Genomic DNA, 57371 nt, shown 5'->3' with positions numbered 1-57371 from the left:
CATCCTCTGACGCGAGGACGTGCAGATGATCGCGGTTCTCGGGACTCCGCACCCCATGCTCCCCACAGGGCCCCGACGACCATAGGCGGGACCGAGAAGCCGCACGCGATCGTGAGCGGCGCCAGCAGCCAGAGCGGTGACAGGGCAATGATCGCCGCGGGGGCCAGCGTCGCGCGCAGGGGACGAGAGACGCACAGTCCCATGGCCTCGCGCGCGACCTCGAACCAGCTCGCCGTGCTGGCCTCGGCCGCCACCTGGACGTAGGCGGAGATCCACGCGATCGTCGCCCAGGCGGGCGGGATCAGGACCCCCATCACGAACACCCGGGATGGGCTGGGAAGGGAAGCGACGAACAGCGCGTCGAAGCCGATCGCGAGGATCACCAGCACGGCGAGCACCGACGTCGGGGCGTCCCGCCGCAGCGTGCCGAGAGCACGGGAGAGCGTCGAGCGGAAGGCGGCGTCGGGGTGCTCGCGCAGGCGGCTCGTCGTGTGCGTCGCCGCCGCGAGCGCCGGCACCAGGCCGATCACGGTGAGCGCACCGAGCACCGCCGCCCAGTTCGTCGCGATCAGCGCGCCGGGGACCACGAAGAACCGCAGCAGTCCCCGGGCCTCGCCCGCCGGTGCCGACGTCACTTGATCCCCGACGAGGCGAAGCCCTGCACGAAGTACCTCTGGAAGATCAGGAACAGCACGATCATCGGCACCGCCGCGAGCGTCGTCCCCGCCATCAGCAGGTGCCAGTCCGTCGAGGCCTCTTGCCGGAAGGAGGCGATCCCGACCTGGATGACCCGCAGGCTGTCGGAGGTCGTCACCAGCAGCGGCCACAGGAAGTTGTTCCAGCCCGCCTCGAAGCTCAGTAGCGCGACCGTCAGGAGACCCGGGCGGATCAGCGGGGTGATGATCCGCGTGTAGATCCCGAACTCGCTCACCCCGTCGAGCCGTGCGGCCTCGATGAGCTCCGAGGGCGTGGACACGTAGAACTGGCGGAAGAGGAACACCATGAACGGGGAGACGGCCCCGGGGACGATGAGCGCCCACCAGGTGTCGATCCAACCCGTCCCGCCCACGCCCATGAGGGTGTTCCCGCCGAACAGCGGCATGTGCCGCACCATGAGGAAGACCGGGATCACCGTCGCGTAGAACGGGATCATGATGCACGCGACCATCCAGCCGAACACGGCCGGCGCGAGACGGAACCTCAGCTTGGCCAGGGCGTACCCGCAAGCGGACGCGAAGACCACGTTGAGCGCCGCGGCCGCGGTCGCGAGGATCAGGCTGTTGCGCGCATAGGTCGCGAACGGCGCCCGGCCCAGGGCCTCGCTGTAGTTCTCGAGCCGCAGATCCTTCGGGATCAGCGGCATCGGCACCTGGGCGAGCTCCGTGGGATCGCGGATCGAGGAGACCGCCATCCACAGGAACGGCGCGGCCATGACCACCGAGGCGACGATGAGGAACGCCAGGACCAGCGCGTTCGAGGTGCGTTTGCGGCGTCGCAGGCTGTGGTCCCGTGCGCGCGTCGCGGACGGGGCGGTGCCGGTGATGCTCGGGGCGTGGTCAGTCGTCATCGGTGCCTCCGACGATGCGGCGGGACAGGAACGCGAGCACCACCAGGATCAGCAGCAGGATCACCGACTGGGCGTTGGCGAGCCCCACGCGGAACTCCTGGAACGCCGTCTGGTAGATGCGGTAGGTGACCACGGAGGTCGAGTTCGCGGGACCGCCCTCGGTGAGGATGTAGATGAGGTCGAAGGTCTGGAAGTTCGAGATCAGCGAGGTGACCAGGATGAAGAAGGTCGCCGGCTTGAGCATCGGCACGGTGATGCGGAAGAACTTCTGCACGAAGTTCGCGCCGTCCAGGTCCGCCGCCTCGTACATCTGCGTATCGACGCCCTGCAGCGCCGCCAGGTAGATGAGCATCTTCAGCCCGATGCCCTGCCAGATCGTCACCAGGATCACGCTGCCCAGCGCCAGGTCGGGATTGGTGAGGAAGGGCAGCGGCTTGATCCCCACGAGCCCCAGCACCACGTTCATCAGGCCGCTCTGCGACGGGCTGTAGATCCACAGCCAGATCATCGCGACGGCGACGGTGGCGGTGATGTGGGGCAGGAAGATCATCACCCGGAACACGCCGCGGCCCGGCAGGGCCCGGTTGAGCATCGTGGCGAACACGAGCGCGAGGAACATCGAGAGGGGGATCCCGACGGCGGCGATGATCACGTTGTGCAGCACGGAGAGCCAGAACAATCCGTCGGTGAAGATCGTCGCGTAGTTCTCGAGCCCGGAGAACTCCGGGGCGTGGATGATGTCGTACGCGGTGAAGCTGAGGACGATCGCGACGACGATCGGCGCCCCGATCCAGATCAGCGTGTGCAGCGTCGCCGGGGCCGCGAGCAGCAGGCCCCAGCGCTTCTCGGCGGTGCGCACGGAGCGTCGTCGCCGCGTCTCGGGAGCAGGGGGGTCTGCGGCGGGGGCCGTGCGGTCCGTGGACGCGGTGGGGGCGGTGGTCGTCATGGTCCGGTCCTCAGATCCTGCTGATCGCGCCGTCGCACAGCTTCTTCATGTCGGCCAGGGTCTGGTCGACCGTGGCCCTGCCGGTCAGGCAGGTCTCGACGATGCCGTCGAGATTTCCCCTGACCTCCATGTAGGCGGCGGAGCCGCCCTCGGTCGCCCCCGCGTAGGGGAGGTTGTCGAGGCCGAAGGTCATCAGCAGATTGCTGCGGATGCCGTCGGTCTCGGGGATGTCGGGCGTGGGCGGCACCTTGCCGGTCGCGGCGCTCGCCTTGCTGAGGATGTCGGGGTCGAGCATGTGCTTCATGAACGCGGCCGCGGCGTCCTTGTTCTTCGACAGGCTCGAGATCGAGATGAAGGTGCCGCCCTGGAACATCACCGGGTCGGCGTCGACGCCGCTGGGGAGCAGGAACGTCCCCACCGCGCCCTTCTCGCACAGGTCCGGGGTCATCGTCTGCCAGGTGGGCCAGTTCCCGGTCGAGACCAGCGACATGGCGGCCGTCTTCTGCTGGAACGGCGAGGGCTGCCCCTCCGCGGCCTGGATCGAGTAGTCGATCGCGCCGGTGTCCATGCAGTCGAGCATCCACTGCAGCGCGAGCCGTCCGGGCTCCTCGTGCAGTCGGGGCGCCATCCCGTCGTCGCTGAACATGGTGCCGCCGAAGGCGTAGAGGAGGAACACGAAGGCCTGCCGTGCGCTGCCGGCGCTGCCGGAGAGGAAGTCCAGGCCCACCACGCCGTCACCCGTGAGCTCCTCCGCCGCCTGGGCGAGCTCGTCGAGCGACTCGGGCGCCGAGTCGATGCCCCTCTTCTCGAGCAGCTCGGGATGGAAGCCGATGAAGCGCAGGTCCAGGGCCTGCGGAAGGGAGTAGTACCGGCCGTCGTAGCGGGTGGACACGAGCACGCTCTCGTCGTACCCGAGGCCCTCGATGAAGTCGGCGGGGATCTCGGCGAAGATGCCCTTCTCGGCGAAGGGCTGGGTCCAGCCGACCCCGGTCATGATGACGTCGGCGATGATGCCGCCGGCGATGCCGGTGGAGATCTTCTCGTTGAGCTTGTTCCAGTCGACCTGGTCGACGGAGACGTCGACGCCGGTCCGCTTCGTGAAGGGAGCGATGACGTCGTCGTCGAGCACAGCGCGGTCATCGCCCACGAAGTCCGGGGTGAGCAGGGCGATCGACCCGGAGAGGTCGGCGTCGGCGACGTCGATGTCGAGGGGCACGGAGGGATCCATCGCCCCGCCGGATCCGCAGGCAGCGCCGCCGACGGCGACGGCACCGGCGCCGGAGGCGGCGAGCAGGGTGCGGCGGGTGAGGGACATGAGGCTCCTCGCTGTGCGACGGTCGCGTCCTCGCGCCGTCCGGGCTGTCGTGCGGTCTGCTGGGCGGCATCGCGGTCGCCCGCTCCGGTGCGGGGTCGGCGCTCGATGCGTGCAAGTGCACTGATGTCGGACGAGTGTGAGGACGCTCACCTCGGCTGGAAAGCGGTTGCACAGTGTTGTCAGCGACGGATCGCCAGATCCTCCGAATGTCCCCGGGATGCTGGCCCTGCAGGGTTGAAACGTGTCAGGATCCCTTCATCCCGGCACGCACGATCGACGAGGAGTCCCCGTGCCCCACGGAGTCATCGCAGACATCTCCCAGCAGCCCGCGGCCCTGCGCGCCGGGGCCGACCACCTCGAGCCGACGGTCGTCGGCGGGCTCGTCGTCGAGGCCTCTCCCGGGGTCTGGCGCGCCGCGGAGGTCGCCCCCGTGGAGGCCATCGGCTCGTGCGCCGTGCTGGTGCCCTCGACCCTGCGGGTCTCCGATCCCTCGGTGCCGCTCGCAGCCGTCCGCGCGTACCTCGCCACGGCGCTCGACGCCGTCGCGGCGATCGCCCGCCCCGGCGCGAAGGTGGTGCTGGGCAGCGGCGCCGCCCGCACGATCGGGCCCGAGGTGCTGCGAGAGGAGGGCGAGGCCCGCTTCGCGGAGGTCCTCCGCCTCGCGTCGGAGCTCGCGGAGCAGCGGGACCTCGAGATCATCCTCGAGCCCCTCCGCCGGGAGGAGACCGACCTGATCCACACGATCGCCGAGGCCGCCCGCTTCCTCGACGCGCACGGTCTCGAGCACATGCGCGTCGTCGCCGACCTGTTCCACATCCAGCACGAGGGCGAGTCGCTGCGCGCGGTCGAGGCCCACGCCTCCCGGGTGGGGCACATCCACGTCGCCGACAGCGGCCGCACCCCGCCGGGGCGGGGCGACTGGCCGATCGCCGCGTTCCTCGAGGCCCTGCGCCGCGGTGGCTGCACGGCCGACGTGACGATCGAGTGCTCGTGGGACGACCTCTCCGAGGAGCTGCCGGCCGCGCTCGCCGTGGTGCGCGCGGCCGATCCCCTCAGTCCCGCTTCGCCTGCCGAAGGGTCCCCGCGAGGGGGCCGACCATCTCGTCGAACGCCCGCTCGGGGTCCGTCGGCCGCGGGGTGAGGGCGAACAGGACCGCGCCCAGCACCACCCAGGCGGCGAGGATCAGGTACTCCTGCGGCCATTGCAGGGACATCTCCACGCCCGGCACCGGCACCAGGGTGAAGACGATGACGAGCACGGCGCCGAGCGCGCCGACGGCCGGGAGGAACGCGGGCCGTGCCCGGTAGGTGCGCTCGAGCCCCGGGTAGACGCGCGGCAGCCGGTACTTCGCGAGCACCACGAGGAACCAGACGACGCCCAGGAACACGCCGCCGGCGTCGAGGAACCAGATGATCGCGCCCGGACCCAGCAGGCCGAGCGCCACGGTGACCACGAGGATGAACAGCAGCGCCCGCCGGGGCACGCCCGAGCGCTCGTCGACCTTCGCGAGGCCGTGGGGGAGCAGACGCGAGCGGGCGAGCGCGAGCACCACGCGGCTGGAGGCGACGAAGAGCCCCAGGAAGCTCGTGATCAGGCCCAGCACGGCGATGAGGAAGGCGCCGAGGCCCAGCAGCGGCAGCCCGGCTGCGGTGAAGGCGTCGATCGTCCCGAGGTCCATGCCGGCGACGTCCTCCCACGGGCCCACGTACGCCGTCGCGAGCAGCACCGCGGTGTAGAACACGGCGGCGCAGCCGACCGTGGCGACGACCGCCCGGCCCACGCGCCGCGGGGACAGGCTCGACTCCTCGGCGAGCACGGCCACCAGGGAGAAGCCGACCACGTAGGTGATGCCGGGGACCACCATCCGCAGGGTCGAGGCGACCGGCGGCTGCTCCGAGGTCCACATCGGCCACAGGTTCGCGGGGGACCCGACCACCAGGGCGCCGATGACGAGCGCCGCGCCGATCAGCAGCATCGCCCCGAACAGCACCACCTGGATCTGCGCGCCGAGCGAGACCCCGAACCAGTTGAGCCCGAAGATGACCAGGGTCAGGGCGAGACCGGCGGCGAGCACGGGCAGCGTCACGGGCGCGCCGCCCACCGAGTACAGGGGGATCGCGTCCATCGAAGGGACGTACTTCGCCAGCAGCGTCCCGAACGCGGTGACGTAGAAGGCGAGGGAGGAGATGTAGGCGCCGATGTGGAACCAGCCGGTCGCGAAGCCCGCCGAGCGTCCGAGCGAGGTGTACCCCCACACGACTTCGCCGCCCGCGCGGGGCACCGCGCTGGTCATCTCGCCGTAGGCGAGGGCCACGCAGGCGGCGAGGGCCGCGCCGATCAGCAGGCCGATGATCATGCCGCCCGCACCGAGGTCCGCGAAGAACGAGGAGGAGGTGTAGATCCAGCTGGAGCCGACGACCCCGGCGACGCCGAGGGCGATCAGCGAGGGCAGGCCGAGGGACTTCTTCAGTTCAGCCAAGGTGGCCTCCGGGGGAGTCGGGGACGGGGCGGGGACGACGAGTCCGGCCATGCTACGAGTGCTCAGGGTCCGACGAGCCCGCAGGACGTACTGTGCGATCACCACGATCCGCAGGAGCCGCGCGCAGCGCGCCGTCGGCCCGCGTCGTCCCGCCGCAGGAAGGACCGCCATGACCCAGAGCACCCCCTCCGACCCCCAGAACACGCCCTCCGGCCCCCAGAGCAACACCACCGATCGGTCTGCCGACCTGTCGGCCGATGTCTCCGCGCTCAGCCAGGAGGAGAAGATCGCCCTCACCGGCGGAGCCGACTTCTGGCACCTCCACGACGCCCCCTCCCTGGGCCTCGGGCAGATCCAGGTGAGCGACGGACCGCACGGACTGCGCCAGCAGTCCGGCGCGGCCGACAACCTCGGGCTCAACGACTCCGTCGAGGCCACCTGCTTCCCGCCCGCCGTCGGCCTCGCCTCGACCTGGAGCCGCTCGAGCGCGGCCGCCGTCGCCGGGGCGATCGCCGAGGAGGCCCTCGCCGGCGGCGTTTCCGTGGTGCTGGGCCCGGGCATGAACATCAAGCGCTCGCCGCTGTGCGGACGCAACTTCGAGTACTTCTCCGAGGACCCGCACCTGGCGGGCGAGCTCGCGACCGCCTTCGTGGACGGCATGCAGGAGCGCGGCGTCGGCACCTCGGTGAAGCACTTCGCGCTGAACAACCAGGAGACCGACCGCATGCGCGTGGACGTCGACGTGGACGAGCGCACCATGCACGAGATCTACCTGCGCGCCTTCCGCACGGTGGTCACGCGGGCGCAGCCGTGGACCGTCATGTGCTCCTACAACAGCGTGGACGGCACCCCGGTCGCCCGGAACCGCCGCCTGCTCACCGAGATCCTGCGCGAGCAGTGGGGGTTCGAGGGACTCGTGGTCTCCGACTGGGGAGCGGTCGAGGACCGGCCCGCCTCCGTGCAGGCGGGCCTCGACCTGCAGATGCCCGCCGACCCCTTCGGCGAGCAGGACCTGCGCGAGGCCGTCGCGCGCGGGGACGTGGACCAGGAGGCACTGGGACGCGCCGCCGGGAAGGCTGTCGCACTGCTGCGCCGCGGGCTCGCTGCGGCCGACCCCGACGCGGACTACGACGCCGCGGCGCACCATCGCATCGCCGTCGAGGCGGCCCGCCGCGCGCTCGTCCTCCTCGAGAACGACGGCACGCTGCCCCTCGCCGAGCCGGGGGACGGCGCAGGTGAGGGAACCGGCGCAGGTGCGGGGACCGGCGCGGGCGCCGCGTCCGACGCCGAGGGACTCGTGGTCATCGGCGACTTCGCGCAGACTCCGCGCTACCAGGGGGCCGGCTCCTCTCACGTGAACCCGACCCGGCTCACCGACGCGCTCGGCGCGATCCGGGCGATCGCGGGCGAGGAGGTGCCCTTCGCCCGCGGGTTCGTCCCGGGCACGGCCGACGGGGAGACGGACGCTGCACCGAGCTCCGAATCCCTGCGCGCCGAGGCCGTCGAGCTCGCCCGCGGCGCCCGCACCGCCGTGCTCTTCCTGGGGCTCGGGGAGGACGTCGAGTCCGAGGGCTTCGACCGCACCGACATCGAGCTGCCCGCAGTCCAGCTGCAGCTCCTCGAGGAGGTCCGCGAGGTCGCCGAGCGCGTGGCCGTGGTCCTCTCGAACGGCTCCGTCGTGCGCCTGCCCGAGGCGCTGCGCGGCGTCAACGCCCTGCTCGAGGGCTGGCTGCTGGGCCAGGGCGGCGGTGAGGCCACGGCCGACATCCTCTTCGGCCGCGCGAATCCCTCGGGCCGCCTCGCCGAGACGATCCCTCTGCGCCTCGAGGACACCCCCTCGTACCTGCATTTCCCGGGCGAGGACTCGCACGTGCGCTACGGCGAGGGCCTGTTCGTGGGCTACCGCGGCTTCGACGCCGTGGACGCGGAGGTCGCCTATCCCTTCGGCCACGGCCTCAGCTTCACGACCTTCACGCAGAGCGATCTGGCGGTGACCGCCTCGGCCGGGGGCGGCATCGAGGTCGAGGTGACGGTCGAGAACACCGGCGACCGCGCGGGCCGCGAGATCGTCCAGGCCTACGTCTCCGTGCCGGGCTCCCGCGTGACCCGCGCCCCGCGCGAGCTCAAGGGCTTCGCCGAGGTCGAGCTCGCGCCCGGCGAGTCCCGACGCGTGGGGATCTCGATCCCCGCCGAGGACCTGCAGTACTGGAGCCCCGCGGCCGATGAGTGGGTCGTCGAGGGAGGCACCTACCGCGTCGAGGTGGGGGCCTCGAGCCGGGATCTGCGCGCGTCGGCCGACGTCGAGATCACGGGCGACGAGCCCCGCCCGGTGATGACGATGACCTCGACGCCGCTCGAGATCCGTGCGCTTCCCGGCGGTGAGGAGGCGCTCGGCTCGCTGCTCGGCGACAGCGGCCTGTTCGCGGACCCCGAGATGCTGAAGATGGCCGAGCAGATCCCCGTCGGCCGCTTCACCGGCCTCGGCGGGTTCAGCCGCGAGCAGCTCCAGGAGATGCTCGACCGCGTGAACCAGGGCTGACCACGCTCAGCGGCTGAGCACGCTCACGCGCTGACGGCGAGCCGCTGCGGATCCACGGGGAATCGCGGCGGCTCGCCCGCAGCGAGGCGGCGCACCTCCTCGAGCGCGGACTCGCCCATGCGGCGCAGCTCGTTGCCCTGCGAACCGGCGATGTGCGGGGTGATCAGCACCGTCGGCACGTCCCACAGCGGGTCGTCGGCCGGGAGGTCGTCCTCGACATCGAGCACGGCGCTGATCCGCCCGCTGAGCAGCTCGGCGCGCAGCGCGTCGCGATCCACGAGGGCGGGCCGCGCCGTGTTCACGAACGTCGCGCCGTCGGGCATCGAGGCGAGAAGTCGCGCCGTGATCATGCCCTGGGTGGAGGGGACGTCCGGGGCGTGGAGGCTCACTACGTCGCTGCCCGCGAACAGTTCGTCGAGCTCGACCTTGCGACCGCCCAGCGCCGCGATCTCCTCGGCGCTCACGAAGGGGTCGCTGACGAGCACCTCGAGGTCGAAGCGGCGCAGGTGCTCGGCGACGAGGCGGCCGATGCGCGAGGCGCCGATGAGACCCACGACGGAGCGGAAGTTCCCCACGCGCTCACCCACCAGAGGCTCCCGGCGCTTGCCGCGCACCTCCCGGTGACGGGCCGACTGCGCCAGCGTGCGCTTGCCGGCCAGAAGGATCTGCGCGAGGGCGAACTCGGCGACGGGCACGGCGTTCGCCTCGGTCGCGGAGGTGACGACGATGTCTCCGCGCTCCCACACTCCCGGAGAGACGACGAAGCGGATGGTGCCGGCGGTGTGCACGATCGCGCGCAGCCGCGGCATGCGCGCGAGGGCCGCCGCGTCGACGAGCGGCGAGCCCCAGCCGGTGAGGAGCACGTCGACGGCGGAGAGCTCGGCATCGTCGAGGGCGGAGAGGTCGGGTGCGGTGCGCTCGACGTCGACATCGACATCCGCGAGCGCAGCGAGGCGCTCCAGCTGGTCGTGGTCGAACATGCGGTGCTGCAGCCCATCGGGCATCGCGAGCAGGACTTTCATGGGGTGCTCGCCCGTCCCTCCTCGATCAGCTCGCGGAGCGTCGCCGCCTCGCGGTCGAGCACCGCGGGGTCATCGTCCGGGACGAACTCGAGCAGGGCGTCGCGGTCGGAGCCCTCGTCCTCGAGGATCGAGAATGCCGCGCGCCACAGGTCCGCGCGCTCCGCGAGCGGCAGTCGCGTGGCGCCGGGCCACCACGAGAACACGTGGATGGTCGACGTGCGCGGCAGCGCGGTGCGCAGCGTCTGCAGGGCGTCGTCGTCGGGCATGTCCTGGTGCGGCTGCCAGTACGTGCGCACGTTCTCCGCGGCGACCTCGTCGAGCAGGCGCATGGTCGACCCGATCTCGTCGGTGAGCGTCCCTCCGTGGAACTCGAGGCCGAGGTCGATACCGTGCTCGCCCGCACGCATCGCGAACTCGCGGATGCGCCGGGCGGTCAGGGCACGCTGCGAGGTCGAGGTCTGACGGGAGCCCGCGCCGCCCGCCCACACGCGGATCCGTGGTGCACGCAGGGCGCGGGCGGAGGCGAGCACCGCGTCCGCGCTCTCGAGATGAGCGGCCTCGTCGCCGTCGAATCGAAGGTAGGAGCCGTAGGACGCGACGGAGAGCCCCGCCTGCTCGGTGACGAGCCGGACCCGCTCGGCGCTCTCCGTGTCCCCGGGCGGGACGTGCACGTCTCCGCCCCATTCGATGCAGGCGAGGCCGGCGTGCGCGGCGCGATCGGCGACCTCATGCGGCGAGAGACCGCGAAAGGTGATGGAGCAGAGGCCGGGACGGATCATGGATCGAGTCTCCTCGCGTGTCGGTGGTGGTTCGGCATCCCGAGCTCCAGAGCCCAGGCGCCCAGCACGTCGGCGACGCGGCCGTGGACGCGGACGGTCGCGCGGTCGTCGGCCCGGGTCGGGCCGTCGTTGACGATCACCACGGGCTTGCCGTCGGCGAGGGCTTGGCGGGCGAATCGCAGGCCGGACATGACGGTGAGGCTCGAGCCGAGCACGAGCAGGGCGCGCGAGCGCTCGAGCAGCGCGAAGGCGTCGGCGACCATCTCGCGCCGTGCGCTCTCCCCGAAGAACACCACGTCGGGCTTGAGCATCCCGCCGCACAGTGAGCACGGCGGGTAGCGGAAGCGGCTCGTGCGATCCACCTCGGCGTCGCCGTCGGGTGCCTGGGCGGCGTCCCGGGCGAGGTCCTCGAGGCGTGCGGCGATGTCGGGGTTCATCCCCAGCAGGCGCGAGTGCAGGGAGTCGCGGGAGATGGTCCTGTCACAGTCCAGGCAGCGCACCACGTCGAGGCGTCCGTGCAGGTCGACGACCGGATCCGACCCCGCCTCCTCGTGCAGCCGGTCGACGTTCTGGGTGATCACGCCCGTGATCTCGAGCGGAGCGGCGAGCGCGGCGAGCAGGCGGTGCCCGCGGTTCGGCCGGGCGGTGCCGAACTGCGTCCAGCCGACGGTCGAGCGCGCCCAGTACCGGCGCCGCGACAGATCGGAGCGGACGAACTCCTGGTAGGTCATCGGGGTGCGCGGCACCGCGCGCGGCCCGCGATAGTCGGGAAGCCCCGACTCCGTGGACAGCCCGGCCCCGGTCAGCACGGTGACCGGACCGCCCCGCAGCACGTCGAGGGCTGCGAGCACCTGCTCGGGAGTGCTCAGCCGGCCGTAGAGCGAGGGGTCCGAGGGGCCCCAGGGATGGTCGCGGGCGTGGGTGCGGGGTGCGTTCGGCGAGGGAGCGTGCGGGCCGACGGGCGCCTCGACGCTCGCGGTCTGCGCGCCCGTCGAGAACCAGCGGCCGACGTCCGCGGCGGGGCCGGCGCGGCCTGCAGAACCCGGGTCGGGAGATCCTGTGTATGTCGGATCGAGGCGGCCGGTCATCCTCGTGCACCTCGATCGCGCGTCCATGAGAGATCACCGGGCGCGCCGTCGACATCGATCCGATGCCAGGCCTCGGGCGCACCCGCGGGGCGCGGCGCCTCGTGCAACCAGTACGTCGTGTCCGGGTGCCAGCCGGCGACGATGGACAGCGCAGTGCGGGGAGCATCGCCCCTGCTCCGAAGCGGGGGAGGCGCCTCGATGCCGCGAACCTCGAGCGGTCGTCCTGCGAGATCAAGATAGGCACCGAGGCTCAGATGGACGCCGTCCGCCGTGCGCGCGACCGATGCCCAGTCCGGCATCACCCACGGGCCGTCGGCGCCCGTGCACGCGTGCCAGTTCCCGCGTCGACCCTGCATGGGTTCTACGGGATGCTCGCGGCAGAGGTGGGTCCACTCCTGCTCCGAACGGATCTCCATGACCTTTCGCCCGCGTGTGTCTTCGAGGGGCTGCGCATGGGCGCGGTCGTATCCGAAGTCGTCCTCGACGAGCCACAGGTGGATCGGGACCCCGTCGGCGAACACGCCTGCAGTGCCCTCGATGCGGAAATGCGGGGTGGTCCACCAGGTGCTGGTGCCGCCGGAGCGGACATCTGCACGCCACTCCTCGCGCTGCCCCAGCAGGTCGCGCAACGCATTGGCCTCGTAGCCGAGGCCGTCATGCATCGTGGTGGGCTCCTCCTCGTCCCACGTGATCCGCTGCTGATGATCCGTGGCTATGCCCGAGAACCAGGAGTGTACGAGTGGGGAGCGCGAAAGGTGCTCCGCGACCCTCTCGAGGGCGCGGCTCACCGGGGGCGTCGAGGCGAGCACGTCCTCACCGGCCATTCCCTGCCAGTAGCGCGCGGTCGTCACCGCATCGGCGACGCACAAGCGGAGCACGTCCTCGAGGGGATCGAGCAGGGGGAGGGCCTCGATGAGGGCGGCGATCTCCTCGAGGGAGGGCTCGGGCGGCAGGGGCGCCAGCGTGGAGCGGAGGAACGGGAGCCTGCGGACGTACGCGTGGGGGACGCTGTCCTCACGCCGCATGGCCGCGTTGTACACAAGTTTGTCGAGCCGACCGATCTTACGGGGGTGGGGCTGCGCCGCACGCTCGCTGCGCAGCGCGAACTCGAGCAGCGTCCGCAGTCCTCGCGGGCCGCGGGTGAGCGCGGTGGCGACCTCGGCGTCGGTCATGGATGCCACTGAAGGGGCCGTCGTCCCGCGCTCGTGATCGGCCGACGATGGCATCACGCCCTCACCCACCGAACACCAGCTCCTCGGCGACTCCGCTGACGCCCGGCTCGACCGCGAACAGGGACCCTGCCGCGGGGTCCTCGCCCTCGGGCAGGTTCTCCCTGCTGGTGGTGAGGTACAGGGTCGTCAGGCCCTCGCCGCCGAAGGTGCAGGCGGTGACCTGGCGGGCGCCCACCTCGATGCGCTCGGCCACGGTGCCGTCGGCCTCGAGGCACAGGGCCCGGCCGGCGCCGTTCATCGCGACCCACACGCGGCCCCCGGCATCGACGGTGAGGCCGTCGGGGTGGCCGTCCTCGTCGTCCAGGTCGCGGAAGGTACGTCGGTCGACGAACCCCGCGGTCTCGTCCCAGTCCAGGACGTCGACGCGGCCGGTGGGGGTGTCCACGTAGTACCCGTGCGCGTGGTCGGGGGACATCGCCAGCCCGTTGGAGATCGTGACGTCGTCCCATGCGCGGATCGCCGTGCCGTCGGTGCCGAGCCGCCACATCGAGGCCGCTCCCTCGGTGCGGTCGTAGGCCATGGAGCCGCACCAGAAGGTGCCGTCGGGCGCGATGGCCCCCTCGTTCATCCGCACGGGCTCGTCCCACAGTGAGGGTAGGACGGTGATCGTGCCGTCAGGATCCTGCAGGCCGAAGCCCTTCTCGAGGGCGAGCACGGCGCCGCCGCCGCGACGGGGGCGCACGCAGGCGACCACCGGGCTGCCGGTCGCCGTCCGGGTGATCGCCCCGGTGCGCGGATCCAGCTGCAGGTACTCCCCGGCGAGCATGTCCACCCAGCGCAGGGCGCCGGCCCCACCCCAGCTCGCGGACCAGATCGGGCCCTCGCCGTGGTAGCAGAGGGAGTCGGTGAGGCGAGCGGCGTGCATGGATCCTCCTGGTCGGCGCGCGAAGGGCACCAGGCTATCCGCGCACCAGGAGGGGGCGCACCGATGCGGTCCCGTCTAAGCTGTGCGGGCGACGCGAGGGCGCGCAGCTGCGGGGAGCGGCCCCGCGCGGAGAGGTCGACGACGATGTCCCGGAGCACCCCTGAGCACAGGCGGAACCGGCACGGGCTCGGTCGCCGCCCGAACGTGCTGCTGATGGTGACCGACGACCAGGGGGCGTGGGCGCTCGGCTCGTCGATGCCCGAGCTGCACACCCCCGCGCTGGACCGTCTGCAGCGCGAGGGGACCACGCTCGACCGATTCTTCTGCGCCTCCCCGGTGTGCTCCCCGGCCCGCGCGAGCCTGATGACCGGCAGGATGCCCTCGGCCCACGGCATCCACGACTGGCTGGCCCCCGAGGCGCTCGCGCGCGCCGGAAGCCCGGAGCACCCGGTGGACCCGGACTTCCCCGCCCGCGCGGAGGGCGCCGATTCACTTGGTGCCATGTTCTCCCGCGCCGGATACCGCTGCGGGATGGTCGGCAAGTGGCACGTGGGCTCCTCGGACTGCCCGGCCGAGGGCTTCGAGTACTGGTACGCCCACCAGCTCGGCGGCGGCCCCTACTACGGGGCACCGATCTGGGCGCAGGAGCCCGACGGCCTGCCGGCGATTCCTGCCGTCCCCACCGTCGAGCCGCGCTATCTCACCGAGGCCATCACCGAGCGCTCGGTCGACTTCCTGGACGGCTCGATCGGGCAGGGTGCCGACGACGACCGGCCGTTCTTCCTCCAGGTCAGCTGGGCCGCGCCCCACGACCCCTGGGACCCGGGGAACCACCCCGAGGATCTCCTGGACCTCTATGCGGACACCGACTTCCCCTCCGTGCCGCGCGACGAATGGCATCCCTGGTTCGTGCGCGAGAACTTCCCCGCGGTGATCGAGGACCGGCGGCCGTCGATCGCCGGCTACTGCGCGGCACTCAGCGGCGTGGACCGCAGCATCGACGCACTGAGGGCACGGCTCGAGGAGGCCGGGGTCCTCGACGACACGATCGTCGTGTTCACCTCGGACAACGGCTTCTCCTGCGGCCACCACGGCATCTGGGGCAAGGGCAACGGCACCTGGCCGCTGAACTTCTGGGAGCCCTCGATCGCCGTCCCTTTCATCGCCCGTTGGCCCGGGAGGATCTCCGTCGGGGCGGTCGATCACGAGCCGACCTCGGCTACGAGTCTGCTCGAGACGCTCGCCGAGCTCGCGGGCGTCGAGCCGCGCGAGGACCCGCTGCGCGCCGGACGCTCCGTCGCGTCGCGGCTGTGCGCCGAGGCGGCGCAGGAGGACGGCGCGAAGGCCCCCGCGGGCGAGGATCTCGGGGAGGAGGCCGAGCCGATCGTCATCCACGACGAGTACGGCGCGAACCGCATGATCCGCACCCGGCGCTGGAAGCTCGTGGTGCGCCGCGACGGCCCGACGGAGCTCTACGACCTGCGCGAGGACCCGCAGGAGCGGCGCGATCTCTCGGACGACCCCGCCCACGTGCAGCAGCTCGAGATCCTCCGTGCGCGGCTCGGCTCCTGGTTCGCCGACCACGTGCTCCCCGGACTCAGCGGCTGGCGCGTCGACGTCGACGGCAGCGGTCAGGACCGCCCGCTCGGCTGACGGGTCGGCGCCGACGGGACCGAGTCGGCCGAGGTGACGGGGCTGAGGGGTGCAGCCGACGGGCCCCGGATCCGCAGGGGTCGGCGGATGGTCAGTGGCCCAGCAGGCGGTCCATTGGCACGAAGTCCTCGAACTCGGGGTCCAGAGGTGAGCCGCCGGACGCACTGGCGCGGGAGGCGCTGTCGGCCGTGCTCGCAGCCTCGTCCGAGCCGCCGCTGGTGCTCCCATGCTCGCCGATCCCGGCGCCGAGCATCGTGGCGAGCTCCCCGCCCGCGCGGTGCGCCCTCTCGGCCAGCGGATCCTGCGAGGACTCGGCGGCCGAGGCGCCGCCGAAGTCGGCCGAGGCCGCGAACACGGCCGTCGGCACCATCTCCGCGCGCAGGTACGAGAACATCGGCCGGATCGCGAAGTCCAGTGCCAGGGAGTGGCGGGCCGTCCCGGCGGTCGCGCCGAGCAGCACGGGCTTGCCGCGCCACAGGTCCTTGTCGAGCGCGTCGATGAGCAGCTTGAACAGGCTCGACGGGCCGACGTTGAAGATCGGGGTCACCGCGATCACCGCGTCGGCCTCCTTGATCGCCTGGACCACGGGGCGCAGGCGCTCGCCGGGGAAGTGCGAGAGCAGGGCATCGGTGAGGTCATGGGCATGCTCGCGCAGCTCGATCGTGGAGGCCTCGACCTCGGCCCCCGAGGCCTCGAGCGCGACGCGCGCGGCGGCCGTGAGCTGGTCGGCGAGCATGCGGGTCGAGCTCGGGGTCGACAGGCCCGCAGTGAGGGTCAGGACGCGGTAGGCGCGGGGCACGGTGGCCTCCTTCGGTGAGGTGGCGGAGCGACGGACGACGAGTGGACGGACGACGGGATGCGACGGCCCGTCCGCGTCAGCCGCGGTCCTCGGCGCGCAGACCGGTCCAGTTGTCGCCCGTCTCGAAACGGTACGACGCATCGAAGGCGCCGTTCTCGGCGTCTCGCGCCGCGACCATCGCGGCGTGCGTCGGCCCCTCGGAGACGTCGGCCGGGCGACGCGCCTCGAGCTCGCGGCGCAGGACGGGGACGACCTCGGTGCCCAGCAGCTCGATCTGCTCGAGGACGGTCTGGCGGGGGAGGCCCGCGTGGTCCATGAGGAACAGCTGGCGCTGGTAGTCGCCGACGGCGTCGGCCATGCCCAGGTAGCGCTCGACGACCTGCTCGGGCGAGCCGACGGTCAGCGGCGTCTGCTTCGTGAAGTCCTCCATCGTGGGGCCGCCGCCGTAGACCGGCGCATTGTCGAAGTAGGGGCGGAACTCCGCGATCGCGTCCTGGGAGTTCTTGCGCATGAAGGCCTGGCCGCCGAGCCCGACGATCGCCTGCGAGGCCTTGCCGTGGCCGTAGTGCTCATAGCGCTCGCGGTACAGCTGCACCATCTGCTTCGTGTGGCTCATGGGCCAGAAGATGTTGTTGTGCAGGAACCCGTCGCCGTAGTAGGCGGCCTGCTCGGCGATCTGCGGGGAGCGGATCGAGCCGTGCCACACGAAGGGCGCCACGCCGTCGAGCGGGCGAGGGGTCGAGGTGAACTGCTGCAGCGGGGTGCGGAACTCGCCCTGCCAGTCCACGACGTCCTCGCGCCACAGGCGGTGCAGCAGGTCGTAGTTCTCGATCGCGAGCTCGAGGCCCTTGCGGATGTCCTTGCCGAACCACGGGTAGACGGGGCCCGTGTTGCCGCGCCCCATCACCAGATCCACGCGGCCGTTCGTGAGGTGCTGGAGCATCGCGTAGTCCTCGGCGATCTTCACCGGGTCGTTCGTGGTGATCAGCGTGGTCGCGGTCGAGAGGATGAGGTCCTTCGTCTGCGCGCCGATGTACGCGAGGGTCGTGGTGGGGGAGGAGGTGACGAAGGGCGGGTTGTGGTGCTCGCCGATCGCGAAGACGTCCAGGCCCACCTGCTCGGCGAGCTTCGCCTCCTCGACCATGAGCTCGAGGCGCTCGTGCTCGGTGGGCACGCGTCCCGTGGTGGGGTCGGGCGTGATGTCCGCGATGGTGAAGATTCCGAACTGCATGACGGCCTCCTGGGCTCTGCGTCTGAAGATGGTTCAACATTAAACTACTTTGGAGGCGGCGGCAAGCACGGTGGATGGTGGGACACAGCGGGGGTGCTGACCTGCGGGTTCAGGTGAGCCTTGTGGGCATGGCATGGCGTGGCGTGGCGTGGAGGTGGCGTGTCGTGGAGGTGGCGGGGTGTGCGTGCGCTTCGGTGTCTCTCCGTGAGGTCTCGAGCCCATATGGCCGTTGAGGTCTCACTGGGCGACATCGAAGGGGGCGCCGACGACGGTCGGCGGCGCGCGGCGGCACGCGGCCGGCGGCGCGCGGCCGACCGGCTCAGCTCACGTCGGAGGACTCGGCCGTCCAGGAGTTGCAGGCGCCGAGGTCGCCCTCGCTCTCCAGGCCCGCGCGGATCCAGGCGTCCTGCGAGTCCTCGGAGATCGTGGGGTCGGTGTTGTCCTTCCGCGCAGGAGCGTCGAGCACGGACTTCTGCAGGGCGGCCGACGGCCGGGCCCCGTCGGGAAGCTGCATCACGGTCGCCGCCGCCATGCACTGGTTCTGCAGGACGTAGCGGCGGTGCGCCTCGTCCTGCGCCTTCTGGTCGTCGCCGGCCTCGTCGTCCAGGTGCTGGTAGTAGAGGCCGATGCTGGACTGCCACATGACCGTCGTCTGCTGCACCAGGGCGAGCCCCCACATCAGGTGGGCGGGGTAGTCCTCGGCGGGGTCCTTGGAATCGGAGGCGTCGTAGTCGGCGGGCCAGTAGATGGTGTTGTCGAGGTTGCACACGCGCGGGTAGTCGCGCTCGAAGGTGTCCTTGTCGCAGCTGGACTTCGGCACGTCGGGCCAGCTGTAGACCACGATGCTCGGCGTCGCCCACGGCATCGAGCGGTCCGAGCTCGCGGTCGACCACACCTGCGTCAGGCACGACTCGCCGGCGTTGAGGAAGGCCTCGAGCTCCTCGTCGCTGTGCTTCGCCGCGAGCTTCGGGAGGTCGCACTCGTCCGCGGTCGGCAGGGTGCCGCGCGTGAGCGGGTTCGTCTGCAGGACCTCGCGCGTCTCCTGCTCGCTCAGCGTGAGCTTCTCGTAGGGGTCGGCCGGAGTGAACGGCGGAGGCGTCTCCGGCGGCTTCGAGGAGGAGTCGGAGGAGGACGTCGCCGAGGGATCCGCCGACGCCACGTCATCCCCGCGCTGGCTGAGGATCACGGCGAGCGCTCCGCCGCCGATCGCGATGAGAAGCAGCACGAGGCACCCGCAGACCCCCACGATCCAGGGGCCGACGGGGCGACGGGGCGGAGCGGGTTGTCCGGGCTGGGTCGCAGGAGCGGCGCCGGGCTCGTGCGGAAGCCCGGACGGTGGCTGCTGTCCGTGCGGCGATCCCGGTCCCTGCGTCATGGCTCCCCCTCGTGGCGCGTGCGGCACTCCAGCCCAGAGCGTACCCAGGTGCCGCGTCAGCACAGAGCGTACTCACGAGGGCGGGCCGGGCCCGCGCGCGCACCCGCTCTGGCAGGATTGCTGGCCATGACGCATCGGAGCATCACTGCACTGCTGGACGCCCGCCGCCTCGCGGGGCTGGAGACGACGCCGGGCGGGAGGATCGTCGCGAAGGTCTCGGCCCCGGACGCGAAGGGCGCCTCCTTCCGCAGCTCGCTCGTGGAGCTCCTCGAGGACACCGTGCTTCCCCTGACCCGGGGAAACGCGTCCGTGGGCTCGGTGGCCCTCGCCGAGGACGGCACCACACTCTTCACCGCCCAGCGCGTGGGGGAGGACGGCGAGGAGGCCGACGACGCCCAGCTCTGGGCCCTGCCCCCGCGCGGAGAGGCCCGGGAGGTCGCCTCCCGTCCCGGCGGCTTCGGGGGACTGCACCTCGCCGACGGCGTGCTCGTCGCCGAGATCGACGTCCACTCACAGGCGTCCGACGAGGCAGGGCACGCACGCCTCTCCCGCGAGCGCAAGAAGGCCGAGGTCAGCGCCGCCCTTCATGACGGCTTCCCGACCCGCCACTGGGACCACGACCTGGGCCCCGCCCGCAGCGTGCTCGCCGTCGCGACCCTCCCCGAGGACCTCTTCTCCGCCACGGCGACCGCCCAGGCTGGTCAGGGTGCGTCGGCCGACCAGTCCCCGTCGGCCGATGACGACGACGCCCCTCGCCGCCAGGTCCTCCACTTCCGGCACCTGGAGATGCCGCCCGGGCGGCTGAGCGCGTGGAGCGCGGACCGGCAGGGACGCCGCGCGCTCGCGGCGATGACCGACTCGCTCGACGAACGCCTGGGCGTCGGCCGCCTCTACCTGCTCGACCTCACGGGGACGCATGCCCCGCTGCTGCTGCGCGACGCCACGAACGAGATCGAGTTCTGGCCCGGCGAGTTCAGCCCCGACGGGACGCGCGTGCTCATCTCGCGCGAGCGCACCTGGACACAGACCGCCTCCGCCCGCTCGCGCGCCGAGGTGCTCGACCTCGCCACCGGCGAGAGCCGCGGGATCTGGCCCGAGCTGGACCGGGACCCCCACCTCACCTGGGTCGACGGGGATACCCTCGTGGGCGCGGGCGATGACGAGGGACGCGGATCCGTGTGGGTCGGCGGCTCCGGCGAGGCCGCCCCTCGCCGACTCGCCGGCGGACCGGACCAGGAGGTCTCCTTCGCGCAGCTCGCCGTCGCGGGCGGTGCGGCCGTCGCCTCGGCCTCCGGGATCGCCGTCGCCCCGCACCCCGTGCGCATCGACCTGGCGAGCGGCGAGATCACGGACCTGCCGAACCCCGCCGACGCCGTCGGGCAGCCCGGCACCCTCACCGAGGTCTCGGCCACCGCCCAGGACGGCACGGCGCTGCGCGCCTGGCTGCGTCTGCCCGCGGGCGAGGGCCCGCACCCGCTGGTCGTCTTCGCGCACGGCGGGCCCTGGGGATCCTGGAACGCCTGGACCTACCGCTGGAACCCCGGTCCCTTCGTCGACGCGGGCTATGCCGTGCTGCTGCCGGACCCGGCGATCTCCACTGGCTACGGACAGGAGATGATCGACCGCGGCCAGCACGAGCTCGGCGGCGCTCCGTTCACCGACATCATGGCGCTCGCGGACGCGACGATCGCCCGCGCGGACATCGACGCCGAGCGCACCGCCTTCGCGGGCGGCTCCTACGGCGGGTACATGGCGAACTGGGTGGCCGGGCACACCGGCGACCGCTTCCGCTGCGTGGTCACCCACGCCTCGCTGTGGGACACGGCATCGATGGGCCGCACCACCGACAACGCCGGCTGGGAGCGGCCGATGCGCGAGCAGAACCAGCGCTTCAACCCCAAGGACTCGGTCGCCCAGATCCAGGTGCCGATGCTCGTGATCCACGGCGACAAGGACTACCGCGTGCCGATCTCGCAGGGCCACGCGCTCTGGTACGACCTGCACGAGTTCTCCGCCACGCCGCGCGACGATCAGGGCCGCACCCGCCACCGGTTCCTCTACTTCCCCGACGAGGGTCACTGGATCACCGGTCGCGGCAATGCGCAGGTCTGGTACGAGACGTTCCTCGGGTTCCTCGACGAGCACGTCCGCGGCATCGCCTGGGACCGCCCCGCGACGCTGGGTTGAACGGCTCCGGCCGGGCCTCACGCCCCCGGAACAGAAAGCGCCCCGGCCCGTCCCCACGGGCCGGGGCCATCCCTTTCCCCGGTGCTGCGGGTCAGGCGGGAGCCTCTCCTCAGTGGCTCGCCGCTCCGTCAGCACCTGGGATATACATAACCGCTCCCAGCCTGGCAGGCGCTGAACGCGAGCTGTCGGTTCCCTATGCGAGCGGCCGGGCGGTGGCGGACGCGGCCTTTGTACACTCGTACGCATCCATGGCAGTGCGCATCGCAGCGCTGCCGCCGCGAAGAGGCGAGAACCCATGAGCACCCACCACGACCTGCTGGCCTCCTGCTGGACATGGGCGGGGGACGTCGGCCCCCGCGATGAGGATCAGCGCAGCCCCGTGCCTCTCCCGGAGCGGATCGAGGCCCTCGCCGCCTCGGGCTGGCGAGGCGCGGGGATCCAGCACGCCGATCTCGTGGAGCTGCGCGACACGATCGGTCTTCCCCGACTGCGCGCACAGCTTGAGGACGCCGGCATCGAGCGCATCGAGCTCGAGTTCCTCAGCGACTGGTGGGAACAGGGCGCGGCTCGCGCGGCCTCGGACCGTCAGCTCGACGACTTCCTCGAGGCCGCGGCGCAGCTCGGAGCCCCCGCCCTGAAGATCGGCGCATGCCACCTCGGCGCCGATCGCTCCGGGGTGCCGGACCCCGCGGCCTTCGCCGCGGATCTGCACCGGGTCGCCGAGCGCGCCGACGCCTTCGGCGTCACCCTGGCCCTCGAGGCGATGGCGGACACCAACCTGCCGACCTTCGGCGACGCGGTCGACCTCATCCGCGCCGTGGGCCATCCGCGTGCCGGGCTCGCCGTGGACATCTTCCAGCTCGCGAGATCCGGCGACGACGACTTCACGCTCCTGCCCGCGCTCCTGGAGGGCGTCCCGGTCGCCGTGGTCGAGCTCGGTGACGCGCCCGTGGGTGCCGGCGGCGTCGCTCCGCGCTGCCTCCCGGGCCGCGGGGATCTCGACATGGCGGCCTTCGTGGTGGCGATGACCGACGCGGGCTGGACGGGCTTCTGGGGCGTCGAGATCATCGCCGACGAGCTGCGGGCGCTGCCCGTCGCGCAGGGGCTCGCCGAGGTCCGTACGGGGGTCGACGTCGCTCTCGCGCGCGCCCAGCAGATCCTCGACGCGCGCCCCTGAGCCTCCGTCGCCCCTGCGGCGGCTCGGACCTCGTCGGCCGCCGCGAGGGTGATCAGCCCCGGGGCGGCGGCACGACCTCGAGAGCACCCGAATCGGCACGGCCGAGGAGTCGGGAGACCGGGCAGCGCGCGTGCGCGGCCTCCGCGAGATGGCGGGCCTCGTCCTCGCCCACGTCCTCGATGCTCACCAGGGCGCGCGGCGCGAAGCGGTAGCCGCCCGAGGGGTCGAAGTGCAGGCTGACCTCGACGTGCACATGGGTCGCGGCGTCGATCCCCTGCTCGCGCAGCACCGCCTTGAGGGTCTCGCCCAGGCACGTGCTCCACGCCATCGCGAGGAACTGCTCGGGATTCGAGCCGGTGGCATCGGCCGACGGACCGCCCGTGGGCAGCGTGGGTCCGTTCTCGACGCGGACCTCGCCCGCCGTGCCGCCGACGTTCTCCACGTGCGCGGTGTACAGAGCGCGGTTGTACTTCTCGGGGAGGGCGTCGGGGGCCGTGGCCGCGGATGCTCCCGCGGTGGTGGCCGCGGTCGGGGAGTGTCCGGATGCTTCCGCCATGGCCCCAGGGTAGACGCGGCCGAGGGAGTCGCGGCCGGGGAGGTCATGGCCGACGGGTGAGCGCCTTCCTACGCACCGGCGGTGCTGCCGGCGCCGTCCACGCGCTCGTCACCCCCGTGACATCGGGGGTTCGCCGAGCGTGCGGTCGACGCCGGGTGCTCGATAACCTGGTCGAAGACCGCTGATGGACGTGCGTCGCCTGCCCGCAGGGGCGCACTCGGAGAAGGGACGGGCCGATGAGTGCGCAGGAGACCTCGGCGGTCCGACCGGAAGGCGCGCCAGAAGATCGTGCGCCGCAGGACGCCCCGCCCTGCCTCCGGCGTCTGATCGACGAGATCCGCGAGGCGGTCGCGCCCGGCGGCGACGCCGCCGAGACGTCGCGGCGCGTGACCCGCACCCTGGAGCGGCACCTCGCCGTGCCGGACCTGCTGCCTGCGGAGGCCCGCGTCGCGGACCCCGAGCGCTACCGGCAGAACATCGTCCACGTCGAGCCCGACGGCAGCTTCTCGATCGTCGCGCTGGTATGGCTCCCTGGACAGCAGACTCCCGTGCACGACCACATCTCCTGGTGCGTGGTGGGCGTCTACGAGGGCGAGGAGGCCGAGATCCGGTACCGGGTCGAGGACGCCGCTGGGGACGAAGTGCGCCTCGCCGACGGCCAGATGCCGGCCCCGGAGGGCGGCCTGCGGCTCGTGCGCACTGCGGAGGTGACCAACCCCAATGGCAGCGCCGACGGCTTCGCCCCGCCCGGGGACCTCCATCGGGTCTGGAACGCGGGGGAGGGCACCGCGATCTCCATCCATGTCTACGGCGCCGACATCCGGGAGCTCGGCTCGAGCATCCGGCGGACCTACGACCTGCCGGAGCGCTGAGGGGCGGGCTGCACGACACGGACGACGCCGACGTCGGTGCTTCTCAGTCGTAGAGAGCCTCCCGGACGACATGTGCGGAGCCGACGTCCATGGACTCTCCCACCTCCATACGATCCAGGCACCACCGCAGATGCCAATGCGGTTCACGATCGGCGTTCGCGAACCCGTTGTCCAGCAGGAAGGTCGCGGTGGCGCCCGTTCCCATGAGTTCGAGCTCCCTCTCCGGGGTGACGATCGAAAAGGCCCCCGCTCCGTCTGCCATCCTCCAGCACCTCCACGTTCCTGCGTCGACTGCGATCTCATCTCATCCGTGGCGTGGAATGCTCCGTCCCCGAGAGGACGGAGCGCCGCGCCGAATCGATCAGCCGGGGCGACCCAGCGCTCGCCCCGCCGCGGCGCGCACGCGGGGATGCCCGTCCTGTCGGAGCCGCTCGAGCGCCGCCTCGGCGCCGCAGCGCGAGGTCGCCCTGGCGGCGAGGACCTTCGCGGCCATCTCCCGCGCCCGCCAGTGCGTGTCGGCGGTCGCCGCGACCACGGCCGACTCCGCGGAAGCGGACCAGGCGTAGAGGAGGGCGCGCAGGGCCCAGGTGCGCACCCAGTACCCGCGGGGGCCGTCCGATCTGCCGGCGAGGACGGGGCCGGCGGAGTTCCCGCCGAGCACCTCGATCAGCTCCACGTCGATCCCGCCGTCCCCGAGGATCGACAGGCATCGGCCGACGAAGGCCTCCTCGCCCTCGCGCGAGACCGCGGCGGCGATGCGCCGGCGGGGCGTGGACTCCTGTGCCATGGGGCTCATCGTGCCACCGGCGGATGCAGAACGCCCCTGATCCGCGACGTGGCGGATCAGGGGCGTTCCCTGTGGCGGAGGATGGGGGATTTGAACCCCCGAGGGCTTTCACCCAACACGCGTTCCAGGCGTGCGCACTAGGCCGCTATGCGAATCCTCCATTGCTCGTAGAGCAGGAGACACACTACCGGAGGACCCCGGGTGGTGCGAGCCGGCCCCGGCCCGGCCGGGTGCATGTCACACCCGGCCGGACCGACGGGACTGTGCCGCGGGGGCCTCCGGCGTCGGAGTCAGTCCTCCGGCTCCTCCGGATGACGCACGATGTTCACGACAGCGGCGACGAGACCGCCCCAGACGGTGACGATCGCGACGCACAGCATGACGATGGCCGATGCCGACATCAGTTCCCTCCTTCCTGCGCGGCGCGGTGGGTGTTGCCGGACCCCGTCGGCCCGTCGGACCTCGTCGGCCCGTCGGACCTCGTCGGTCCGTCGGAGCCCGCCGGGCCCGAGGGCCCGCTGCGGCCGGTCGCGATCGCACTCGCGGCGAGCTCCTGGGCCCCGTCCGCTCCGCCGGTGCCGCGGGCGGACCCGGCTCCGGAGACCTGCGGTGGGCGCAGCTCCTGTGGGGTGCCGGGCAGCGCGCCGTCATCGATCACGACGCGGGTGCCGGGCGCGGCGAGCACGCTGTCGGTGACCACGGGCGGGGCGATCGGGTCGCCATCGGAGTCCGGACGGTCCTTGTTGGAGTTCGCCGGCCAGGGCGCCAGCGAGAGCACAATCGCGATCACCACGAGGGCGACCGCCATGCCCCAGCCGAACACGTTCACGAACCAGCCCGGGTACTCCGAGTAGGGCTTGTCGGCCGTCAGCAGCTGCACTGCCGAGAGCACCATCGTCACGCCCAGGACCAGCGGCGCGATCACCTTCACGCAGGTCTCCCAGCCGATGCCGAGGCGGAAGGTGCCCTTGAAGTTCAGGTGGCCGCGCAGCGTGGGCAGGCCGCGCACGATGTAGCCGAGAGCGATCGTCGAGACCAGCGCGGCGCCGACGATCCCGTAGGAGTTCACGAAGTTGTCGAGCGTGTCCAGCAGCGCGAGGCCCATCGTGGTCGGGAACAGCAGCGTCGAGCCGATCGCCATCGGCAGCAGCACCACCAGCGTGCCGGGCACTCGCGAGAGCCCGAACTTGTCCTGCACCGCGGAGACGATCACCTCGATGATCGAGACCAGCGAGGTGAAGCCCGCGAGCACCAGCGACCCGAAGAACAGCACGCCGATCAGGGCGCCGCCGGGAGCCTGGGAGATGATCGTCGGGAAGGCGATGAACGCGAGCCCGATGCCGTCGGTGACGACGTCCTGGACCTGCACTCCCTGCGCCTGCGCCATGAAGCCCAGCGCCGAGAACACGCCGATGCCGGCGAGGATCTCGAAGCTCGAGTTCGCGAAGCCCACCACGAGACCCGATCCGGTGAGGTCAGTTTTCTTCTTGAGGTACGAGGAGTAGGTGAGCATGATGCCGAACGCCACGGACAGCGAGAAGAAGATCTGCCCGTAGGCGGCGATCCACACGGCCGGATCCGCGAGCGCCGCCCAGTTCGGCTGGAACAGCGCGTTCAGGCCCGTCATCGCGCCCGGCAGGAACAGGGCGCGCACCACGAGGATCACGAACATGACCACGAGCAGCGGGATGAAGATCATCGAGGTCTTCGCGATCCCGCTCTCCACGCCAAGGGCGAGGGTGATGATCACGGCGACCCACACCAGCAGGATCGTCACCAGCACCGGACCCACGTAGTCGAAGGAGATGCCCGCGTCGGCCCCCATGAGCGAATGGGTGAACTGGCCGAAGAAGTAGCCCTCCGCGTCATCGCCCCATTTCTGGCCGACCGAGAACACCATGTAGTTCAGGGACCAGGCGATGATCAGCGCGTAGTAGGCGCCGATGATCACGCAGATCAGCACCTGCCACCAGCCGATGAACTCGGTCCAGCGCTTGAGGCGGCGCCACGCCAGCGGCGCCGAGCCGCGCCAGCGGTGGCCGATCGCGTAGTCGACGAACAGCAGCGGGATGCCGGCGGTGAGCAGGGCGATCAGGTAGGGGATCATGAACGCCCCGCCGCCGCCCTCGTAGGCGGCGGCCGGGAAGCGCCAGATGTTGCCGAGGCCGACGGCGCTGCCGATCGCCGCGAAGATGAAGGCCGAGCGGCCGCTGAACGCGCCGCGGTTCGCGCGCTCGCGCTGCGGCGCGTCGCCGCCCGCGGCGCTGGCTGGGGAGGAGGACATGGGATGCCTTCCGCATGGAGGAGTAGAGGACGACGGTGCGCGGGGCTGGTGCGCCCCGGGGCGCGCGACGGGCTCCGGGCCCGGGCGGGCAGGAGCAGATCCGCGGCGCACGCTGAGCGTGCACCTTAAGGGATATGCGGCGTTCCGGGCACGCGAGGACCACTGGTCGGGCCGAGGAGGGCGGGGCCGGCCCGACCGGACCGTGGGGCGCGAGCGGAGCGCCGCGGGACGGAGAGGTTCCATTAGGGTCTGACCATGACCGATGCCGACCTGCAGTCCCACGGCCACAGCGACGCGACCGGCGCGCCCGTCCCCGACGCCCCGGGCCTGCCCACCGAGAGTCCGGTCCCCGCGTCGGCCGCCTACCTCGAGGAGCTCGACGCGGCGCGCGAGCAGGCGATGCGCACCACGTCCCACCCCGGCTCCGCGTTCGCGGGCGCGGGGGAGGAGCTGCACGCCCGCCTCGAGGAGGCCGTCGCGGCCGACGCCGACGCCATGGTCGACCTGCTCGTGGACCTCGCCGCGCACCCCGAGACCGCCTTCGAGGAGCACCGCTCGGCCGCCGTGATCGCCGCCGTGCTCGAGGACCATGCGCTGGCCCCCGAGGTCGGCGTGCACGGTCTGAAGACCGCGATCCGTGCGGAGATCAGCGGCGCCTCCACCCCGGAGTCGCCCACGATCGCGATCTGCGCCGAGTACGACGCCCTGCCGGGAGTGGGACACGGCTGCGGCCACAACGTGATCGCCGCGATGGGCGTGGGCGCCTTCCTCGCCCTCGCACGGCTCGCGGCCACGGACCCCGCGGCCGTCCCCGGCCGGGTCGTGCTGCTGGGCACCCCCGCCGAGGAGGGCCACACGGGCAAGGAGTACATGGCCCGCGAGGGCGCCTTCGACGGCCTCGACGCCGCCGTCATGGCCCACCCGTACCCCGGCTACGACCTCGCTGACCAGGCATGGCTGGGCCGGCGCACCCTCACCGTCGTCTTCCACGGCCACACGGCCCACGCCTCCGCGCAGCCGTTCATGGGGCGCAACGCCCTGGACGCCGCGAACCTCATGTACCAGGGGATCGGGCTGATGCGTCAGCAGACCCCGCCGTCGGACCGGATCCACGCGGTGATCCGCGAGGGCGGGGAGCGGGCCAGCGTCATCCCCGACACCGCCCGCCTGGACCTCTACGTGCGCTCCCTGGCGCCCTCCACGCTGCGGGACATCTCGCGCCGCGTGGAGGACGCGGCCCGCGGCGCCGCGCTGATGACCGGCTGCGGCGTCGAGATCCGCTGGGACGAGCACCCGCCCTCGCTCCCGGTGCGCACGAACGAGGCGCTCACCGGGCGCTGGGTCGAGGCGCAGCGCCGGCGCGGGCGGGACCCGCTGCCGCGCGGCGTGGTCTCCGAGACCCTCGCCGCCTCCACCGACTTCGGCAACGTGAGCTTCCGGGTGCCCGGCATGCACCCGGTCATCCACGTCGCCGGCGCCGACACCGCCCTGCACACGTGCGAGTTCGCCGAGGCTGCCACCGGGGACCTCGCCCGCGCCTCCGCGGCCGACGGCGCCTTCGGCCTCGCCGCGACCGTGCTCGACATGCTCCACGACGCCGAGCTCGCCGCCGCCGTGCGTGAGGAGTTCGAGGCCGCCGGCGGTGCGATCGACGTGCCCCACTACTTCGACTGACCGCGTACCCGGTCGAACGGCCCCCGTCGATCGACCGACCCCGCCGGAAGCCACCGTCGGCCGACGCCCGTCGACCGACCCGTCCCGCCCCGAGGAGAGACGATGAGCAGCCCTTCCCCGCGCCCCGTCGGCCCTGCCCCCGATGGGCCCGCCCCCGACGACTCCGCCGCGCGCCTGACCCGCACCGATCGTCTGCTGAACGTCGTCGAGCGGCTGGGCAACAGGCTGCCCGAGCCGTTCATGCTGTTCCTGATCCTCTTCGCGATCACCGGGATCGTCTCCACCGCGATGGCGCTGGCCGGGGTGAAGGTGAGCGTGCCCGGCTCCGACGAGGTCACCGTCATCAAGGGCCTGTTCACCGGGGAGGGGATGGCCTGGCTGACCACGAGCCTGGGCGAGAACTATCTGGGGTTCCCGCCGCTGGTCACCGTGATGCCGATCCTGCTGGGCATCGGCATCGCCCAGCACTCCGGGCTGCTCGCCGCCGGGATCCGCGCGATGTTCGGCTCCTCCCCGGCGTGGCTCCTGCCCTACGTGGTGGGCATCGTGGGCGTGGTCGCCTCGATCATGTCCGACTCGGCCTTCGTGGTGGTGCCGCCACTGGCCGCGCTCGTGTTCAAGGCCGCCGGCCGGCACCCCGTCGCGGGACTCCTGGGCGGTTTCGCGGCGGCCGGCGCCGGCTACTCCACGAACCTCGTGCCCACGAGCCTGGACGCCCTGTTCGCGGGCATCACGAACTCCGTGATCGAGACCGTCTCCGGGCTCGGCGCGACCACGGTGAACCCGGTGTCGAACTGGTGGTTCAACATCGCCTCCTCGATCGTGCTGGCCCTGATCGCCGGTTTCATCATCGACCGCGTCATCGAGCCGCGCCTGGTGCGCCAGGACATCCCGCGCGACGAGACCATCGAGGAGGACGCCGACGGACAGGCCCCGGAGACCTCGGGCGAGTCCTCCGAGCAGATGCGCGCCGCGCTCTCACGGCCGGAGAAGCGGGGCCTGCTGCTCACGGTCCTCGCCGGCCTCGTGCTCACCGCGATCGTGCTGCTCGCCGCGCTCGTGCCCGGCTCCCCGTGGCGCAACGAGGACGGCGGCTTCCTGCCGTCATCCCCGCTGCTGGACTCGATCGTGTTCCTGGTGTTCCTCTACTTCGTGGTCCTGGGCAGCGTGTACGGGATGGCGACCGGCACCCTGCGCTCCACGCGCGACGCCGTGCGGATGATGACCGAGGCGCTCAAGGAGATGCTCCCGTTCATCGTCCTCGCCTTCATCCTGGGCAACTTCATCGCCCTGTTCAACTGGTCCGGCATCGGCTCCTGGATCGCTGTGACCGGCGCCGAGGGCCTCGAGCACATCGGACTCACCGGCTTCGGCGCCGTCGTCGGCTTCATTCTGCTCGCGAGCGTGCTGAATCTGTTCATCATCTCCGGCTCGGGCATGTGGACGATCATGGCCGCCGTGTTCGTGCCGATGTTCGCCCTGCTCGGCTACGAGCCCGCGTTCACGCAGGCCGCCTTCCGGGTGGGCGACTCCGCGACCCAGGTGATCACCCCCATGAACCCGTACATGGTCGTGCTGCTGGGCATGCTGAGGAAGTACGAGCCGTCCGCGGGACTGGGCAGCCTGTTCGCCCGCATGCTCCCGTTCGTGGTCCCCTTCTGGATCGCCTGGACGCTGATCCTCGCCCTGTTCTTCGCCTTCGACCTGCCGCTGGGCCCGGGCAACGGTATCCACCTGGGACAGTGAGCCGATGAGCGCGAGGGAGCCGATCGACGAGGGGTCGACGGGAGCCGGACCGATGGGGGGACGAGCCGGAGGAGGACGGGCGCGCGCCGCGGCCCGCGCTCGTGCCGCCCGTCCTGCTGGGCCTCGCAGTGCTGCTGGTCCTGCAGATGATCGGCCTCGCGCTCGCCGCTCTGCTGCACCTGCCGATCCCCGGAGTGGTGCTCGGACTCGTGCTGCTGGTGATCCTGGGGCTCGTGCCGCGCACCCGCGGGATCCTGCGCGTCGCCGAGCCCGCGGGCACCCCGCTGCTCGCGCACCTGCAGCTCCTGTTCGTCCCGCCGGGCGTCGGCGTGATCGTCGAGATGGGAGCGCTCGCCCGCAACGCCCTGCCGATCGCCCTCGCCGTCGGCGGGTCCTTCCTGCTCGCCCTGCTCGTCGTCGGCCGCGTGCTGCAGGCGCTGCTGCACCGGCAGGACCGTCGGCGCGGCGACGACGGGCATCAGCGGCTCGAGGGGAGCGGCGCATGAGCGACGCCGTCCGGACCGTCGTCCACCTGCCCATCTTCGGTCTCGTGCTCACCCTCGCCGTCTACCTCGGCGCCCTCTGGCTGCACCGTCGGACGGGCCGGCCCGCGCTGCTCACGCCGGTCTTCGTCACCGTGGTGGTGGTCGCCGCGGTGCTCGAGCTCGTCGGCCTGCCGTACGCGGAGTACCTCGAGCAGGTCACGGTGCTCACGCTGCTGTTGGGGCCCGCGACCGTGGCGCTCGCCCTGCCGCTGCTGGCGAACGGGCGGGCCCTGGCCCGCTCGGCCGGCTCCGTGCTGCTCGCGCTGATCACGGGCGCCGTGGTGAGCCTCGGGGTCACCGTGGGAGTGCTCCGCGCCTTCGGCACCGACCCGCAGATCCTGCGCTCCGTGCTGCCGCGCTCGGTGACCAGTCCCGTCGCCCTCACCCTCGCCGAGTCGCTGCAGGCCTCCGCCCCGCTGGCCGTGGTGCTCACGATCCTCTCCGGGATCCTCGGCGCCGTGTTCGCGCCGGTGCTGCTGAGCCTCGCCCGCGTGCAGGATCCGCGGGCGCGCGGCTTCGCCATCGGGCTCACGTCCCACGGGATCGGCACCTCCCGTGCGCTCGACGAGTCCCCTGTCACCGGCGGCTGGTCGAGCGCCGCCATGGTGCTGAACGCCTTGGCGATGACGCTCGTCCTGCCCCTGCTCGCGCCGTTCGTGTCCGGGTGAACGGTCGCACGCCGATCCCTGGCGCATACCTATGGTTGCCGATGGGTAATATCCAGAGGCCCAGACCGCCGGACGAGGACGTGACATGAGGATCTCCGAGCTTGCCGACACCACCGGCGTGCCCGTGGCGACCATCAAGTTCTACCTGCGGGAGAAGCTGCTGCCTCCCGGCCGGCTCACCTCCCGCACGAGCGCCGTCTACGACGAGGGCCACGTCGACCGCGTGCGCCTGATCCGCGCGCTCACCGACGCCGGCGGACTGAACATCGCGGCCGTGCGCCGCATCGTCGACGCCCTCGACTCCCCGCACCAGGAGCAGATCGACATGCTCGGCATCGCCCAGCGCACCCTCGCGGGCGAGACCGCGGAGGACGCCGAGACGGCGACCGTCGACGAGGACGCCGCCCGCTTCGCGCCCGGGAGGATCTCGCCCCGCGTGCGGGCGCTGGCCGAGCGCCGCGGCTGGACCGTCCTGGAGCGCTCCGACCCCCTCATGACCCGCCTCGAGCAGGCCTGGGCCGCCTGCGACCAGGCGCGCGTGCCGACGGGCGACGACCACATCGACGCCTACGCGGAGGCCATGTCCCTCGTGGCCGGAGCCGATATCGCCCACATGCCCCGCAGCACCGCCGAGGCCATGCGCATGGTCGTGGTGGGCACCGTCATGAGCCGCGGCCTGCTGGACGTGCTGCGCATGATCGAGCAGCGCGAGTCCGCGATCGCGCACGCGAAGGGACGCGGGCCGGAGTAGGACCAGGGACCCTCGGCCCGGCCGGAGGGTCCCGCGCGGTCGGCGGGGCCGACGGGGTCGACGGGGCCCGCGGGGCTCAGAGCTCCAGGCGCTCCCGCACCTGCGCGTCCTCCGGGAGCATCCGGGAACGGGTGAGGAATCGCTTGCCGTCGGGCGTCTCGAGGCTGAAGCCGCCGCCGCGCCCGTCGACGAGGTCGATCGTGAGGTGGGTGTGGCGCCAGTAGGCGAACTGCTCGCGGCTCATCCAGAAGTCGAGCGGGCTCCTGGTGCCATCGGGCAGGGGCACCTCCACGTGCCCCATGCGCACGTCCGCATCGCCGGTGAGGAAGTCGCCGGCCGGGTAGCACATGGGGGAGGAGCCGTCGCAGCAGCCTCCGGACTGGTGGAACATGAGGGGCCCGTTGCGGTCGATGAGCCGCTGGATCTGCTTGAGCGCAGCCTGGGTGAAGGCCACCCGGGAGAAGTCCTCGCCCTCGATCGTGGGCTCGGCCTCGAGCACGTCGTCGGCCGAGGTGGGCTCGGGCAGCGGGGGAGCGGGCGGCTGACCCGGCTGGGGTGCGGGCGTGGCCTCCGCGGCCGACGAGCTGCCGGGTGCGGGGGTCGGGTTCTCGGCGGAGGAATCCGTCATGATGCGCTCCTTCCGATGGGCGGCCTCCTGGGGAGACCGGTGCGCGGGATCTCGATGATCCCGCGCGGTGGGTGCCGGCGTGGACAGCAGCGCCGGTGGTCGCGGTGCGTGGCAGCCGGCGACCGGCAACCGGTGACCGGCGAGGCGACCGGCGACCGGCCGACAAGCGGCCGCGCCACGATCCCGCGAGAGGTGAGTTGACGTCCTCACAAGGGTGCTTTGACGACGACAACTCACCTCTCGCGAGCGATGGGGCCCCGGTCCGGGCCGGGATCCGGAGCCCGGGCCCGGGCCCGGGGGCGACGGGATCAGAAGAAGCCGAGCTCGTCGTCGGAGTAGGAGACCAGGAGGTTCTTGGTCTGCTGGTAGTGGTCGAGCATCATCAGGTGGTTCTCGCGGCCGATGCCGGAGGACTTGTACCCGCCGAATGCGCTGTGAGCAGGGTAGTTGTGGTAGTTGTTCACCCACACGCGGCCGGCCTGGATGGCGCGGCCGGCCCGGTAGACGGTGTTCTGGCTGCGCGTCCAGACGCCCGCGCCGAGCCCGTAGAGGGTGTCGTTGGCGATCGAGATCGCGTCGTCGTAGTCCGTGAACGAGGTCAGGGCCAGCACGGGGCCGAAGATCTCCTCCTGGAAGATGCGCATCGAGTTGTCGCCCTCGAAGATCGTCGGCGTCACGTAGTAGCCGCCGGACAGGTCCCCGCCGAGATCGGCGCGCTCGCCGCCGGTGAGGATCTTCGCGCCCTCCTGCGTGCCGATGTCGATGTAGGACAGGATCTTCTCGAGCTGGTCGTTGCTGGCCTGCGCGCCGATCTGGGTGTCCGTGTCCAGGGGGTTCCCCTGCTTCGTCGCCTTCACGCGCTCGAGACCGTCGGCCACGAACGAGTCGTAGATGCCCTTCTGCACGAGAGCGCGCGATGGGCACGTGCAGACCTCGCCCTGGTTCAGGGAGAACATCGCGAAGCCTTCGAGGGCCTTCGAGTAGTACGCGTCCTTCTCGCTCGCGACATCGTCGAAGAACAGGTTCGGGCTCTTGCCGCCCAGCTCGAGGGTCACGGGGATGAGGTTCTGCGAGGCGTACTGCATGATCAGGCGCCCGGTCGTGGTCTCGCCCGTGAAGGCGATCTTCGCGATCCGGCGGTTGGAGGCGAGCGGCTTGCCCGCCTCGGCGCCGAAGCCGTTGATGATGTTCAGGACGCCCTCGGGCAGCAGGTCCCCGATGAGGTCGATGAGGACCAGGATCGAGGCCGGGGTCTGCTCGGCGGGCTTGAGGACGATGCAGTTGCCGGCCGCGAGGGCCGGGGCGATCTTCCACGTCGCCATGAGCAGCGGGAAGTTCCAGGGGATGATCTGGCCGACCACGCCGAGGGGCTCGTGGAAGTGGTACGCGACGGTGTCGTCGTCGATCTGGGAGAGCGTGCCCTCCTGGGCGCGGATCGCGCCCGCGAAGTAGCGGAAGTGATCCACCGCGAGCGGCAGGTCCGCGTTCAGGCACTCTCGGATGGGCTTGCCGTTGTCCCAGGTCTCGGCGACCGCGAGGGTCTCGAGGTTCTCCTCGATGCGGTCGGCGATCCTGTTGAGCACGACGGCGCGCTCGGCGACCGACGTCTTCCCCCAGGCGGGGGCGGCCTTGTGCGCCGCGTCGAGCGCGAGCTCGACGTCCTCGGCGGTCGAGCGGGCGACCTCGCAGAACACCTCGCCCGTCACCGGGGTCGGGTTCTCGAAGTACTCGCCCTTGACCGGGGGCACCCATGTGCCGCCGATAAAGTTGTCGTAGCGGGAGGCGAAGGAGACCTTCGCCCCGTCGGTCCCGGGTCGTGCATAGACGGTCATGACTCTCCTCGTCGAGATCGGTTCCATCGGTGGTCGCGCCCGGGGAGCACATCGCTCCCTCGGGACGTGACGGGCATCACCATTCTACGGCTCCGGGGGCCCTGGTGGGGAGTCGGATTCTCGCGAGACGAGAGCGGCGGACGCGGCCGCCGGAGGGAGTCGCGTCACGCCGTGCGGCGGCGGGTGTGCACGCGCGGCGCGGGATCGCTAGACTCGTCCGCGACCCCTCGTGCGGTGTCACCTCACTGAACTCCCCCAGGGCTTGACGGCAGCAAGGGCAGGTGGGCTCTGGCAGGTGCGCGAGGGGTCCTCTCATGCCCGGACGCCTCGTCTTCCCGTCGTCCTCGCGCCGTCGGGCCCCACGCATGGTCCCGCCCGGCACAGGCGCCGCGCGGCCGCCGCGTAGCCTCGCCCCATGGAGATCCTGATCGTGGGCGGCGGAGTCTGCGGACTCGCACTCGCCCACGGCCTTGCTCCCGCGCACGACGTCACGGTCCTGGAGGCCTCGCCCGGTCCGCGCGGCGGCGGCTACATGATCGACTTCTTCGGGCCCGGCGTCGCAGCCGCGAGACGACTGGGCGTGCTCGGGGAGATGCGTGTGCGCTCGCGGGTCTTCGAGGGCGTGCGCTACGTCGACGCCGCGGACCGCGAGCACGGGCGCATCGAGGTGGCGCCCCTGATCGATGCCCTGGGCAGCGACTACTTCTCGATCCTGCGGCCGCAGGTCGAGCTCGCCCTGCTCGCCGCCCTCCCCGCCGCGGTCGACCTGCGCTACTGCGCCCGCGTCCGCGAGGTGCACCCGGGTGCGCGGCCGGGGGAGCGCCCGCGGGCCGTGCTCGAGAGCGGCGAGGAGCTGACCGCCGACCTCGTCGTCGGCTGCGACGGGGTGCGCTCGCGGGTGCGGGCGGCGATCTCGCCGGCGCACGCCGACGTGGTGCCGATGGGGTACCGCGCCTCCAGCTTCCTGTTCGAGGACCCGCAGATCGCCGCCGAGCTCGGCGACTGGGCGATGCTCACCGATTCCCTCGAGCGCACGGCGGGGCTCTACGCGTGCGACGACCGCAGCGCCGCGCTGCTGCTGATGGAGAGGGTCGACCCCGCCGCCACCGCCCGGCCGACCCCCGACCCCGAGGAGCTGCGGGCGCGATTCTCGGGGCTCCACCCCCTCGCCGACCGCGCCATCGAGCACGCCCCCGCGCAGTACTACGACGACCTCGTCGCCCAGTCCTCCGCCCCCGCGTGGAGCCGGGGCGGGGTGACGCTCGCCGGGGACGCCGCGCACGCCGTCTCCCTCCTCGCCGGGCAGGGCACCTCGCTCGCGATCGCCGGGGCGGAGGCGCTCGCCGTCTCCCTGCGCCACGCGGGCCCGCACCGGGACGCCGGGCTCGCGGAGTACGAACGGAGGATGCGGCCGGTGGCCGAACGCGCCCAGCGCAGCGGACGCCGCAGCGCGGGGACCTTCGTCTCCCGCAGCCCGGCCGAGCGCCTCGTGCACCGTGCAGGACGCCGACTGCTGAGCGTGGGGCCGCTGACCAGGCTGATCGCCCGACGTCTGGTCGTCTGAGGGGGCCGGGGGCGTCGCGCGCAGCGCCCTGCCGTCCGCCCGGCCGCCGAGGTCTCGATTTCGCAACATGACCCGAAATGGCCCGGAAGCGGGGAGTCGTGCGTCACACTCGTGCGTGCTGCACATCCCCTGCCCCCTCCTCAGGAGCCTCCTCGCATGAGTGATTTCATCTCCTGGCTGTCCGGAAACATCCAGGGCACGCCGTTCATCATCCTGTGCCTGGGTGCAGGCCTCTACTTCACCGCGAGGACGCTGCTCCTCCAGGTCGTCAACATCCCCGACATGCTCCGGCAGATCATCAGGGGCGAGAAGTCGGAGAGCGGCGTCTCCTCCTTCCAGTCGCTGATGATCTCGCTCGCCGGCCGCGTGGGCACCGGCAACATCGCGGGCGTCGCGACGGCCATCGCCTTCGGCGGGCCGGGCGCGGTGTTCTGGATGTGGGCGATGGCCTTCCTGGGGTCGGCGACCTCCTTCATCGAGTGCACGCTCGGCCAGATCTTCAAGGAGCGCGACCGCGACACCGGCGAGTACCGCGGCGGTCCCGCGTTCTACATCGAGAAGGCCTACAAGCACACCGGCGCCAAGGGCATCTCCCTGGTCTACGCGATCGTCTTCTCGCTCGTCACCGTGCTGGCCATGAGCTTCTTCCTCCCGGGCGTGCAGGCCAACGGCATCTCCGTCTCCGCCTTCGGCGCCTGGGGCCTCCCGCAGTGGATCTCGACCGTCGTCATCCTGGTGCTGCTGATGCTCATCGTGGTCGGCGGCGTCAAGCGCATCGCGACCTTCGCGGGCCTCGTGGTGCCCGTGATGGCGGTCATCTACATCCTCGCGGCGATCGTCGTGATGTTCGTGAATGCCGACCAGATCGTGCCCGTCTTCTCCGAGATCTTCTCCTCCGCCTTCGGCATGGACTCGGTCTATGGCGCGATCGTGGGCCTCGCCGTCCAGTGGGGCGTCAAGCGCGGCCTGTACTCGAACGAGGCCGGCCAGGGCACGGGCCCCCACGCCGCGGCCGCCGCGGAGGTCTCCCACCCCGCCAAGCAGGGCTTCGTGCAGGCCTTCGCCGTCTACGTCGACACCCTCTTCGTGTGCTCCGCGACCGCCTTCATGATCCTGTCCACCGGCATGTACCGCGTGTACTCCGATGCGGTCGAGGATCCCTCGCAGATCCTCACCCAGGGCCCCGGGGGCCTCGCCGACGACGTCCCCGTGGGGCCCGGCTTCGCGCAGGCGGGCTTCGACACCTTCCTGCCGGGCGTCGGCGCCTCGTTCATCGCGCTCTCGCTGTTCTTCTTCGCCTTCACCACGATCGTCGCCTACTACTACATGGCCGAGACGAACCTGACCTACCTCATGCGCTGGGTGCCCAGCCACCAGGCGCGCCGCGCGCTGGTGTGGGTGCTGCGCGTGCTCATGATCATCGCCGTGGCGATCGGCGGCCTGGCCACGACCACCGGCAACGCGTGGGCGCTCGGCGACATCGGCGTGGGCGCGATGGCCTGGCTGAACATCATCGCGATCCTCGTCCTGCAGGTGCCCGCGATGAAGGCGCTCAAGGACTACCGGCGCCAGAAGCGCGCGGGCCTGGACCCGCAGTTCGACCCGCGCCCGCTGGGCATCCGCAACGCCGAGTTCTGGGAGGAGAGGGCCGACGCCCGCGCCTCCGGCGGCGACGGCGGTCGTCCCAAGGTCGACGCGCTCGACTGACCCCGCTCCCGCTGCGGGAGGTGCGACGCCCTCCGATCTCGAACGGCCCTGCCTCTCCCGGGCGGGGCCGTTCGCATGCCGCCTCGCGCATGCCGCGCCGCAGGCGCCGGGGAGGGAAGGCGCGTACCGTGGCGCACCACCGCGAACATTCGCGACCGACGCCGGGAGGCACCGATGCGCATCGAGGCACGCACCCCGCTGGACCATGGCGTCGACGAGGTCCTCGCCTGGCACGAGCGGCCCGGCGCCCTGGTCCGGCTCACCCCGCCGGGCATGGCCAGGATCGAGGACCCGGACGCCGGTGGGCTCGAGGTCGGCCGACGGGTCGCCGTGCGGCTCGGCGCGCCGCTGCTGCCGGCGGGGCTCAGTCCCCGCTGGGAGCTGCGGCACGCCTCCCGCGAGGATCGCGGGAGCGGCGCGACGGCCGTCCACGCCTTCGTCGACGCCCAGGTCACCGGGCCCTTCCGAGCCTGGCGGCACCAGCACGAGATCGCCGGGACCGGGCCCGGGGCCTCGGAGATCCGTGACCGCATCGACCTCGAGATGCCGGGCGGGATCGGCGAGACCGGCGGGATCGGCGCCGACGAGGCAGGCGGCATCGGCGGTCTCCCGGCGCGCGAGGCCCGTCGGACGATCGAGCGCATGCTCTCCTTCCGCGGCGAGCAGCTGCGCGACGACCTCGCCTTCCACGCCCGCCGCGCCGGGTCCCCGCGGCTGGTGGTCGCGATCGCCGGGGCCTCCGGGCTGATCGGCACCCAGCTCGTCGCGCTGCTGCGCACCGGCGGCCACCGGGTGATCCGCATGGTCCGCGGGCGCGCCGAGGGGCCCGACGAGATCTCCTGGGACCCCGAGCGCGGCGAGCTCGACCCGGCCGATCTCGAGGGCGTCGACGCCGTCGTGAACCTCGCCGGGCGGCCCATCTCCACGCGCTTCACCGCGCGCGCCGAGCGCGAGATCCTCACGTCGCGCGTGCACGGCGGCGACCTCATCGCCCGCACGCTCGCGCGCATGCGGGGCGGGTCGGGCGCGCCGGACGGCCCCGGGATCCTCGTGCAGGCCAGCGCGATCGGCGCCTACGGCGCCCAGCGGCCGGGCGAGCTGCTCACCGAGGACGACGCCTTCGGCGACGACGTCCTCGCCCGTGTCTGCGAAGAATGGGAGGCCAGTAGCGCCCCCGCCGTGCGGGCGGGCGTGCGCGTGGTGCACTTGCGCACGGGCATCGTGCTCTCCGACGGGGGAGGGGCCCTGCTCCCGCAGATCCCCATGTTCCTCGCCGGGATCGGCGGACGGCTCGCGGCGCCGGACGCCGTGCTCTCCTGGATCACCCTGGACGACATGACCCGCGCCTACGCCCACGCCCTGTGCACCGACGAGCTCGAGGGGCCCGTGAACGCGGTCGCCCCCGCGCCCGTCACCTCGCGGGAGTTCGCCCGCACGCTGGGACGCGTGCTGCACCGGCCCTCGCTCGTGCCGGTCCCCGGCTTCGGACCCGCCCTGCTGCTCGGGAGGGAGGGGGCGAAGGAGCTCGTGCGCGCCGACCAGGACGTCGACGCGTCGCGGCTGCTGGGAAGCGGATTCGACCCCGCCCACACGGAGCTCGAGCAGGCGCTGCGGCACGTGCTGCGTCGGCCGATGGTCTGAGGGACCGACCGCCGCCCGCCCCGATCCCATGCTTCCGCATGATCCCGGCGCCGGGCCGGCCCGGCACGATGGAGGGCATGCAGGACGAGGGGACGCAGGAGCGGGAGCAGGACGTCAGGGGGACGCGCCCCGAGGGGACGGACCTCGAGGGGTCTGACGGTGCGACCGGGATTGACGAGGGGTTCGGCGCGCACCGCGCCACGCGCTTCGGCGCCGACGTGCACTACGAGGGTCGGCGCGACGGCCACGACTACATCGCCCAGGTGCGCCACCGCTTCCTGGACACCGAGGCCATCGTCTTCCTCGACGGCGTGCGTCACGACCCTGAGAGCGAGAAGGCGCTCGCGAAGGCCGACCGCGCGGAGGACGTCACCACCGCGGACGGCCTCGCGCTGAAGCTCGAGGAGGGCTTCTTCCGCAGCACGATCACCGTGCGCAGGCCCACCACCAGCGGGAAGATGAAGGACCGGGAGAAGCTCGTCGTGCGCACCACGACGCTCGGCGGCGCCGGCGAGGTCGACGTGGTCCGGGCGGACGAGCTCGTCGGCGCGCCGCTGGTGCCCGCCGAGGGATCGCCCTCCGCCGCGCGCGAAGCCCGCAAGGCAGATCATCCCGTGCGGTTCGGCCTGATCGCCGCCGCCGCCCAGGCCGCGCGCTTCCTGGTGCCCCTGCTGGGTCTCGGCGCGCTGCTGTCCGGGCTGCTCGATCCGGTCAAGCGCTGGATCGGCCGACTCATCGAGCCCGTCGTCACCTGGATCGACGAGGCGACCCGCGGCATCCGCACCTGGATCGGCGAGGTCACCCGTCCCGTGCGGGAACTCGTCGACGCGATCCTCGAGCCGATCCGCCGATTCCTCGGCTGGCTCTGGAACCTGCTGTTCGGATGGATCCCGGAGATCCACCTGGGCATCGACGTGCCGGACTGGATCGTCGACTACCTGGTCCCCGTCCTCGTCGTCGTGGTCGTCTTCGTGGTCACGATCGGCACGATCCGCGACCGCAGGAACCGCCTCGAGAAGGCGCGGCGCGGGGAGGACCCGACGGGGTCGGAGTCGGAGGACGCCGCCGATGACGGCGACGGCGGGCACGACGATGACGAGGACGACGCCGACCGTGACGGCGGACGCGAAGGGCTCGACGACGAGACTCGCCGCTGAGGGCACCTCGTCGGGACGGCTGCTGGGCCTGACCGGGCGGTCCGGCGCCGCTCAGGCCGTCGCCTGGTGCACGTAGCACCAGCGCCAGGTCTCGCCGGGCTCGGCGGACTGCATGACCGGGTGGCTCGTGTCGTGGAAGTGCGCGGTCGCGTGCTGGCCGGGGGAGCTGTCGCAGCAGCCGACCTCCCCGCACTCCAGGCACTGGCGCAGGGCGACGGTGGTGGTGCCCTCCTCGCGGCAGCGCCGGCAGAAGGCGCGCTCCGGCTCGGGGGTGCCGACGGCGGGATAGCGCTGCAGGTCCTCGCACCAGCCGCCCTCGCCGCTGCCGGTCGCCACGATGTCCTCGCGGGCCTCGGCGCCGGAGTCCAGCAGGGACTCCTCGAAGTCGAGCATGCCGAGCACCTCGCGCACCACGTGCGAGGGCACCTTGCCCTTCGAGCGGATCTCGAGCACCCGGGCGCGTTCGGCCGCGAGCATCCGGCTGCGGATGCGGGTGAAGGCGTCGCTCGGGCTCTCCTGGCCCACCTGCGTGGACAGCCGCTCCCAGGCGGCGAAGGTGCGCTGGTCCTGCCGGTCGCGGATCATCTGGACGACCGCGGGATCGTCCTGCTCCTCGCAGGAGGCGAGCACGGTGCCGCCGGCGTCCGCCGCCTTCTGCAGCAGGGTCGCGCGGGCGAGGGCGTCGGCCGCCGGATCGTTCGGGACCACGCGCAGCACGCGGGTGAGCCACGGCAGCGTCAGGCCCTGCAGGTAGAGCGTGCCCAGCACGGCCACGAGCGCGATCAGCACGAGCACGTCGTGGTGCGGCACGGACGCGGGGATCACGAACACGGCGGCGATGGTGACGACGCCGCGCATGCCGGCCCAGCCCGTCACCACCACGTTGGGCCAGGGCGGCCTGCGGTCCGCGGGCACCCACAGCGTCATCACCAGGCGGCTCGCGCACATCCAGGCGAGACGGGTGAGGATCACGACCGCGAGGGTCGCCGCGCACACGCCCAGGACGAAGCCCCAGCTCAGGGAGTGGCTGACGCCCGCGATGATCTGCGAGAACTGCAGACCGATCAGCAGGAACACCGCGTGCTCGAGGAGGAAGGCGATCGAGGTCCAGGTGGCGTTTTCCGTGAGGCGCGAGGTCGAGGTCTGCACGAGCGGCGCCTTGTGGCCGATGAGCAGGCCGGCCACGACCACGGCGATCACGCCGGAGGCGTGCAGCTCCTCGCCCAGCAGGTACGCGGCGAAGGGGACGACGAAGGAGATGCCCGTGTCCACGGCCGGGTCGTGCACCCAGCGACGCACGGTGAGCACCGCGAACGCGACGGCGAGGCCCACGATCACGCCGCCTCCCGCGGCGATCAGGAAGTCCAGACCGATCGAGCCGACCGCGACGGTCCCGGCGATCGCCGCGACCGCGGCCCGCAGTGCCACCAGTGCGGTGGCGTCGTTGAGCAGGGACTCGCCCTCGAGGACGGTGACGATCTGCCGGGGGAGGCCGATGCGACGCGCCACCGCGCTCGCCGAGACCGCGTCGGGCGGGGCGACGACGGCGCCGACGGCGAGCGCGACCGGCCAGGGGACGTCGGGCATGAGCAGGTGCACGGTCGCGCCCACCGTCGCGGTCGTGACCACCACCAGGGCGATCGACAGCATGGCCACGGTGCGCAGATTCGCCCGGATGTCCACGAGGGAGGTCTTCAGCGCCGAGGAGTAGAGCAGCGGCGGCAGCAGACCCAGCAGCACGAGCTCGGGGGTGAGGCGGACCGCGGGCACGAAGGGGAGGTAGGAGGCGATCACGCCGATGACGATGAGGACCATCGGCGCGGGCAGCCGCAGGCGGTCCGCGATCGCGGAGCCCGCCAGGACGGTCACCACCAGCAGGACGATGAACAGGACGATGTGCACGGGCGCATTCTCCTCTTCGGCGGGCCCGCCGTGCTCAGAGCTCCTCGGCGTCCTCCGCGGCACGCTGCGGGAGGAAGCGCAGCAGCCCGATCGACAGCAGGATCAGCACCACGTTGATCGCGAGGGCGGCCTCGAGGCCGTGGGCGAAGCCCAGCACCGGGGAGGCGGCGCCGGAGGCGATCGCGAAGAAGAGGGAGCCGAGCGTCGAGACGCCCAGGGCGGTGGAGATCTGCTGCACCGAGGTGAGGGCGCCGGAGGCCGAGCCGGCCTCCGCATCGGAGACGCCGGTGATGATGATGGAGAACGTCGGCCCCATCGCGATGCCGATGCCGATCCCGGCGATCAGCATCATCGGGGTCAGCAGCCAGGCGTCGACCGCCGTGCCCTGGGCCGCGATGCCGAGCAGCGTGAGCAGCTGGCCGAGCGCCGCGATCACCATGCCGATCGCCATCGTGCGGCGCGTGCCGCCGAGCTTCGCCGCCGCGGCCATGCCCAGCATCATCCCGAGCGCCTCGGAGATGGTGACGATCGAGGTGAGCAGCGGGCTCATCCCGAGCCCCATCTGCAGGAACAGGGCCGTGATCATGCCGATCGCCCCCGTGCCGCCGAAGAAGACGAGCATGATCGCGAGGCCGGCGAGGAAGGTGCGGTTGCGGAACAGGCTGGGCTCGACCAGGGCGTCGCGGCCGGCGCGAGAGCGCCGACGCTGCTGGACGAGGAAGACGCCGAGCAGCGCGATGCCGCCCGCGAGCACGACGAGGGTCCAGGCCGGCCATCCGAGCTCGCGGCCCTCGACCAGCGGGTAGACGATCGCGGCCATTCCGGCCGCGCTGAACACGGCGCCCGTCCAGTCCAGGCTGAGGGAGCGGGTCGAGGACTCGCGCGGGAGCAGGCGGAGGCCCGCGACGATCGCGAGCACGCAGGGGATGACGTTGACCGCGAACAGGGAGCGCCAGCTGAGGCCGAAGGGATCGAGGTCCATGAGGACGCCCGCGAGGATCGGGCCGCCGATGCCGGCGACCATCATCATCGGACCGAACAGGCCGAAGGCCTTCGCCGCGTGCTCCCCGGGGAACAGGGTGCGGATCATGCCCATGCCCTGCGGGAGCATGAGCGCGCCGAGCAGACCCTGGAGCACGCGACCCAGGATGAGCACCCAGGCGACGGGGGCGCAGGCCGACAGCAGCGAGCCGAGCGTGAAGCCGATCATGCCGATCAGGAACAGGCGGCGCTTGCCGAACATGTCGCCGAGGCGCCCGCCGATCAGCAGGCCGGAGGCCATCGACAGGGTGTAGGCGGCGGCCGTCCACTGCAGCAGGGCGGGGCCGCCGTCGAGGTCGGCCAGCAGCGCCGGGCCGCCGATGGACGTGATCAGGGCGTCGAGCCCGTCGAGCATCTCCGCCACCAGGATCACGACGAGGGCGAGCCAGGACGAGCGGGGGATCGGCGGAGCGGAGGAGGGCGGTGCGGCGACCGCGGAGTCGGTGAGCGGTGAGGTGGTCATGAGGGCTCCTGGAAGGGGTGAGGGCGGCCGACGGAGAACGCTGTTCTTCCGTGGCCGAACGCTGTTCGGAAAAGACGAACAGTGTTCTACTCCTGAACGGTGTTCGGCGCAAGGGGTAGGGTCGATCCCATGGATCGCCGTCAGTTCCCGCTCCCGCCCAGGACACCCGGCCCGCCGCCGAGGCCGCCGCGTCCGCCCAGGTCGCGGCGCATGCTGGACGCCGAGCAGATCATCGATGTGACGCTGCGCATCATCGACGTGGACGGCACCGACGCGGTGACGATGCGGCGTCTCGCCTCCGACCTGGGCGTGACGGCCTCGAGCCTCTACCAGCACGTGCGCAGCAGGGAGGACCTGCTGGCCCTCGCCCACGGCCGGGTCAGCGAGGAGGTGGGCCCCGTGCCCGACACGGGCGATCTCCGCGCGGATCTCCACGAGCACTACCGGCGCATGCACCGGGTGCTCGCCGCGCACGGGGACATCGCGCGCCTGGACTTCGCGGCGGTGCCCTCGGGGATCGGCGACTTCGAGGACCTCGAGGTGCTGCTGGGGCGGCTGCTCGACGCGGGGATCGGGTCCCGCCGGGCGATGTGGGCGGTGGATCGCCTGCTGCTCTACACGGCGGCCGACGTCTACGAGAACTGGCTCTTCCGTACCCGCACGGCGCCGGAGATGGCGGCCTGGACCACGCGCGTGCGCGCTCACCTGGAGAGCGGCGGCGAGAACCCGTTCCCGCGCGTCACCTCCCTGATGGGGACGATGGCGGAGGGTGACGTCGAGGAGCGCTACCTGCTGGGCCTGGACCTCCTGCTGGACGGTCTGCTGCCGTAGGGGAGGGGCCGACGGCCGGGCCCCACGCGTCCTCCCCATGGCGCCGTCGCCCACAGCGGTCCCGTCGGTCCCACCGCCCCGTTAGCCTTGTCGGGTGGTCACCGCTCTGTACCGTCGCTACCGCCCTGAGTCCTTCGCCGAGGTCATCGGCCAGGACCACGTCACCGTGCCGCTCATGCGCGCCCTGCGCAACGGCCGGGTGGGCCATGCCTACCTGTTCTCGGGGCCGCGCGGCTGCGGCAAGACGACATCGGCCCGCATCCTCGCGCGCTGCCTGAACTGCGAGCAGGGGCCGACGGACACCCCGTGCGGCGAGTGCGACTCGTGCCGCGATCTCGCGCGCAACGGCCCCGGCAGCCTCGACGTGGTCGAGATCGACGCCGCGAGCCACGGCGGCGTGGACGATGCCCGCGAGCTGCGCGAGCGGGCGACCTTCGCGCCCGCGCGCGACCGGTTCAAGGTGTTCATCATCGACGAGGCGCACATGGTCACCTCGGCGGGGTTCAACGCGCTGCTGAAGCTCGTCGAGGAGCCTCCCGAGCACGTGAAGTTCGTGTTCGCGACCACCGAGCCGGACAAGGTCATCGGCACCATCCGCTCGCGCACCCACCACTACCCGTTCCGGCTGATCCCGCCGCAGGTCCTCACGCCGTACCTCGAGCAGGTCTGCGCTGCCGAGGGGGTGCAGGTCGGCGAGGGCGTGCTACCGCTCGTGGTGCGCGCGGGAGGCGGCTCCGCGCGCGACACCCTGTCCGTGCTCGACCAGCTCATGGCCGGCGCCGGCGAGGACGGCGTGGACTACGAGACGGCGATCAGCCTGCTCGGCTTCACCGACACCTCCCTGCTGGACGAGGCGATCACCGCGATCGGCCAGCGCGACGCCGGAACCCTCTACCGGGCCATCGAGCGGGTCCTGGAGACCGGCCACGAGCCCCGCCGTTTCGTCGAGGACCTCCTGGAGCGTCTGCGAGACCTCATCGTGCTCGCGGCGGTCCCGGAGCGCGGCCACGAGCTGCTTCCCGAGGTGCCCGATGCCGAGCTCGAGCGCATGCGCGAGCAGGTCGGCTGGTTCCCCGTCGCCGACCTGTCCCTGAGCGGCGACCTCGTGAACCAGGCGCTCAGCACCATGTCCGGGGCGACCAGTCCGCGCCTGCACCTCGAGCTGCTCGCGGCGCGGCTGCTGCTGCGCGGCCAGCAGGTCGCCGCGGCTCCCGTCGCCGGTGCCGCCCCCGGCGGTGCGCCGGGCGGAGCCGGAGCTTCCGGAGCCGGAGCCGCGGGTGCGGGCGCTGGTGGTGCAGGAGCTCCCGGTGGAGCGCCCGCAGGTCGCAGCGGGGCCGCCGCCGCGCGCGCCGCGCTCCCGAACGCGGGCGGGAACGCGCAGGCCGGTGAGGGGCAGAGCCGCAGCGCACAGGGCGGCGGGGCGCAGCCAGGATCCGGCCGCGACGAGGCCCGCAGGGTCGCCCAGCAGCACTCCGCCTCCGGGCAGAGCCGCAGCGCGAGCGCGGCGTCGGCGGCTCCTGCGCCCGCCCCCGCTCCTGCTGCTGGGCCCGAGGCCTCGCGCCCGTCGGCGGAGGAGTCGGCGCCCGCACTATCCGCGCAGACTGCCCCCTCGGCCGCGCTGAACGAGTCGGCGCCGGAGGAGCCGCAGAGCGCGCCCAGCGCGTCCGCCGGCGCCCCCGTCGAGCAGCCTGCGCCCGCGGCCGACGACGACTGGGGCCCGGTCGCGGCGATCCCCGGGAGCGGGACGGCGGGCGGTCGGCCCGCCGAGGCGTCCGGGTCCGACGCTCCGACGCCCGTGGCCGCGCCCGCGCAGCCCTCCGCTCCTGCCCAGGGCGCTGACGAGCCCAGTTCCAGTGGATCCAGCTCCGACGGGCCCAGCTCCGGCGGACCCAGGTCTGAGGGGCAGCCCGCCCAGGCGGCGCAGCCCGCATCCGGTGGAGGCGCGCAGGAGGTCCGCGAGCACTGGTCGGCGATCCTCGAGGCGCTGCAGCAGATCCGCCGTCCCTCATGGGCGCTCGTCTCCCAGCACGCGCACGTCGCCGACTACAGCGGCGGCAGGCTGACGATCTCCTTCCGCTCCGGCGGGCTGCTCAGCGCCTTCGGGCGCGGCACCGGTGCGGAGAACCTCGCGCAGGCCGTGCGGAAGATCATGCACCAGGACGTCACCGTGGAGGCGGTGCTCGACGAGAACCCCTCGGACGACGGCCCCGCCGGCGGATCGGGTGGTGCCAGCGGGCCGGGAGGCTCCGGCGGCCCCGACGGAGGAGCATCGGGAGCGTCCGACGCCCCGGCTCCCCGGGGCGCGCAGAGCGAGGGGCAGAACGCTCCTCGCGGTGCAGCGGCCCCTGGCCAGCAGGAACCGCGGCCGCAGGCATCCTCCGCGCGCCCCCAGTCCACTTCCCAGTCCTCGTCCCAGCCCTCGCCGCAGGCCCCGGCGCGGAACCTCTCCGCCGCCGAAGCCGGCGGCAGGGCGCCCCGCGGCGGATCCGCCCCGTGGGGAGACGCGGTGCCGCAGGACGACTTCCCGCCGGAGCCCGACGACGACCCCTACCCACCCGAGCCCGAGGACTTCTACCCGCCGGACCCGCGGGACTCCTTCGCCCCCGGTCCGGCCGATCGGCCCGTGGCGCGGCCCGCCTCCGCTCGCGGGGCCACGGCACCGGAGGCCACAGCGCCCGAGACCGCAGAGCCCGGGACCACAGGGACGTCGCCTGTCCCATCGGAAGGTTCCCCAGGTCAGCGGAGTGCCGACGCGCAGGACGCGCCGGCGCAGGACGCGACCGCACCCGGCGCCGGGGAGGACAGCCCCCTCGCGTCGACCGGCGAGATGCTCGAGGTCCGCGACGAGGGCCGTGACGCGCTCACCGGCGACGTCCCGCGCACCCACGGGCAGGCCGCGCTGAAGAAGGCGATCGAGTCCGGGCGTCCCGTCCGTTCCCTCCCTCCCATCGGCGGACAGGACGACAGCACGAGCGGTGGCAGCGACGGCGACACCGGCGCCGATGGAGACGGCGCGCAGAGCCCGGCGGCCGACGAGGCCTCCGCCCCCGTTCCCGCCCCCGTCCCCGCGCCGTCGCCGTCGGCCGAGTCCCCGGAGGGTCGCGCATCGGCACCGTCTGCACCCTCTGCATCGCCGGAAGCGGACTGGTCGTCGGCCCTGTCCTCCGTTGCCCCTCCCGCCGGATCCGCGACCTCCGCGACGTCCGCCACCTCCGCGGCCCAGGCTCCCTCGGCGACCTCCGCCCCGTCGGCTTCCGCCCCCTCGGCCTCGGCGTCCTCGGCCGCGCCCGCCCCGGCGACCCGCTCGACGGGCGCCGCGCTCGCGCGCGAGGCCGTGCTCGCCTCCCGCAGCCAGCCGGTGCAGCGGCGCGGCTCCGCCGCCGAGGCGCCGCCCGAGCCCGACCCGCAGGACGAGGACCCCACGGGCGGTGCCACCTGGTACGACGAGGACGTGGACGCCGGGCAGGTCGCCACGCGCAGCGGCCGCGAGATCGCCGAGACCGTGCTGGGCGGCAAGGTCCTGGAGATCATCGACGAATCCCGGTGAGGCCCGCCGCTACTCCTCGAGCAGCGAGAACAGGTCCGTGCGCAGCGTCGACGGGTCCTTCGTCTCCGCGGGGTTGGACACGTAGAGCTCCCAGATCGGGAAGCGCGACTGCTCGCCGGCCTCGCCGACCGCCTCCATGAACGCGCCCCACGCATCGCCCAGCGCGCCGTAGCCGCCCAGATGGCTGAGCATCGCGACGCGCCCCGCGGGCAGGCTCGAGGCCTCCGCCGTGAAGCCGCTCGGCAGCTCGAGCGGACTCTCCAGCAGGCCGTCGACGGGGAAGCCGACCTCGAGATCGGCCGTGTCCACGGGGAACCGGTGGTGCAGGGCGAACGCCGCGCCCATCGGACGGATCCCGCTCTCCGCGAGTGCACCCGCGAGATGCGAGAACACGCCGTCCATCAGCTGCGGCAGCTTGAACACGGGGAAGTCCTCGCGGTGGACCACCACGGTCCGCACCACGGGCGCATCCGCGATGCGCAGCTCGGTCACCGGGGCATCGGCGTCGTACGGGGCGGGCAGGGACATCGCGGCTCCTTCGTCGATCGTGCGCCCACCGTAGCCGCGTGATCGGCCCCTCGCGAACGCCGGGCGCGCATGCCCTGGGACGTCGGCCCCCTCGCCTAGAGTGGCAGGGTGTACGAAGGCATCGTCCAGGACCTGATCGACCAGCTCGGCAAGCTGCCCGGGATCGGTCCCAAATCCGCGCAGCGCATCGCGTTCCATCTCCTGGACGCCGACGAGCAGTCCGTGCGCGCGCTCGCCGACGTGCTCATCCGCGTCAAGGAGACCGTGCGCTTCTGCGAGATCTGCGGGAACGTCTCGGCCGAGGATCGCTGCCGGATCTGCACCGACCCGCGCCGCAGCGACGCCGTGATCTGCGTGGTCGAGGAGTCCAAGGACATCGTCGCCATCGAGCGGATCCGCGAGTTCAAGGGCCGCTACCACGTGCTCGGCGGCGCGATCGACCCGATCGGCGGCGTCGGCCCCAACGACCTGCGCATCGCCGAGCTCATGAAGCGCCTGGGCAGCGGGGAGACCGAGGAGGTCATCCTCGCCCTGGACCCGAACGTGGAGGGCGAGGCCACCAGCGCCTACCTCTCGCGTCTGCTCGGCTCCATGGACATCACCGTCACCCGCCTCGCCTCCGGGCTGCCCGTCGGCGGCGACCTCGACTACGCCGACGAGCTCACCCTGGGGCGCGCCTTCCTGGGGCGCCAGAGCGTGTGAGGGCGCAGCGATGACCCAGCCGCCCTCGCGCCCTCCGCACCCCTCGTACTCCCCGCCCCCATTGCACCCCGCGTCGGGGCCCGCGCCCGCCTCCCCGGACCTCCCGAGCGCCTCCTGGTCCTCCACGGCCGGCGGTCGCCCGCCGCTGCTGCGCCTACCCGAGCCCCGCCGCGTGCCGCCCACCGACCCCGCGTCCGTGCTGCCCGAGGAGTACCTCGTGGACTCCCGGCGCGACCTGCTGCGGCGCCTGGTCCGGCGCAGCTGGGCGGCGGCCCTCGTGCTCTGGCCCCTGTGGCTGTGCCTGGTCGCGCTCTACGTGCTGGGCACCTCGCCCACCTTCTGGCTGCTCTCGCTGCTCGCCGCGATCGCGGACTCCTCCGTGCTGCGCCAGACCACCGTGATGATGGGCTTCAGCGGCAGCGGACTCCTGTTCGCCTTCCTCGGCCTGCCCCTGCTGGCGACCGCGCTCTCCCTGCTGCTGCTCCCGGTCTCCGCGGCATCGGCGGGCAGGATCCGGCCCCGCGAACTGCTGGACGAGAGGGCCTTCCAGCGGGCTCTCTCCCTGCGCGCCGCCCTGCCGCTGATCGCCCCCGCCTACGCGGTGATTGCCCTGCTGGTCCTCGCCGTGATGGTGCAGGCGCCCCTGCAGTGGGACGGGCTCAGCGCGGGCGCCCTCAGCTCGCTGGCCATGGGGATCGGCCTGTGCATGATCGCCCAGGCCGTCCTGCGACGGGTGCTCTCCGCGCCCCGCCTGCTGGGCGTGCCCTCACCCGGCGAGCTCGAGCGCACGGTCATGATCGGGCCGCGCGAGGAGCGGCACGAGGCCTCCGGGCGCCTGCGCGCACAGGATCGCCGCCACCTCCCGCCGCATCGCGAGGAGTTCGGTCCGGCGCCGGTGCTGCGCGCCCTGCGCGTGACGGCGCGCGGCTGGTGCCTGTGGGTGGTCCCCGCCGGGCTGGGGCTCGCGTGGATCGTCTTCGCGATCACCGACGTGGTCGTGCTGTTCTCCCGCATGAGCTCGGTCGGCAGCTGGCAGCAGCAGGCCCCTGCGCAGCTGCCCTGGCAGCTGCTCGTGATCTCCGTGCCGCTGGGCGCGCTCACCGCGCTGGGGCTGGGCCTCGCCCCGCTCGCCGCGATCCGCACCAGCCGTTCCCTGCGCGGGCGCGTCACCGACCTGCGTACTCATCCGAACTGGTCGGACCGTGTGGCCGTGAACCCGTGGGAGGGCGCTGTCGCGACCCGCACGGGCATCGCGCAGGCCGGAGTGGTGCTGCTCGCGGTGGTCGTGCTGGGCATGGCGCTGGCCCTTGCGGGCGCGCTCACCGCGGTGGGATGGGTGTGGCTCGTGCTCGACGTGCTCGTGCTGGTCCCGTTCGTCGCCGCCGCGGGCACCTGGGCCATGCGCCGCCACCTGCGCTACGTGGTCTACGGGCGGGCCGGGGCGTTCATGCGCCGGCGCACCCCGTGGGCTATGGTCGCCCCGCTGTTCGGCACGCGCGCTGATCGCGCCGAGGATCCCGTGGTGCTCGCCGAGATCCGTCGGCGCCGGCGCGCCGAGGTCGGCGAGCACGGACTCGAGCCCGTCGGCCCCGATCCGGACGGGCCGACGGGCTCCGCCGGATCCGCTGGCGCTGCGGGCACCGGGGACGCGACGGGCGCACCGGGCGTGGGCGACGAGCCCGTCGGCCTTCCGGACTTCGGCGCCGAGGACACGAGTCCGACCTCCGGGGGAAGGCGGAAGCCCGGACACGCCATCCCGGGCTCGACCACCGAGCTGCGCGAGCGCTGAGCTCGCGCCGGGCCCGGACGGTGATGTCGGCCCCGTCGGCCCCGTCGGCCCGCCCGACGACCTGGCCACCCGACCGCCTGACCCGAGATCAGGCGATGCGCTCGCCGCGGCCCATGCGACGCTGCGGCGTGGCCAGGCGCCGCACCGTGAAGGCGAGTCCGCCGGCGCCGGCGAGGACCCACATGCCCAGGCCCATCGGCCAGACGGGACGGTCCTGGGGGCTGCCCAGATCCGTCGGGTAGCCGGGCGCGTCCTCGTCGTAGCACTCGTTGAAGTTCGAGGGATGCGTGGGGTCGGCGGCGTAGCGGATGCCCAGCGAGATCGTGCTCAGCAGGTCGAACGACGCGGGGTCCATGCCCGAGCGGTCGAGGTCGAGCGACGGCGCCATGTCCGCCACGAGCACCATCGGGTTCGGCCACATGAGCACGAGCGGGACGTCGGTGCGCACCACGTCGCGCCCCTGCTGACGGGGGACGCACTGGCCGACCTGGTCGTTCTCGGCGTCGTAGGACTGCTCGTAGATGGTGACGTCGCGATGCTGGACGAGCAGCACGGAGCTCGCGCCCCAGATGATCGGCAGCACGAAGGTGGTGCCGAGCACCACCAGATAGGCGAGGACCACGGAGCCCAGCTGCCTCGAGGCGAGCGCGGACAGGCCGATGCCGACGGCGGTGATGCACAGGGCGATCGCCGCGATCATCACGAGCACGCGCAGCACGTACAGCGGCGAGATCTGGCCGATCAGCGCCGTGGGCAGCAGGGCCGGCAGCGCGGCGGCGATGAAGGCGAGGCCCGTGACCCAGCCGGCCGCGAGCTTGCCCAGGGCGATCTCCATGGGCGTGAGCAGCGAGACCTGCAGGATCGCGAGCGTCCCGGTGCTGCGCTCGCCGTTGATCGCGCCGGCGCTCAGCGCGGGCAGCACGAGCATCATCGCGAACACGAGGAACAGCACGATCAGCGAGTAGACGACCCGCGAGACCCCGGCCATGTCCCCGAAGGCCTGCGTGTTCAGCCAGAATGCGCCCAGCACCAGTGCGCTCGTGCCGGTGAGCACCACGAACCACACCGCGAGCGCGACGTACCAGCGCACGGAGCGCACCTTCTGGCGCAGCTCGAGGCCGGCCATCAGCGCGACGCCGCGCGGGGTCGCGGCCCAGGCGGAGCGGCGCGGGCGCACGGCGGGGTCGGGCGGAGGGGCCGACGGCGGCTGGGAGGGCGGCCGGGTCGGGTCCTGGTGAGAGGGAGGCGGGGCGGTGGTGCTCACAGGGATCCCTCCCGACGTGCGGCGTCGGTGCGCAGGTACGCGGCCTCGAGGCGGCCGGTGGTGGGGGAGAAGCCGACGACCTGCGCGTCCTGGGCGACCAGGTCCCGCAGCAGCCGCGCGGCGGTCGCCTCGTCGGGCAGGGCCATGAGCGCCTCGGCGTGGCCGCTCGTGGTCCGCTCACCCTCGCGCACCTCGATGCCGCGGACGTCCAGGGCCGTCAGCGCCGTGCGCAGCGCGCCGGCCGAGAGCCCCTCGATGCGCCAGGTGCGCGGCCGGTGGGCGAGGTCGCGCAGGCTCGAGGAGTCCACCACCTCCCCGCGGTCCATCAGCACCACGGAGTCCGCCATCTCCTCGAGCTCGGAGAGGATGTGGCTCGAGATCAGCACGCACGCCCCGGCCTCCGCACGCGAGCGCAGCACGTCGCGCAGGCGGCGCCGGGCGGCCGGGTCGAGCCCCGAGGCCGGCTCGTCGAGGATCAGCACGCGCGGCTCGTGGATGAGCGCACGGGCCAGTCCCAGACGCTGCTTCTGCCCGCGGGAGAGCACATGGGCGCGCTGCTCGGCCAGGGAACGCAGGTCGAGCTCGTCCAGCAGGCGATCGATGCGCTCGCGCGCGACCTCGCGCGGCAGGAAGTACGAGGAGGCGATGACCTCGAGGACCTCCCGCACGCGCAGCGAGTCCCAGGCGCCGAACTGGTCGGGCATCCAGCCCACCATCGCCTTCACGGCCGTCGGGTTCTGCGCCGGGTCGACGCCGCCGATGCGGATGTGGCCGGCATCGGGCGCGAGCAGGGCCGCAAGCATCAGCATGAGCGTGGACTTCCCGCAGCCGTTGGGGCCGACCAGCGCGGTCACCGATCCCGCCTGCGCGGTGAAGCTCAGCCCGCGCACCGCGTGCACCGCGCCGAAGGACCGCGAGACGCCCGCCGCGATGATCGCCGGCGGGACGGCCGAGGCGTCGTCCTGCTGCTGCGGCGACGACGGGGCGGTGGGGTGCTGGGGGTCCGGTGGGATGCTGCGGTCGCGGGCTGACGGGACGGCGCCGTCGGGGCCCGACGGGATGGTGCCGGGGGCCGGCGGCTGACGCACGGAGCCGTCGGTCGGCGGCGGGGAGTCGCCGGTCGGCGGCTCGAACGAGGGCAATGAGGTGCTCACGCCTTCGATCCAAGCAGGTGGGGAGACCGCCGTCACGGGGATCCTGCGAATACGGAGGGCACGAGCAGGGGAGGAGCTGGGGAGGAAGGGTGAAGGCGGCCCGGCGGACGCGTCCGGCGGCATCGGCGGGCCGGCGGTCCGGCGGGCTGGCGCTGGACAGAGGGTCGTCGTCGTCCGCCGGCGCCGCTGCGGCAGGCGGTGCGGGCGGTCCGTGTCGCGCACGGGCCGATGGTGAGGAGCCATGGCGATATCGCCACGGCTCCTCACCATCAGCCCGTCCAGGACAGGCATCCCGTGAGCCGCGAGCCGTGGGCCGTGAGCCGAGCTCCCTCCGCCGTGAGCCGCTCGGCCGTGCAGTCCGTCCGGTCGGTGGCAGCGGCACCCGGCACGGGGCCTGGGTACGCTGGGCGCGTGACCTCGCAGACCACCGCCAGCACCCCGTCGAACGCCGCCTCGGCCGGCTCGTCGACCTCGATCTACGACCACGGCTTCGCGCGGGTGGCGGCGGTGACGCTGCCGGTCGCGCTCGCGGACCCCGCGACCAACGCCCGGCGTCATCTGGAGGCGCTCGCGGACCTCGACGAGCAGAAGGTCGCCGTGGCGGTGTTCCCCGAGCTGAGCCTCACCGGCTATTCGATCGACGACCTGGTGCTGCAGGATCCGCTGCTGGACGCGGTCGAGGAGGCGCTCGCGACCCTCGTCGAGGGCAGCCGCGAGCTGCTGCCGCTGATCGTGGTCGGGGCGCCGCTGCGCTGGCGATCGCGCGTCTTCAACGCGGCGGTGATGATCCATCGCGGCCGCATCCTCGGCGCCGTGCCCAAGGCTAACCTGCCCACCTACCGCGAGTTCTACGAGCGCCGCTGGTACGCCCCCGGCGACGACGTGGTCGGCGAGCGTCTCACGCTGCGCGGAGCGGGCGAGGCGGGGGCCGACGTCCCCTTCGGCGTGCGCCAGCTCGTGGACGTCGCCGACGTCCCGGGCCTCGTGCTGCACGTGGAGATCTGCGAGGACATGTGGGTGCCGGTGCCGCCCTCGGCGGAGGCAGCGCTCGCCGGCGCCACGCTGCTCGTGAACCTCTCGGGCTCGCCGATCACGATCGGCCGCGCCGAGGACCGCAAGCTGCTCGCACGCAGCGCCTCGGCCCGCTGCCAGGCCGCCTACGTCTACGCGGCCGCCGGTGAGGGCGAGTCCACGACGGACCTCGCCTGGGACGGGCAGACCTTCGCCTACGAGTGCGGCGACCTGCTGGGGGAGTCCGAGCGCTTCCCGCAGGGCACGGCCGCGACGATCGTGGACGTCGACCTGGATCGGATCGTCGCCGAGCGCCGTCGCCAGGGCACCTTCGACGACAACCGCCGGACGGTCGGCACGAGCGGGCAGTTCACCACCCACCGCGAGGAGCTCGGGATCGAGGCGCCCGTCGCCACCGGCCCCGTCCGTCGGCCCCTGCACCGCTTCCCCTTCGTGCCCGACGATCCCTCGCGCCTCGCGCAGGACTGCTTTGAGGCCTACAGCATCCAGGTCGCGGGGCTCGTCCAGCGCCTGCGCGCCATCGGCGGCGACAAGGCCGGCGGCACCAAGCCGGTCATCGGCGTCTCCGGCGGCCTGGACTCCACGCACGCCCTCATCGTGTGCGCGCGGGCGATGGACCTGCTGGGCCGCGACCGCTCCGAGATCCTCGCGTACACGATGCCGGGCTTCGCGACCACCGAGCGCACCCGCTCCAACGCCGAGCTGCTGGCCGAGGCCCTCGGCGCGAGCTTCGAGACGATCGACATCCGCCCTGCGTGCACCCAGATGCTCAAGGACATGGGCCATCCCGCGGGCGACGGCGAGCCCGTGTACGACGTGACCTTCGAGAACGTCCAGGCCGGCATGCGCTACGACTACCTGTTCCGCCTGGCCAACCACCACGGCGGGATCGTGGTGGGCACCGGCGACCTCTCGGAGCTGGCCCTGGGCTGGTGCACCTACGGGGTGGGCGACCAGATGAGCCACTACACGGTGAACTCGGGCGTCCCCAAGACCCTCATGCAGCACCTCATCCGTTGGGTGATCCGCGAGGGCATCTTCGACGACCACACCGGCGAGGTCCTGCAGGCGGTGCTCGACACCGAGATCACCCCCGAGCTGATCCCGCACGCGGAGGGTCAGAAGGCGCAGTCCACCGAGGACTCCATCGGCCCCTACGCCCTCCACGACTTCGCGCTCTACCACATGCTGCGCCGCGGCTACGGCCCCGGGAAGATCGCCTACCTGGCCCACCAGGCCTGGGGGGACGTGGAGGCGGGCGAGTGGCCGGTCGGCTATCCCGAGGAGGACCGCCGCGCCTATACGCGAGCGGAGATCAAGCACTGGCTGACGGTGTTCGTCCGCCGCTTCTTCAGCAACCAGTTCAAGCGCTCCGCGGTGCCCAACGGCCCGAAGGTCCTCGCGGGCGGCTCGCTGTCCCCGCGCGGCGACTGGCGGATGCCCTCGGACGTGAGCGGCCGCGCCTGGCTCGCCGAGCTCGAGCGGGACGTCCCCGGGGACTGACGACGGGCGGCCCGGCCGGGCCGTCGCGTTCTGTGCGCCACATTCGTCTGTCCGTGCCGTCACCCTTTAATGCGAACGATTATCGTGAGCGTGTCAGCCGGTGCCGCGCGCACCGCCCTCGCCCCTGAGAAGGACACCCCATGAAGCGTCGCTCCCTGCTCCTCGCCCTCCCCGCGGCCCTGGCCGCGACCACTCTCGCCGCCTGCTCGAGCGGGAACGACTCCGGCTCCGGCTCGGGAACCGGCTCCGACTCGGGATCGGGGTCCGACGGGGGCGGCAGCGGCGCCGCCGTCGCGCTCGTCGCCTCGACGAACGTCTGGGGAGACATCGCCTCCCAGGTCGGCGGGGACCTCGTCGAGGTGACCTCCCTGATCACCGACCCCGAGGCCGACCCCCACGAGTACGAGGCCTCGACCCGCAACCAGCTCGCCCTGAAGAAGGCCCAGATCGTCCTCGAGAACGGCGGCGGCTACGACGACTTCGTCGCGCGCATGCTCACCTCCGCCGGGAACTCCTCGGCCACCGTGCTCGACGCGGTCACCATCTCCGGCTACAAGGCCGAGAAGGGCGAGGAGCTCAACGAGCACGTCTGGTACGACTTCCCGACCGTCCGCAAGGTCATCGACGAGCTCGTCACCGCCCTCAGCAGCGCCCACCCCGAGGGCAAGGCCGACTTCGAGGCCAACGGCAAGCAGCTCGCGAGCGCGATCGAGGACCTCGAGGGCCGCGAGAAGGACCTCGCCTCGGCCGCGAAGGGCAAGGGTGTCGCCATCACCGAGCCCGTCCCGCTGTACATGCTCGAGGCCGTCGGCCTCACCAACCGCACCCCGGAGGAGTTCAGCGAGGCCATCGAGGAGGGCGACGACGTCTCCGCCTCCGTGCTCAAGGAGACCCTCGACCTGTTCGCCGACCACGAGGTCGACCTCCTCGCCTACAACGAGCAGACCG

General features: G+C 72.5%; 46 protein-coding genes, 1 tRNA gene and 1 other RNA gene (2 of these 48 only partly in view). 22 read left to right on the top strand and 26 right to left on the bottom strand.

Annotation, left to right across the window (positions count from 1 at the left end; translation table 11 throughout):
- The 4 genes in view from ACFQ53_RS07035 to ACFQ53_RS07020 are tightly spaced (at most 10 nt apart) and all read right to left on the bottom strand, a layout consistent with a single transcriptional unit that may run on beyond the window.
- On the bottom strand, positions 1–635 hold the 5' portion of the coding sequence (locus tag ACFQ53_RS07035; RefSeq protein WP_377857319.1) for a hypothetical protein. 1 nt of this gene lie to the left of the window's left edge; only the first 635 of its 636 coding nucleotides appear in the window; it begins with the start codon at positions 633–635; only part of the stop codon is in view: it crosses the left edge, with 2 bases visible at positions 1–2.
- Positions 632–1567 (bottom strand): carbohydrate ABC transporter permease, encoded by a 936-nt coding sequence (locus ACFQ53_RS07030; protein WP_377857316.1) that lies wholly within the window; start codon positions 1565–1567, stop codon positions 632–634. Before ACFQ53_RS07030 ends, ACFQ53_RS07035 begins: the two co-directional genes overlap by 4 nt.
- Positions 1557–2513, bottom strand: coding sequence for a carbohydrate ABC transporter permease (locus ACFQ53_RS07025; RefSeq protein ID WP_377857313.1), 957 nt, complete (start codon positions 2511–2513; stop codon positions 1557–1559). Before ACFQ53_RS07025 ends, ACFQ53_RS07030 begins: the two co-directional genes overlap by 11 nt.
- A gap of 10 nt (positions 2514–2523) precedes the next feature.
- Entirely contained in the window at positions 2524–3828 is a 1305-nt protein-coding gene (locus tag ACFQ53_RS07020) for an extracellular solute-binding protein (RefSeq protein ID WP_377857310.1), read from the bottom strand.
- A 289-nt stretch (positions 3829–4117) separates the two neighbouring features.
- Here ACFQ53_RS07020 and ACFQ53_RS07015 point away from each other — a divergent pair, with 289 nt between their 5' ends.
- A complete protein-coding gene (locus ACFQ53_RS07015) occupies positions 4118–4969 on the top strand; it encodes a sugar phosphate isomerase/epimerase family protein (protein WP_377857307.1) in 852 nt (283 codons plus the stop codon).
- Here the strand turns inward: ACFQ53_RS07015 and ACFQ53_RS07010 are convergent.
- Positions 4881–6308, bottom strand: a complete 1428-nt coding sequence (locus ACFQ53_RS07010) for an APC family permease (RefSeq protein ID WP_377857304.1) — start codon at positions 6306–6308, stop codon at positions 4881–4883. The two genes, ACFQ53_RS07015 and ACFQ53_RS07010, sit on opposite strands and share 89 nt — an antisense overlap.
- A gap of 169 nt (positions 6309–6477) precedes the next feature.
- On the opposite strand from ACFQ53_RS07010, the gene ACFQ53_RS07005 reads away from it, so the two are divergent.
- Positions 6478–8847, top strand: a complete 2370-nt coding sequence (locus ACFQ53_RS07005; RefSeq protein WP_377857301.1) for a glycoside hydrolase family 3 C-terminal domain-containing protein — start codon at positions 6478–6480, stop codon at positions 8845–8847.
- A 23-nt stretch (positions 8848–8870) separates the two neighbouring features.
- Here the strand turns inward: ACFQ53_RS07005 and ACFQ53_RS07000 are convergent, their stop codons facing one another.
- The 5 genes from ACFQ53_RS07000 to ACFQ53_RS06980 form a co-directional block, all read right to left on the bottom strand.
- Positions 8871–9869, bottom strand: coding sequence for a hydroxyacid dehydrogenase (locus ACFQ53_RS07000; protein WP_377857298.1), 999 nt, complete (start codon positions 9867–9869; stop codon positions 8871–8873).
- The gene (locus tag ACFQ53_RS06995) at positions 9866–10648 is read right to left on the bottom strand and encodes a sugar phosphate isomerase/epimerase family protein (protein ID WP_377857295.1); all 783 of its coding nucleotides are present in this window, start codon (positions 10646–10648) and stop codon (positions 9866–9868) included. Before ACFQ53_RS06995 ends, ACFQ53_RS07000 begins: the two co-directional genes overlap by 4 nt.
- Entirely contained in the window at positions 10645–11736 is a 1092-nt protein-coding gene (locus tag ACFQ53_RS06990; protein WP_377857292.1) for a Sir2 family NAD-dependent protein deacetylase, read from the bottom strand. The genes ACFQ53_RS06995 and ACFQ53_RS06990 overlap by 4 nt, the downstream gene beginning before the upstream one ends.
- On the bottom strand, positions 11733–12908 hold the full coding sequence (locus ACFQ53_RS06985) for a hypothetical protein (RefSeq protein ID WP_377857289.1): 1176 nt from the start codon (positions 12906–12908) through the stop codon (positions 11733–11735). Before ACFQ53_RS06985 ends, ACFQ53_RS06990 begins: the two co-directional genes overlap by 4 nt.
- A gap of 61 nt (positions 12909–12969) precedes the next feature.
- Positions 12970–13833, bottom strand: coding sequence for an SMP-30/gluconolactonase/LRE family protein (locus ACFQ53_RS06980; protein ID WP_377857286.1), 864 nt, complete (start codon positions 13831–13833; stop codon positions 12970–12972).
- A 144-nt stretch (positions 13834–13977) separates the two neighbouring features.
- Between ACFQ53_RS06980 and ACFQ53_RS06975 the strand changes: the two genes are divergently transcribed.
- Positions 13978–15486: a sulfatase-like hydrolase/transferase gene (locus ACFQ53_RS06975; RefSeq protein ID WP_377857283.1), complete on the top strand. Its 1509-nt coding sequence runs from the start codon at positions 13978–13980 to the stop codon at positions 15484–15486.
- Positions 15487–15577: 91 nt separating this feature from the next.
- On the opposite strand, the gene ACFQ53_RS06970 is transcribed toward ACFQ53_RS06975, so the two are convergent.
- The 3 genes from ACFQ53_RS06970 to ACFQ53_RS06960 form a co-directional block, all read right to left on the bottom strand.
- Positions 15578–16285 (bottom strand): CE1759 family FMN reductase, encoded by a 708-nt coding sequence (locus ACFQ53_RS06970; protein ID WP_377857280.1) that lies wholly within the window; start codon positions 16283–16285, stop codon positions 15578–15580.
- A gap of 76 nt (positions 16286–16361) precedes the next feature.
- Positions 16362–17516, bottom strand: coding sequence for an LLM class flavin-dependent oxidoreductase (locus tag ACFQ53_RS06965; protein ID WP_377857277.1), 1155 nt, complete (start codon positions 17514–17516; stop codon positions 16362–16364).
- A 319-nt stretch (positions 17517–17835) separates the two neighbouring features.
- Positions 17836–18741: a hypothetical protein gene (locus ACFQ53_RS06960; protein ID WP_377857274.1), complete on the bottom strand. Its 906-nt coding sequence runs from the start codon at positions 18739–18741 to the stop codon at positions 17836–17838.
- A 276-nt stretch (positions 18742–19017) separates the two neighbouring features.
- Here ACFQ53_RS06960 and ACFQ53_RS06955 point away from each other — a divergent pair, with 276 nt between their 5' ends.
- Both ACFQ53_RS06955 and ACFQ53_RS06950 read left to right on the top strand, forming a co-directional pair.
- On the top strand, positions 19018–21078 hold the full coding sequence (locus ACFQ53_RS06955; protein ID WP_377857271.1) for an alpha/beta fold hydrolase: 2061 nt from the start codon (positions 19018–19020) through the stop codon (positions 21076–21078).
- A gap of 295 nt (positions 21079–21373) precedes the next feature.
- Entirely contained in the window at positions 21374–22255 is an 882-nt protein-coding gene (locus ACFQ53_RS06950) for a sugar phosphate isomerase/epimerase family protein (protein ID WP_377857269.1), read from the top strand.
- A gap of 52 nt (positions 22256–22307) precedes the next feature.
- On the opposite strand, the gene ACFQ53_RS06945 is transcribed toward ACFQ53_RS06950, so the two are convergent.
- Positions 22308–22811: an OsmC family protein gene (locus ACFQ53_RS06945; protein WP_377857266.1), complete on the bottom strand. Its 504-nt coding sequence runs from the start codon at positions 22809–22811 to the stop codon at positions 22308–22310.
- Positions 22812–23047: 236 nt separating this feature from the next.
- Between ACFQ53_RS06945 and ACFQ53_RS06940 the strand changes: the two genes are divergently transcribed.
- On the top strand, positions 23048–23683 hold the full coding sequence (locus ACFQ53_RS06940; protein WP_377857263.1) for a hypothetical protein: 636 nt from the start codon (positions 23048–23050) through the stop codon (positions 23681–23683).
- A 43-nt stretch (positions 23684–23726) separates the two neighbouring features.
- Here the strand turns inward: ACFQ53_RS06940 and ACFQ53_RS06935 are convergent, their stop codons facing one another.
- The 5 genes from ACFQ53_RS06935 to ACFQ53_RS06915 form a co-directional block, all read right to left on the bottom strand.
- Positions 23727–23945, bottom strand: a complete 219-nt coding sequence (locus tag ACFQ53_RS06935; RefSeq protein WP_377857260.1) for a hypothetical protein — start codon at positions 23943–23945, stop codon at positions 23727–23729.
- Positions 23946–24044: 99 nt separating this feature from the next.
- Entirely contained in the window at positions 24045–24470 is a 426-nt protein-coding gene (locus ACFQ53_RS06930) for a HEAT repeat domain-containing protein (protein WP_377857257.1), read from the bottom strand.
- Between the two features lie 72 nt (positions 24471–24542).
- Positions 24543–24630 (bottom strand) — tRNA-Ser (locus tag ACFQ53_RS06925).
- 130 nt (positions 24631–24760) lie between these two features.
- On the bottom strand, positions 24761–24871 hold the full coding sequence (locus ACFQ53_RS06920) for a methionine/alanine import family NSS transporter small subunit (protein WP_377857254.1): 111 nt from the start codon (positions 24869–24871) through the stop codon (positions 24761–24763).
- Positions 24871–26754: a sodium-dependent transporter gene (locus ACFQ53_RS06915; protein ID WP_377857252.1), complete on the bottom strand. Its 1884-nt coding sequence runs from the start codon at positions 26752–26754 to the stop codon at positions 24871–24873. Before ACFQ53_RS06915 ends, ACFQ53_RS06920 begins: the two co-directional genes overlap by 1 nt.
- 255 nt (positions 26755–27009) lie before the next feature.
- Here ACFQ53_RS06915 and ACFQ53_RS06910 point away from each other — a divergent pair, with 255 nt between their 5' ends.
- From ACFQ53_RS06910 to ACFQ53_RS06890, 5 genes are all read left to right on the top strand, one after another.
- Positions 27010–28428 (top strand): amidohydrolase, encoded by a 1419-nt coding sequence (locus tag ACFQ53_RS06910; protein ID WP_377857249.1) that lies wholly within the window; start codon positions 27010–27012, stop codon positions 28426–28428.
- 102 nt (positions 28429–28530) lie between these two features.
- Positions 28531–30174, top strand: coding sequence for an AbgT family transporter (locus ACFQ53_RS06905; protein ID WP_377857246.1), 1644 nt, complete (start codon positions 28531–28533; stop codon positions 30172–30174).
- Between the two features lie 101 nt (positions 30175–30275).
- A complete protein-coding gene (locus ACFQ53_RS06900) occupies positions 30276–30680 on the top strand; it encodes a CidA/LrgA family protein (protein ID WP_377857243.1) in 405 nt (134 codons plus the stop codon).
- A complete protein-coding gene (locus tag ACFQ53_RS06895) occupies positions 30677–31387 on the top strand; it encodes an LrgB family protein (RefSeq protein ID WP_249477358.1) in 711 nt (236 codons plus the stop codon). Before ACFQ53_RS06900 ends, ACFQ53_RS06895 begins: the two co-directional genes overlap by 4 nt.
- 85 nt (positions 31388–31472) lie before the next feature.
- Positions 31473–32138, top strand: a complete 666-nt coding sequence (locus ACFQ53_RS06890; protein ID WP_377857240.1) for a MerR family transcriptional regulator — start codon at positions 31473–31475, stop codon at positions 32136–32138.
- A 76-nt stretch (positions 32139–32214) separates the two neighbouring features.
- Here ACFQ53_RS06890 and ACFQ53_RS06885 read toward each other — a convergent pair whose 3' ends face one another.
- Together ACFQ53_RS06885 and ACFQ53_RS06880 are read right to left on the bottom strand one after the other, a co-directional pair.
- A complete protein-coding gene (locus ACFQ53_RS06885; RefSeq protein WP_377857387.1) occupies positions 32215–32664 on the bottom strand; it encodes a DUF779 domain-containing protein in 450 nt (149 codons plus the stop codon).
- Positions 32665–33074: 410 nt separating this feature from the next.
- The gene (locus tag ACFQ53_RS06880) at positions 33075–34598 is read right to left on the bottom strand and encodes an aldehyde dehydrogenase family protein (RefSeq protein WP_377857237.1); all 1524 of its coding nucleotides are present in this window, start codon (positions 34596–34598) and stop codon (positions 33075–33077) included.
- A gap of 218 nt (positions 34599–34816) precedes the next feature.
- Here ACFQ53_RS06880 and ffs point away from each other — a divergent pair.
- From ffs to ACFQ53_RS06855, 5 genes are all read left to right on the top strand, one after another.
- Positions 34817–34913: signal recognition particle sRNA small type (gene ffs, locus ACFQ53_RS06875), an RNA gene on the top strand.
- A 100-nt stretch (positions 34914–35013) separates the two neighbouring features.
- On the top strand, positions 35014–36162 hold the full coding sequence (locus ACFQ53_RS06870) for an FAD-dependent monooxygenase (protein ID WP_377857234.1): 1149 nt from the start codon (positions 35014–35016) through the stop codon (positions 36160–36162).
- A 156-nt stretch (positions 36163–36318) separates the two neighbouring features.
- Positions 36319–37869: an alanine/glycine:cation symporter family protein gene (locus tag ACFQ53_RS06865; RefSeq protein WP_377857231.1), complete on the top strand. Its 1551-nt coding sequence runs from the start codon at positions 36319–36321 to the stop codon at positions 37867–37869.
- A gap of 174 nt (positions 37870–38043) precedes the next feature.
- On the top strand, positions 38044–39510 hold the full coding sequence (locus tag ACFQ53_RS06860) for a TIGR01777 family oxidoreductase (RefSeq protein ID WP_377857228.1): 1467 nt from the start codon (positions 38044–38046) through the stop codon (positions 39508–39510).
- A 38-nt stretch (positions 39511–39548) separates the two neighbouring features.
- The gene (locus tag ACFQ53_RS06855) at positions 39549–40667 is read left to right on the top strand and encodes a hypothetical protein (RefSeq protein ID WP_377857225.1); all 1119 of its coding nucleotides are present in this window, start codon (positions 39549–39551) and stop codon (positions 40665–40667) included.
- Positions 40668–40718: 51 nt separating this feature from the next.
- Here the strand turns inward: ACFQ53_RS06855 and ACFQ53_RS06850 are convergent, their stop codons facing one another.
- Together ACFQ53_RS06850 and ACFQ53_RS06845 are read right to left on the bottom strand one after the other, a co-directional pair.
- On the bottom strand, positions 40719–42569 hold the full coding sequence (locus ACFQ53_RS06850; RefSeq protein WP_377857222.1) for a Na+/H+ antiporter: 1851 nt from the start codon (positions 42567–42569) through the stop codon (positions 40719–40721).
- A gap of 34 nt (positions 42570–42603) precedes the next feature.
- Complete coding sequence (locus ACFQ53_RS06845) at positions 42604–44073, bottom strand: MFS transporter (RefSeq protein ID WP_377857219.1); 1470 nt, start codon at positions 44071–44073, stop codon at positions 42604–42606.
- Between the two features lie 210 nt (positions 44074–44283).
- On the opposite strand from ACFQ53_RS06845, the gene ACFQ53_RS06840 reads away from it, so the two are divergent.
- A complete protein-coding gene (locus tag ACFQ53_RS06840) occupies positions 44284–44904 on the top strand; it encodes a TetR/AcrR family transcriptional regulator (protein ID WP_249477347.1) in 621 nt (206 codons plus the stop codon).
- A 94-nt stretch (positions 44905–44998) separates the two neighbouring features.
- The gene (locus ACFQ53_RS06835) at positions 44999–48451 is read left to right on the top strand and encodes a DNA polymerase III subunit gamma and tau (RefSeq protein WP_377857216.1); all 3453 of its coding nucleotides are present in this window, start codon (positions 44999–45001) and stop codon (positions 48449–48451) included.
- Positions 48452–48460: 9 nt separating this feature from the next.
- On the opposite strand, the gene ACFQ53_RS06830 is transcribed toward ACFQ53_RS06835, so the two are convergent.
- Positions 48461–48979 (bottom strand): GyrI-like domain-containing protein, encoded by a 519-nt coding sequence (locus ACFQ53_RS06830; RefSeq protein WP_377857213.1) that lies wholly within the window; start codon positions 48977–48979, stop codon positions 48461–48463.
- 108 nt (positions 48980–49087) lie between these two features.
- Between ACFQ53_RS06830 and recR the strand changes: the two genes are divergently transcribed.
- Positions 49088–49681, top strand: a complete 594-nt coding sequence (gene recR, locus ACFQ53_RS06825) for a recombination mediator RecR (protein ID WP_228359480.1) — start codon at positions 49088–49090, stop codon at positions 49679–49681.
- A 10-nt stretch (positions 49682–49691) separates the two neighbouring features.
- Complete coding sequence (locus ACFQ53_RS06820) at positions 49692–51470, top strand: hypothetical protein (protein WP_377857209.1); 1779 nt, start codon at positions 49692–49694, stop codon at positions 51468–51470.
- An 88-nt stretch (positions 51471–51558) separates the two neighbouring features.
- Here ACFQ53_RS06820 and ACFQ53_RS06815 read toward each other — a convergent pair whose 3' ends face one another.
- Positions 51559–52734, bottom strand: a complete 1176-nt coding sequence (locus tag ACFQ53_RS06815) for an ABC transporter permease (protein ID WP_377857206.1) — start codon at positions 52732–52734, stop codon at positions 51559–51561.
- Positions 52731–53888, bottom strand: a complete 1158-nt coding sequence (locus ACFQ53_RS06810; protein ID WP_377857203.1) for an ATP-binding cassette domain-containing protein — start codon at positions 53886–53888, stop codon at positions 52731–52733. Before ACFQ53_RS06810 ends, ACFQ53_RS06815 begins: the two co-directional genes overlap by 4 nt.
- 411 nt (positions 53889–54299) lie before the next feature.
- Between ACFQ53_RS06810 and ACFQ53_RS06805 the strand changes: the two genes are divergently transcribed.
- Positions 54300–56423 carry an NAD(+) synthase gene (locus ACFQ53_RS06805; RefSeq protein WP_377857200.1) on the top strand — a complete coding sequence of 708 codons (2124 nt, stop codon included), beginning with the start codon at positions 54300–54302 and terminating at the stop codon, positions 56421–56423.
- Between the two features lie 140 nt (positions 56424–56563).
- Positions 56564–57371: the 5' portion of a metal ABC transporter solute-binding protein, Zn/Mn family gene (locus ACFQ53_RS06800; RefSeq protein WP_377857197.1), read on the top strand. 149 nt of this gene lie beyond the right edge of the window; 808 of the gene's 957 nt are visible here — the first part of the coding sequence; it begins with the start codon at positions 56564–56566; its stop codon lies off the right edge, out of view.

The sequence above is a fragment of the Brachybacterium sp. NPDC056505 genome, from assembly GCF_042794925.1.
GTDB lineage: Bacteria > Actinomycetota > Actinomycetes > Actinomycetales > Dermabacteraceae > Brachybacterium > Brachybacterium kimchii.
Note: the sequence above shows the minus strand (reverse complement) of the source record. Positions and strands in the feature narration are given on the sequence as shown.

Coding starts and splice junctions, on each gene's coding strand:
- ACFQ53_RS07030 (WP_377857316.1), bottom strand. CDS start 1,567: ATGACGACTGACCACGCCCCGAGCATCACCGGCACCGCCCCGTCCGCG.
- ACFQ53_RS07025 (WP_377857313.1), bottom strand. CDS start 2,513: ATGACGACCACCGCCCCCACCGCGTCCACGGACCGCACGGCCCCCGCC.
- ACFQ53_RS07020 (WP_377857310.1), bottom strand. CDS start 3,828: ATGTCCCTCACCCGCCGCACCCTGCTCGCCGCCTCCGGCGCCGGTGCC.
- ACFQ53_RS07005 (WP_377857301.1), top strand. CDS start 6,478: ATGACCCAGAGCACCCCCTCCGACCCCCAGAACACGCCCTCCGGCCCC.
- ACFQ53_RS07000 (WP_377857298.1), bottom strand. CDS start 9,869: ATGAAAGTCCTGCTCGCGATGCCCGATGGGCTGCAGCACCGCATGTTC.
- ACFQ53_RS06995 (WP_377857295.1), bottom strand. CDS start 10,648: ATGATCCGTCCCGGCCTCTGCTCCATCACCTTTCGCGGTCTCTCGCCG.
- ACFQ53_RS06990 (WP_377857292.1), bottom strand. CDS start 11,736: ATGACCGGCCGCCTCGATCCGACATACACAGGATCTCCCGACCCGGGT.
- ACFQ53_RS06985 (WP_377857289.1), bottom strand. CDS start 12,908: ATGACCGACGCCGAGGTCGCCACCGCGCTCACCCGCGGCCCGCGAGGA.
- ACFQ53_RS06980 (WP_377857286.1), bottom strand. CDS start 13,833: ATGCACGCCGCTCGCCTCACCGACTCCCTCTGCTACCACGGCGAGGGC.
- ACFQ53_RS06975 (WP_377857283.1), top strand. CDS start 13,978: ATGTCCCGGAGCACCCCTGAGCACAGGCGGAACCGGCACGGGCTCGGT.
- ACFQ53_RS06965 (WP_377857277.1), bottom strand. CDS start 17,516: ATGCAGTTCGGAATCTTCACCATCGCGGACATCACGCCCGACCCCACC.
- ACFQ53_RS06955 (WP_377857271.1), top strand. CDS start 19,018: ATGACGCATCGGAGCATCACTGCACTGCTGGACGCCCGCCGCCTCGCG.
- ACFQ53_RS06950 (WP_377857269.1), top strand. CDS start 21,374: ATGAGCACCCACCACGACCTGCTGGCCTCCTGCTGGACATGGGCGGGG.
- ACFQ53_RS06945 (WP_377857266.1), bottom strand. CDS start 22,811: ATGGCGGAAGCATCCGGACACTCCCCGACCGCGGCCACCACCGCGGGA.
- ACFQ53_RS06940 (WP_377857263.1), top strand. CDS start 23,048: ATGAGTGCGCAGGAGACCTCGGCGGTCCGACCGGAAGGCGCGCCAGAA.
- ACFQ53_RS06935 (WP_377857260.1), bottom strand. CDS start 23,945: ATGGCAGACGGAGCGGGGGCCTTTTCGATCGTCACCCCGGAGAGGGAG.
- ACFQ53_RS06930 (WP_377857257.1), bottom strand. CDS start 24,470: ATGGCACAGGAGTCCACGCCCCGCCGGCGCATCGCCGCCGCGGTCTCG.
- ACFQ53_RS06920 (WP_377857254.1), bottom strand. CDS start 24,871: ATGTCGGCATCGGCCATCGTCATGCTGTGCGTCGCGATCGTCACCGTC.
- ACFQ53_RS06915 (WP_377857252.1), bottom strand. CDS start 26,754: ATGTCCTCCTCCCCAGCCAGCGCCGCGGGCGGCGACGCGCCGCAGCGC.
- ACFQ53_RS06910 (WP_377857249.1), top strand. CDS start 27,010: ATGACCGATGCCGACCTGCAGTCCCACGGCCACAGCGACGCGACCGGC.
- ACFQ53_RS06905 (WP_377857246.1), top strand. CDS start 28,531: ATGAGCAGCCCTTCCCCGCGCCCCGTCGGCCCTGCCCCCGATGGGCCC.
- ACFQ53_RS06895 (WP_249477358.1), top strand. CDS start 30,677: ATGAGCGACGCCGTCCGGACCGTCGTCCACCTGCCCATCTTCGGTCTC.
- ACFQ53_RS06890 (WP_377857240.1), top strand. CDS start 31,473: ATGAGGATCTCCGAGCTTGCCGACACCACCGGCGTGCCCGTGGCGACC.
- ACFQ53_RS06880 (WP_377857237.1), bottom strand. CDS start 34,598: ATGACCGTCTATGCACGACCCGGGACCGACGGGGCGAAGGTCTCCTTC.
- ACFQ53_RS06870 (WP_377857234.1), top strand. CDS start 35,014: ATGGAGATCCTGATCGTGGGCGGCGGAGTCTGCGGACTCGCACTCGCC.
- ACFQ53_RS06865 (WP_377857231.1), top strand. CDS start 36,319: ATGAGTGATTTCATCTCCTGGCTGTCCGGAAACATCCAGGGCACGCCG.
- ACFQ53_RS06860 (WP_377857228.1), top strand. CDS start 38,044: ATGCGCATCGAGGCACGCACCCCGCTGGACCATGGCGTCGACGAGGTC.
- ACFQ53_RS06855 (WP_377857225.1), top strand. CDS start 39,549: ATGATCCCGGCGCCGGGCCGGCCCGGCACGATGGAGGGCATGCAGGAC.
- ACFQ53_RS06845 (WP_377857219.1), bottom strand. CDS start 44,073: ATGACCACCTCACCGCTCACCGACTCCGCGGTCGCCGCACCGCCCTCC.
- ACFQ53_RS06840 (WP_249477347.1), top strand. CDS start 44,284: ATGCTGGACGCCGAGCAGATCATCGATGTGACGCTGCGCATCATCGAC.
- ACFQ53_RS06830 (WP_377857213.1), bottom strand. CDS start 48,979: ATGTCCCTGCCCGCCCCGTACGACGCCGATGCCCCGGTGACCGAGCTG.
- ACFQ53_RS06820 (WP_377857209.1), top strand. CDS start 49,692: ATGACCCAGCCGCCCTCGCGCCCTCCGCACCCCTCGTACTCCCCGCCC.